The organism is Pseudomonas sp. BF-R-01 (assembly GCF_019946615.1).
Taxonomy (GTDB): Bacteria; Pseudomonadota; Gammaproteobacteria; order Pseudomonadales; family Pseudomonadaceae; genus Aquipseudomonas; species Aquipseudomonas migulae.
This window is the reverse complement of record NZ_JAGYFX010000053.1, coordinates 1-43,194: the sequence shown is the minus strand read 5'-3', so window position 1 is coordinate 43,194 and position 43,194 is coordinate 1. Positions and strand designations below refer to the sequence as shown.

General features: G+C 57.2%; 34 protein-coding genes and 1 rRNA gene. 18 read left to right on the top strand and 17 right to left on the bottom strand.

Annotated elements, in window-relative coordinates:
• From rrf to KGB27_RS19425, 3 genes are all read left to right on the top strand, one after another.
• Positions 1-111 (top strand): 5S ribosomal RNA (rrf, locus tag KGB27_RS19435); the annotation flags it as partial.
• 153 nt (positions 112-264) lie between these two features.
• Positions 265-861, top strand: coding sequence for a DUF4157 domain-containing protein (locus KGB27_RS19430; protein ID WP_223555867.1), 597 nt, complete (start codon positions 265-267; stop codon positions 859-861).
• Positions 862-968: 107 nt separating this feature from the next.
• A complete protein-coding gene (locus KGB27_RS19425; RefSeq protein ID WP_223555865.1) occupies positions 969-1,895 on the top strand; it encodes a Gfo/Idh/MocA family protein in 927 nt (308 codons plus the stop codon).
• A gap of 99 nt (positions 1,896-1,994) precedes the next feature.
• Here the strand turns inward: KGB27_RS19425 and KGB27_RS19420 are convergent, their stop codons facing one another.
• The 4 genes from KGB27_RS19420 to KGB27_RS19405 form a co-directional block, all read right to left on the bottom strand.
• Positions 1,995-3,371: a hypothetical protein gene (locus KGB27_RS19420; RefSeq protein ID WP_223555862.1), complete on the bottom strand. Its 1,377-nt coding sequence runs from the start codon at positions 3,369-3,371 to the stop codon at positions 1,995-1,997.
• Positions 3,372-3,540: 169 nt separating this feature from the next.
• Positions 3,541-4,869, bottom strand: a complete 1,329-nt coding sequence (locus tag KGB27_RS19415; protein WP_008024524.1) for a TolC family outer membrane protein — start codon at positions 4,867-4,869, stop codon at positions 3,541-3,543.
• A 1-nt stretch (position 4,870) separates the two neighbouring features.
• Positions 4,871-6,211: an HlyD family type I secretion periplasmic adaptor subunit gene (locus tag KGB27_RS19410; RefSeq protein WP_008039525.1), complete on the bottom strand. Its 1,341-nt coding sequence runs from the start codon at positions 6,209-6,211 to the stop codon at positions 4,871-4,873.
• A gap of 6 nt (positions 6,212-6,217) precedes the next feature.
• Positions 6,218-7,954 (bottom strand): type I secretion system permease/ATPase, encoded by a 1,737-nt coding sequence (locus KGB27_RS19405; protein ID WP_207286715.1) that lies wholly within the window; start codon positions 7,952-7,954, stop codon positions 6,218-6,220.
• A 686-nt stretch (positions 7,955-8,640) separates the two neighbouring features.
• On the opposite strand from KGB27_RS19405, the gene KGB27_RS19400 reads away from it, so the two are divergent.
• Complete coding sequence (locus KGB27_RS19400) at positions 8,641-19,470, top strand: peroxidase family protein (protein WP_223555859.1); 10,830 nt, start codon at positions 8,641-8,643, stop codon at positions 19,468-19,470.
• 680 nt (positions 19,471-20,150) lie between these two features.
• Here KGB27_RS19400 and KGB27_RS19395 read toward each other — a convergent pair.
• Positions 20,151-20,513: a DUF6463 family protein gene (locus KGB27_RS19395; RefSeq protein WP_192417472.1), complete on the bottom strand. Its 363-nt coding sequence runs from the start codon at positions 20,511-20,513 to the stop codon at positions 20,151-20,153.
• Between the two features lie 103 nt (positions 20,514-20,616).
• Entirely contained in the window at positions 20,617-21,666 is a 1,050-nt protein-coding gene (locus KGB27_RS19390; protein ID WP_223555871.1) for an alpha/beta hydrolase family protein, read from the bottom strand.
• 364 nt (positions 21,667-22,030) lie between these two features.
• Here KGB27_RS19390 and KGB27_RS19385 point away from each other — a divergent pair, with 364 nt between their 5' ends.
• The gene (locus KGB27_RS19385) at positions 22,031-22,729 is read left to right on the top strand and encodes an ion channel (RefSeq protein WP_223555857.1); all 699 of its coding nucleotides are present in this window, start codon (positions 22,031-22,033) and stop codon (positions 22,727-22,729) included.
• Positions 22,730-22,798: 69 nt separating this feature from the next.
• On the opposite strand, the gene KGB27_RS31395 is transcribed toward KGB27_RS19385, so the two are convergent.
• Positions 22,799-22,933 (bottom strand): hypothetical protein, encoded by a 135-nt coding sequence (locus KGB27_RS31395; protein ID WP_008039554.1) that lies wholly within the window; start codon positions 22,931-22,933, stop codon positions 22,799-22,801.
• Between the two features lie 222 nt (positions 22,934-23,155).
• Between KGB27_RS31395 and KGB27_RS19380 the strand changes: the two genes are divergently transcribed.
• Positions 23,156-23,605, top strand: a complete 450-nt coding sequence (locus tag KGB27_RS19380; protein WP_008030792.1) for an anti-virulence regulator CigR family protein — start codon at positions 23,156-23,158, stop codon at positions 23,603-23,605.
• 133 nt (positions 23,606-23,738) lie between these two features.
• Positions 23,739-24,254, top strand: a complete 516-nt coding sequence (locus KGB27_RS19375) for a hypothetical protein (RefSeq protein ID WP_008039555.1) — start codon at positions 23,739-23,741, stop codon at positions 24,252-24,254.
• An 80-nt stretch (positions 24,255-24,334) separates the two neighbouring features.
• On the opposite strand, the gene KGB27_RS19370 is transcribed toward KGB27_RS19375, so the two are convergent.
• A complete protein-coding gene (locus KGB27_RS19370) occupies positions 24,335-24,769 on the bottom strand; it encodes a GFA family protein (RefSeq protein ID WP_207286558.1) in 435 nt (144 codons plus the stop codon).
• Between the two features lie 27 nt (positions 24,770-24,796).
• Positions 24,797-25,738: a carbon-nitrogen hydrolase family protein gene (locus tag KGB27_RS19365; RefSeq protein ID WP_008039557.1), complete on the bottom strand. Its 942-nt coding sequence runs from the start codon at positions 25,736-25,738 to the stop codon at positions 24,797-24,799.
• A 103-nt stretch (positions 25,739-25,841) separates the two neighbouring features.
• Here KGB27_RS19365 and KGB27_RS19360 point away from each other — a divergent pair, with 103 nt between their 5' ends.
• From KGB27_RS19360 to KGB27_RS19350, 3 genes are all read left to right on the top strand, one after another.
• Positions 25,842-26,531, top strand: coding sequence for a winged helix-turn-helix transcriptional regulator (locus KGB27_RS19360; protein WP_223481549.1), 690 nt, complete (start codon positions 25,842-25,844; stop codon positions 26,529-26,531).
• A gap of 42 nt (positions 26,532-26,573) precedes the next feature.
• Positions 26,574-26,900, top strand: a complete 327-nt coding sequence (locus KGB27_RS19355; protein WP_223555854.1) for a low molecular weight protein tyrosine phosphatase family protein — start codon at positions 26,574-26,576, stop codon at positions 26,898-26,900.
• Positions 26,901-26,989: 89 nt separating this feature from the next.
• Positions 26,990-27,463 (top strand): DUF6130 family protein, encoded by a 474-nt coding sequence (locus tag KGB27_RS19350; protein WP_008039561.1) that lies wholly within the window; start codon positions 26,990-26,992, stop codon positions 27,461-27,463.
• 72 nt (positions 27,464-27,535) lie between these two features.
• On the opposite strand, the gene KGB27_RS19345 is transcribed toward KGB27_RS19350, so the two are convergent.
• Positions 27,536-28,489: a LysR family transcriptional regulator gene (locus tag KGB27_RS19345; protein ID WP_223555852.1), complete on the bottom strand. Its 954-nt coding sequence runs from the start codon at positions 28,487-28,489 to the stop codon at positions 27,536-27,538.
• 215 nt (positions 28,490-28,704) lie between these two features.
• Between KGB27_RS19345 and KGB27_RS19340 the strand changes: the two genes are divergently transcribed.
• Both KGB27_RS19340 and KGB27_RS19335 read left to right on the top strand, forming a co-directional pair.
• Positions 28,705-29,445 (top strand): AzlC family ABC transporter permease, encoded by a 741-nt coding sequence (locus KGB27_RS19340; protein ID WP_223555850.1) that lies wholly within the window; start codon positions 28,705-28,707, stop codon positions 29,443-29,445.
• On the top strand, positions 29,442-29,768 hold the full coding sequence (locus tag KGB27_RS19335) for an AzlD domain-containing protein (protein WP_223555848.1): 327 nt from the start codon (positions 29,442-29,444) through the stop codon (positions 29,766-29,768). Before KGB27_RS19340 ends, KGB27_RS19335 begins: the two co-directional genes overlap by 4 nt.
• Before the next feature lie 31 nt (positions 29,769-29,799).
• On the opposite strand, the gene KGB27_RS19330 is transcribed toward KGB27_RS19335, so the two are convergent.
• Positions 29,800-30,786: a PDZ domain-containing protein gene (locus tag KGB27_RS19330; RefSeq protein ID WP_223555869.1), complete on the bottom strand. Its 987-nt coding sequence runs from the start codon at positions 30,784-30,786 to the stop codon at positions 29,800-29,802.
• Positions 30,787-31,040: 254 nt separating this feature from the next.
• Between KGB27_RS19330 and KGB27_RS19325 the strand changes: the two genes are divergently transcribed.
• Positions 31,041-31,253, top strand: coding sequence for a DUF1059 domain-containing protein (locus tag KGB27_RS19325; protein WP_008030813.1), 213 nt, complete (start codon positions 31,041-31,043; stop codon positions 31,251-31,253).
• A gap of 126 nt (positions 31,254-31,379) precedes the next feature.
• On the opposite strand, the gene KGB27_RS19320 is transcribed toward KGB27_RS19325, so the two are convergent.
• The 3 genes from KGB27_RS19320 to KGB27_RS19310 form a co-directional block, all read right to left on the bottom strand.
• Entirely contained in the window at positions 31,380-32,267 is an 888-nt protein-coding gene (locus KGB27_RS19320; protein WP_223555845.1) for a DUF2950 domain-containing protein, read from the bottom strand.
• Positions 32,268-32,293: 26 nt separating this feature from the next.
• Positions 32,294-33,799, bottom strand: a complete 1,506-nt coding sequence (locus tag KGB27_RS19315) for a DUF3300 domain-containing protein (protein ID WP_223555843.1) — start codon at positions 33,797-33,799, stop codon at positions 32,294-32,296.
• Between the two features lie 236 nt (positions 33,800-34,035).
• A complete protein-coding gene (locus KGB27_RS19310; RefSeq protein WP_223555840.1) occupies positions 34,036-34,437 on the bottom strand; it encodes a hypothetical protein in 402 nt (133 codons plus the stop codon).
• Between the two features lie 1,184 nt (positions 34,438-35,621).
• On the opposite strand from KGB27_RS19310, the gene KGB27_RS19305 reads away from it, so the two are divergent.
• The 5 genes from KGB27_RS19305 (at position 35,622) to KGB27_RS19285 (ending at position 40,298) form a co-directional block, all read left to right on the top strand.
• Positions 35,622-36,440, top strand: coding sequence for a GIY-YIG nuclease family protein (locus tag KGB27_RS19305; protein WP_223555837.1), 819 nt, complete (start codon positions 35,622-35,624; stop codon positions 36,438-36,440).
• A gap of 314 nt (positions 36,441-36,754) precedes the next feature.
• Entirely contained in the window at positions 36,755-37,594 is an 840-nt protein-coding gene (locus KGB27_RS19300) for a hypothetical protein (RefSeq protein WP_223555834.1), read from the top strand.
• Between the two features lie 158 nt (positions 37,595-37,752).
• Positions 37,753-38,763, top strand: a complete 1,011-nt coding sequence (locus KGB27_RS19295; protein WP_223555831.1) for a putative phage abortive infection protein — start codon at positions 37,753-37,755, stop codon at positions 38,761-38,763.
• A 102-nt stretch (positions 38,764-38,865) separates the two neighbouring features.
• Complete coding sequence (locus tag KGB27_RS19290; RefSeq protein ID WP_223555828.1) at positions 38,866-39,465, top strand: DUF4145 domain-containing protein; 600 nt, start codon at positions 38,866-38,868, stop codon at positions 39,463-39,465.
• Between the two features lie 134 nt (positions 39,466-39,599).
• Positions 39,600-40,298 (top strand): DUF4145 domain-containing protein, encoded by a 699-nt coding sequence (locus KGB27_RS19285; RefSeq protein ID WP_223555826.1) that lies wholly within the window; start codon positions 39,600-39,602, stop codon positions 40,296-40,298.
• Positions 40,299-40,460: 162 nt separating this feature from the next.
• Here KGB27_RS19285 and KGB27_RS19280 read toward each other — a convergent pair whose 3' ends face one another.
• From KGB27_RS19280 to KGB27_RS19270, 3 genes are all read right to left on the bottom strand, one after another.
• Positions 40,461-40,733, bottom strand: a complete 273-nt coding sequence (locus tag KGB27_RS19280) for a hypothetical protein (RefSeq protein WP_223555823.1) — start codon at positions 40,731-40,733, stop codon at positions 40,461-40,463.
• 419 nt (positions 40,734-41,152) lie between these two features.
• Positions 41,153-41,800 (bottom strand): MAE_28990/MAE_18760 family HEPN-like nuclease, encoded by a 648-nt coding sequence (locus KGB27_RS19275; RefSeq protein WP_223555820.1) that lies wholly within the window; start codon positions 41,798-41,800, stop codon positions 41,153-41,155.
• On the bottom strand, positions 41,797-42,909 hold the full coding sequence (locus tag KGB27_RS19270; protein ID WP_223555817.1) for a DUF262 domain-containing protein: 1,113 nt from the start codon (positions 42,907-42,909) through the stop codon (positions 41,797-41,799). The genes KGB27_RS19275 and KGB27_RS19270 overlap by 4 nt, the downstream gene beginning before the upstream one ends.
• Between the last annotated feature and the right edge of the window lie 285 nt (positions 42,910-43,194).

Below are 43,194 nucleotides of genomic sequence, written 5' to 3'. Positions count from 1 at the left end.
CGACCATAGAGCATTGGAACCACCTGATCCCATCCCGAACTCAGCAGTGAAACGATGCATCGCCGATGGTAGTGTGGGGTTTCCCCATGTGAGAGTAGGTCATCGTCAAGATTAAATTCCGAAACCCTAATTGCGAAAGCAGTTGGGGTTTTGTTTTGCCCGCAGGAAAGTGGCGCAAAGAAATTTAGGGATACGCTATAGCTTTGCAGGTTGTCGATCAGTTATGGCCCACTGTTCGCGCTGCTTCCGTCCCTGGAGGTCACAATGCCGCCGATCATCACGCGCCTGGTGGCGCTGTTTGTTCTTTGTCTGACGCTTGAAGTGCCAGCCCAGCCCGGCGCCTGCCCAGCTGGCGAGAAACAAGTTTGTCTGGACGGCTGCATCTGCCTGCCAGACCTGGGGCAAGTACTCGGCCCCGTGCCTGATGGTGTCTACCAGATCGCTGCACCTGCCCTGGCGCTGTGGCTGACCCAAGCCCACGCTGAAGTAGTCAACACCAGCATCCAACCCATCCCGCCGCACATCCGCGAGCAACTGCTGCGCTGGTACGACCCCGGTGTCCTCGATGCCGCGGGCTATAAAGTCAGCGACAACGGTCAGTTCAGTGCCGCCACTGCCATGCTGCAAAACCCCGATGTCGGAGCCGTGGCGCTGATCGACATCATTCTCTTCCGGGACGCTCAAACCGCAGAACAGGATGTCGCGCTCTGGGCTCACGAACTCAAGCATGTGCAGCAGTTTCAGGAGTGGGGAGTCGATGGATTTGCCCAGCGGTATACACAGGATTTCAATGCGGTGGAGGCGCCGGCTTATGCCATACAGGCCGAGGTCAGGCGGTTTGTGCGGGGAGGGGCTGACTGAAAGGTAGCGTTCACCAAACGTCAGCACGTCATCAATGACTTCCCCGCTATACAAACGTAGTCTTGTCGATTCGCTTCCCATGACAAGAAAAAAAACAGGAGTCATTAATGCAACCGATCCGTCTCGGTCTGGTGGGCTACGGCAAGATTGCCCAGTATCAACACGTTCCAGCGATCAACGCCAACCCCGCGTTTCAGTTGGTCGCTGTCGCAACGCAAGGGCAACCCTGCGCCGGCGTAGAGAACTTTCAGTCCCTGGGCGAGTTGCTCGAAAACGGCCCGCCTGTGGATGCGATTGCGTTTTGCACTCCACCGCAAGGACGATTCGCACTGGTGCAACAAGCGCTGGCCGCAGGTAAACACGTACTGGTCGAAAAACCTCCGTGCGCCACGTTGGGCGAAGCGATGGCGTTGGTGAATCAGGTTGCAGAGCAAGGCGTCAGCGGTCTGTTCGCCTGGCATTCACGCTACGCGCCCGGCATTGACGCCGCTCGTGACTGGCTGGCCACCCGCACCCTGCAAAGCGTACAGATCGACTGGAAGGAAGACGTGCGCAAGTGGCACCCCGGCCAGGCGTGGATCTGGCAACCCGGCGGCCTGGGCGTCTTCGATCCCGGCATCAATGCCTTGTCGATTGCGACTCATTTGCTGCCACTGCCGCTGTTTGTCGAGTCCGCCGAACTGCGCGTCCCCGACAACTGCCAGTCGCCTATCGCCGCGTCCATCAAAATGTCCGACGCGCGCCACCTTGATGTTCGCGCGGAGTTCGATTTCGACCACGGCCATGATGAGCTCTGGAGCATCGAGATTCGCTGCGCCGAAGGCATCCTGCGACTGGACAACGGCGGCGCACTCTTGAGTATCGATGGCGTGCGCCAGGCCGTATCGGAGGAGGGTGAATACGCGGCGGTGTATCGACATTTTCAACAGCTGATTGGCGACAAGGCCAGTGACCTGGATCTCCAGCCGCTGCGACTGGTCGCCGATAGCTTTTTTGTCGGCAGCCGGGCGTTGGTTGAGCCGTTCTACGATTAGTGGCTGCTCAGGTAAAGGCATTGGCGCGTCGGCAGGCAACGTGGTCTTGTGCCGAGTTCTTTCGCGCCAATCGACAAACTCTACGCCCGGGGTTGCACGCTACTCTGCTGCCTTGAGCGTGTTGACCTGAACCAGGAGCGTTGAAGTCTCGGAGGTTTCCACGAACAGGTCATAGGCCTCCAGATAGAGGTACGCATTGCTTGTCTTCAGTGCGCTATCGGTGACGCATGTAACCTTGCGCGCCAGTCCCTGCAACGAGGCAACTGTTTGTGTAGCAGGGAAGGATTCACCCACCGAACACTCAAATTTCTGCACGAAAGTTTTGCCAGCGCTGTCAATAAATTTTTTGCTGTAGGCGATATCGCTCCCGGGTTTCAGGTTTTGCCAATCGCCATCCAGGTCGATGTCTGCAAGGTTGCTTCGCTGGTCGGTTTTGCCCGCGATCTGAGATCGGCTCGTTGCTGCAAGTTCGATCATCCCGCGCCAGCGCAGTCTCACGCTCTCGCTGCCTAACGCTCCCGTTGCCTGCTCGCGCCAGATCCCGCGAGCCGGGCCCGGTTGCAGATACAAGTCCATTGGATGGTCGTTGATCACGGCGCGCGGCACCAGTGGGGAGGAGGCGTTGTAAGTGAATTGCAAATGACTGAGCGTGTGGGTCGGTTGTCCCTGTGGCAGTGCGCTTACCTGTGCCAATAGCGGTGCCGAAGCCTCTGGCGTCAGCATGTTCGGCGGCAATTTTTTGCGGATGACTGGCGTGGCGAGTTGCGCCATGTTGGCGGGTTCGGCGCACACGGTGCCAATCAGTCGGGCGCGTTGTTCTTTGTCCAGGGCACTATCAAGCGGCTGAACGGGCGGTGGCAGCAAAATGTCCTCGCCCAGGCGATAAGCCAAGCGGGTGCTGGCCTGTCGGGTCGTACAGTCGACTTCGATACGCTCGAACTGGCGGCCATAGGGCTTGCCTTCGCTTTCATCCAGGCGGGTGCGGCCATAGTCGATGCCCGCCCATATCGAACGCCGCGAGTTGTCTATGGCCAGTGTGCCTGGGTCTAGTAACAAGACGTCTTCGGTTTCGCCGGGCAACTGCTTCCAGGCACTGTTCCGGACTGCCTGGCACATCTGCTGGGCGATGTTGCGCGCTGGGTCTGCTGGCAGGACGTAAGGGCTGCTCCAGTCCTTTTCGCGTCGATAATCCATGGCTAAAGTCGACAAATTGCAGCCAGCGAAAAGCCGGGCCTGGGTGGCCGGCGCGGCGCCTTCGGCCGGCACGTTAACCATCACCATGGCCGTTTGGTCGAGTCTCAGCGTGGTATCCAATGGCAAAGGCCGGGCTTGTATCCGGGTCATCATGGCTTGATTTTGTACGAGGCGCTCGGCAGACATCCGCTTGTAGTAATCGGCCATCCCGTTGCCTTGCAGGGCACAACCCGTGAGGGACACGGTAAAAACGGCGCCCGTCAGGCGAAATACAATACTCACGGTAAACAGCTCCTTAGCGCCCTATATCAAGACCATTTGAATCGGCTTGACCGTCAAAACCTTTAGGGCGGCGAGTGGCTGCGTTTGTTTTCGTTCTTCAGATTTTCCTGGCGGGGGCGGCGTCATCACCCAATCAGTTGCCATGACGCCTGTTCACCTGGACGCCAATTCAATTGGTGACCAACAGCTCCGGGCCGAGGTAGTCGTTGATGTGGTCGATGTCGTCGTCGCCCAGGCTGCCCACCGAAGAGGCCAGGCGCAGGCGCGACATCAAGTAACGCAGCTTCGCCTCGAACAGATCGTGGCGTGCAACGAAGAGCAGTTCTTCGGCATTGAGGACGTCCGAGTTGGTGCTGGTGCCTCCTTCCTTGAAACCCTTGCGTGTGGACAGCAGTGAGCGTTCGTTGGACTCTACGGCCCGCTCCAGGGCGTGAATACGTTTGGCGCCGCTCTGTACGCCGGCGTACTCGCGGGTGGTGCCGGAGATGACTTCCTGTCGCGTGGCGTCGAGTTCGTCCAGGGCCTTGGAACTATTGGAACTGGCCTGGCGTGCCAGCGCGCTGGTGCCGCCACCGTTGTACAGCGGGAAATTGACTTCCAGCCCGATTGAGCCGTAGCGGTTGCGTTGATTCAGCTCGGAGATGGATTGGCTATCGCCCGCGGTGTAGCCGGCAACGAAATCCAGTGTCGGCCAGTGGCCCGCCTTGACGCGCTTCACTTCTTCTTCAGCAAGGTCGCTGCTATGACGGCGCGCATGGATCAGCGGGCTGTCGGTCTGAGCCTTGACCAGCCAGTCCTGCAGGTTGCTCGGCAGCAGCGGTGGCGTATCGAAAGTCGGACGCAAGGTGGTCAACGATTCTGGGGTTTCTCCGATGTACTCCTCAAGCTTGCGGCGCGCATTGATCAGGTTGTCCTGCGCTTCGATCAGCTCGGCATCGGCAAGGTCGCGGCGAGCGATCGACTCGTCGATGTCGGTGACGGTGCCGGCCCCCAGCTCCATGCGCCGTTTCGCCGAAGCGAGTTGCTCCTCGAAGGCGTTCAGCTTGGACTTGGCGAGGACGATGGTTTCGCTGGCCAGCAGCACGTCGAAATAGCTTTCGGCGAGGCGCACCGCGGCGTCCTGACTCTTGGCATCGAACACCGCGACGCTGTAGTCGGCACGCTGTTTACCCTGGCGGTACTCGGCCATTTTCTGTTTGTTGAACAGCGGCTGGCGCAAGCGCACGTTGGCGCCCTTGGAGTCGTAGTCCAGATCCCTCTCGATGCCGCTCTGGCGCTGGGTGCCATTGACCTTGTTGTCGTAGGCCGAGGCACTGATCTGCGGCAGCAGACCGGCCTGGCCGATGGCGCGGTTTTCCAGGCCGGCCTCCTTTTCATGCACGGCAGCGCGATAGATGGGGCCTTGGTACTGCAACAGATCCCACGCTTGTTTGAGGTCAATGGCGCTGGCAGGCAGAGACAGCGATAGCAGGCAGGCGAACAGGCAATGACGGTCCATTTCATTGTTCCTTGAAAGAGCTGTCAACACGGTCGAGCATTGGTTTCAGAAGATAGCTCATCATGTTGCGCTCGCCAGTTTTGATGGTGACGCTGGCGGGCATGCCGGGACGAATGTGATTGCTGCCAAGCAGGTTCATGCCATCGGGTGTGACCTCTACCTGAGCCAGATAGAACGGTTGCTTGCTTTCCTCGTCCATCAGGCGGTCGGCGGAAACGGTCTTCACGCGGCCGGGGATGTTGGGCGTCTGGGCATGGTTGAAGGCCGGGAAGGCAATGTCCACGGCGAGGCCAGGGACCATCTTGTCGATGGCCTGCACGGGAATCATTGCGTCGACCTGCAGCGGCTCGTTGTCCGGAACGATTTCCATGATCTTGAAGCCGGGCTGGATGATCCCGCCGACAGTCGCAATGCTCAGGGACTGGACCATGCCATCGATGGGCGATCGAATCACCGTGTGGGTCACTTCATAGTCCAGCGCACGCAAGCGGTCGGCCAGGGTGGTGTTTTCCTTGGCGGTGTCGGTGAGCTGCGATTCGACTTCCTTCAGGTAATCGTGCTGGCGCTGCAGGATGCGCAGCTTGATTTCGGTGGTCTGGCTACGCACGCGAGCGATGTTGTTGAGGTTCTCGGCCTGGCCGGCTGAGAGGTCGGCATTGCTGCGTTCCAGTTCCAGCAGGCGGTTGCGCGGCACATAGCCTTCGGCTGCCAGCACGCGGGTGCCTTTCAGTTCCTGGTTGAGGAAGTTGATCTGCGAGGCGCGGGCGCCATAGACCTGTTGCAGGCCCTTGAGCTGCACTGCCGACGCCGCGAGGTTTTCCTGCAGGATGCTGATTTCGCCAGCGAGGCCGGCGCGTCGGGTGTTCAGCAGGCGTTGCTGCAGATCCATGGCAGCCAGCAGGCGGTGGTCATTCCCGAAGCGCTTGAACAGTTCGGGATCGAAGTTCACTACGTCGAGGTTGTCACGTTCCGCTTCCAGGCGGTTTTCCACGGTCTTGCTGACGATGTACTGGGCGCTGACCGCACCCTGTTCGGCAAGTGCGCGCAGCGAATCGAGGCGGACCACCTCCTGGCCTTTTTTCACGGAATCGCCTTCGCGGACAAGAATGGCCTCCACGGTGCCGCCGCTCAGATGCTGCACGGCTTTGCGATTGCTGGTGACTTTTACCGTGCCTGTCGCTACCACGCCGGCATCCAGCGGCGCCAGCCACGACCACAGGAGGAAGCCGCCGAAGCCGGCGAGCACCAGCCACAGGCCCCTGCGCACAGGTTTGGCGACGTCCAGATCTACATCGTTCCTGGGATCGACGTGAATCATCTCGGTGTGTTGGCTCATTTGCATGATCGGTCACTCCCGCGTTTTGACGGAGGCCAGCGGAGTTGACGCGCCTGCAGGCATCACACTCGCCTTGCGCAGCGCTGCGAATACTTCGTCGCGAGTGCCGAGCATCTGCACGCCGCCGTCACGCAGCATCAGCACCTTGTCGACGGCGCAGAGCACATTGGGACGGTGGGAAATCAGAATGACGGTGGCGCCACGGTCTTTGAGTTGGGCCAGTGCATCGACCAACGCCTTTTCACCGACGTCGTCGAGGTTGGCGTTCGGCTCATCGAGCACAATCAGATTGGGGTCTCCATACAGCGCGCGGGCCAAGGCGATGCGTTGCTTCTGGCCACCGGAAAGCGGGCTGCCATCGGTGCCCAGGCGGGTCTCATAACCTTGCGCAAAACGCAGGATCATCTCGTGCACGCCCGTCGTTCTGGCGGCGCGGATGACCGCGTCGCTGTCCACTTCGCCAAAGCGCGCAATGTTGTCGGCGATGGTGCCTTCGAACAGCTCCACGTCCTGTGGCAGGTAACCGAGCCAAGGGCCAAGTTCGCCTTTGTTCCAGGTGAATATGTCCGCGCCGTCGAGGCGCACCTTGCCGGCCTGTGCCGGCCAGACGCCGACCAACAGGCGGGCGAGGGTGGATTTGCCCGAGGCGGATGGGCCGATAATGCCAAGGCTTTCGCCGGGGGAAAGGTTGAAGCTCACCCCGCGCAGAATCGTGTTGTTGGTGCCGGGGGAGCCGGCGTACACATTCTCCACTGCCAGCATGCCCAGCGGGCGTTGCAGCGACATGCTCGGTGGCCGGCGCGGAAAGTCGTTGAGCATTTCATTCAACCGGCCCCAGGCCGAACGGCAGCCAAGCAGTTGCTTCCACGACGCGATGACTTGTTCCACCGGGCCCAGCGCGCGGCCGGTAAGGATCGAGCAGGCAATCATCATCCCGGGGGTGATCTTGCCTTCGATCGCCAGCAGCGCACCGGCGCCGAGGATCAGCGATTGCAAGGTGATGCGCACGAAGCGCCCGGTGCTGCTGATCAGGGCGGCCCGGTCTGAGGCCAGGGTCTGCATTTCCAGAATGCGCAAATGGCTTTGGTACCAGCGCTTGCCGATCGACGGCAACATGCCCATGGCCTCGATGACCTCGGCGTTGCGCAGGTTGTTGTTGGCGTAGGTGGCGGAGGAGAGGGCGGCCTGATTGGCTTCGGCCAGCGGCTTTTGCGTCGCCTTCTCGGTGAGGTAAGCCAGGCCCATCAGAATCAGCGAGCCGATGAGCGTGACCAGTCCGAGCAGCGGGTGGATCAGGTAGGCGACCAGCAGGTAGATCGGCGTCCATGGCGCATCAAAGAACGCGAACAGGCTGTTGCCGGTGAGGAACTGACGCACCTGCGCGAGATCCTGCAGGGCCTGGGCCGGATTGCCTCCGGCGCGGTTCAGGTTGCGCTCGAATGCGGCGGTGAAAATGCGTCGATTGAGGTCCATGTCGAGGCAGTTGCCGACCCGGATCAGCACACGGGTGCGGAACATTTCAAGCGTGGACATCAGCAAGAACAGGCCTATCACCAGAACGGTCAGCATCGTCAACGTTGTGACGTTGCGACTGACCAAGGCTCGATCATAGACCTGCAACATGTAAACGGCTGGCGTCAACATCATGACGTTGATGACGCCGCTGAAACCCGCCAGGGAGTAAAAACTACGACGAAGTCGGAAGAGTGCGTCGGCCAGTTCGGATCGAGAGTTCGACTGCTTTTGCATTTGGCTGACCCCCTCTTCAAAAAGCCGTTTGCCCTTGCGGAGCAGCAGCTAACAGATTTAGTCACGTGGGTAGCCGTCGATACGCAGGTTCGCTCTCGGGCGAATCTCATGCAAATTTCTGCGTTGCTCCCGTAGCAAGCAGCGTAGGTCGCGGCGAAACAATCTGAAATAACATTTCGCTCTAATGGTGCGTCAATCTTTCTATAAGTCCATTAAAAACAGCGAGTTGAGAGGCTTAGCACCGGTCGTCCGGTTTGTCCGTCGTAAAATTGACAATTTTTTGCTATCCAACTTTAGTCTTACTCATTGACGACAACCGTCCGCCTGAAGTCTGTCAACTCTTTGGCAGCGAAAAGCGCGGTGGTTCTCCGAAGGAGCACAGCATGTCGATCACTTCGTTCTACTGCAGAGGGAAGGGGCTGTTCAGCAAGTTCGCCTTGACCTCAAGTTTCCATGGCCCGCCTAGGGCCCGGGTTCGCTCTGCCTGATCGCTTAGCGAGCCATTCTTTCGCGAGTTCCGCGAATTCCAGGCGCGCATACCGGGGGCCGTACTGACGGCTTTGCCTTCCCGTGTCAGCTCTCGCCAAAAAAATGAACCTACACACTGCGCAAGCCAGCACCCGACTGGGCGCGGGAGGATTCTTTTCGTCCCGTGCCCTTCACCAAAGAAATCGAGGGCAAGCAAAATGGCCAATTTCAACAAGTCCGACCTGGAGTTCATCCTCAAACAAATTTTCATCGCAGAAGCACATGCCGACGGCGCCAGCCTCAGTGATTTGCTACCCAACAGTCAGGTGCCTTTCGGCCTGCGCACCGTCGATGGCAGCTACAACAACCTGGTGACCGGGCAAAGTGAGTTTGGCGCTGCGGACAATGCCTTCCCGCGCCTGCTGGACCCCTCGTTTCTGGCGTCATACTCCGGGACAGGGGATGTGATCGACCCACAACCACGGATTATCAGTAACCTGATCGTTGATCAGACCGCCAACAACCCGGCTGCGGTTGCGGCGAACGGCGGTGCCGATCCGGTCATCAGCCCAGGCCCCGATGGTGTCTTCGGCACGGATGACGACAAACAAGTGTTCTTCATCCCCAACCAGTCCGCGGACGCCGGTCTGACTGCGGGCTTCAACTCGTGGATGACTTTCTTCGGCCAGTTCTTCGACCACGGCCTCGACCTGGTCAGCAAGAGCGCTACCGATTTTGTGTTTATTCCGTTGCAGCCGGACGATCCGTTGTTCGTGCCGGGCAGTCCGACCAACTTCATGGTGCTGCCACGGGCCGTGCGTACGGCCGGCGCGGACGGAATTGTTGGCACGACGGACGATGGGCAGCTCAACACCACCTCGCCGTTCGTAGACCAAAGCCAGACTTACAGCTCCCACCCCTCGCATCAGGTATTTCTGCGCGAGTACGTCATCAACGCGGCAGGTGACCCTGTTGCAACCGGGCGCTTGATTACCAATCGCGATCTGGGCGCCGATGGCGAGTTCGGCACTGCCGATGATGGCGGCGCCGAAAATGGCGGCATGGCGACCTGGGCAGTGGTCAAGGCCCAGGCCCGTGACATTCTCGGCATCAACCTGACCGACGCCGATGTGCACAACGTGCCGCTGCTGGCGACCGACGCGTATGGCAACTTCATCCGTGGCCCGGGCGGTATGCCGCAGGTGGTGATGCGCATCAGCAACGGCGCAGACGGTATCGCCGGTACGGCGGATGACATCACGCAACTGGTCGAAGGCAACCGGGATGCTCCGATCAGTCTGGCCAACGCCGTGAGCACCGGGCATGGCTTCCTCGACGACATCGCGCACAATGCCGCGCCGGTGCTCGTCGACGGGGTTTTGCAGGCGGATGGTGACACCGAAATCGGCAATGCGCAGCCAGTGGGCGCGGGCGGCAACAACCTGACCTACGACAACGAACTGCTCGACGCTCACTACATTGCCGGCGATGGCCGGGCGAACGAAAACATCGGCCTGACCACTGTGCACCATGTGTTCCACTCCGAACACAACCGCCTGGTCCAGCAGTCCAAGGAAACCATCCTGGCCTCTGGCGATCTGGCGTTTCTCAATGAGTGGCTGGCAGACGACGTCGCGGCAATTCCGACTACTCCCGCCGAAATCGCAGGATTGGTGTGGGATGGCGAACGGCTGTTCCAGGCCGCCAAGTTCGGCACCGAGATGCAGTATCAGCACTTGGTGTTCGAGGAATTTGCGCGGACCGTTCAGCCGCAGGTCGACGAATTCCTTGCCCCCAACGGCTATGACACTTCGATCAACCCGGCCATCCTCGCCGAGTTCGCCCACGTGGTGTATCGCTTCGGTCACTCGATGCTGACCGAGACTGTCGATCGCTTCGACCCCGAATTCAATCCGGTCCTCTCTGACCCGAACAACCCTGACGCGCAACTCGGTCTGATCGCAGCCTTCCTCAACCCTCTGGCATTTGCCGGCAGCGGGGCTACCGCTGACGAAGCGGCAGGGGCGATCATTCGCGGCGTGACCCGTCAGCTCGGCAACGAGATCGACGAGTTCGTCACCGAAGCGTTGCGCAACAATCTGCTGGGTCTGCCCCTCGATTTGCCGGCCCTGAACCTGGCGCGTGGTCGCGACACTGGCATCCCTACGTTGAATGAGGCGCGGCGTGAGTTTTACCAGGCAACCGGCGACAGCCAACTCAAGCCGTACATCAGTTGGGCTGACTTGGCGGAAAACCTCAAACACCCCGAATCCCTGGTCAACTTCATCGCGGCCTTCGGTACTCACGGGGCATTGACTGCGGCCGATGTGGATACGCTGGTCGAGATGCGTGCGGTCGCTGCTGCCCTGGTGTTTGGCGGCAGCGCGGTGATCAACGCCGGCACTGCCGATGAGCGTACTTTTACCGCCACGGAAGAGGATCGCCTGGCATTCCTTAACAGCTCGGGCACCTACGCCATGGTCAATGGCGTCACCACCACCGGTGTCGACGACATCGACTTCTGGGTCGGCGGCCTTGCCGAAGAGAAGATGCCGTTCGGCGGTATGCTCGGCTCGACGTTCAACTTCGTGTTTGAAACCCAGATGGAGGCGTTGCAGAACGGCGACCGGTTCTACTACCTGTCGCGTACGGCGGGCCTGAACTTCGGCACCGAGCTTGAGAACAACTCCTTCGCCAAGCTGATCATGCTCAACACCGATGTCACCCACCTGTCGAACACCGTGTTCCTGACGCCGACGTTCACTCTCGAAGTGACCCAGGCCAATCAGTTCACCGGCCTTGGCGTCGGCGGTCGTGACGACCCGACGGGCGGCATCATGATCAACGGCGTGGAAGTCGTGCCGCTGGTGATCCGCGACAACCCCGACACCGTGGGCACGGACAGTAATTTTCTGCATTACACCGGTGAAGATCATGTCGTCCTCGGCGGCACCGCCGCCGATGACATCATCATCTCCGGTGAAGGTGATGACACCGTTTACGGCGACGGCGGCAACGATGTCCTCGAGGGCGGCGCCGGGAACGATGCGGTACTTGGCGGCGCGGGTGATGACATCATCACCGACTCGTTCGGCGACAACCGCCTGGAAGGCAATGCCGGTAACGACGTGATCGTGGCCGGTAAAATGGGGGTTGCGGGCAACCTGATCCTTGGCGGCGATGGCCAGGACTTCATCATCACCACCGAAGACATCAGCACCACCTTCGGCGGTCAGGGTGACGACTTCATCCTCGGTGCCAAGACCAACCTGCCACCGACCGGCAACGAAGGTGATGACTGGATCGAGAAAGGCACCCAGGACGGTGCGCCTGGCGATAACTTCTCGCCATTGCTCAATGACGATGTGGTCGGCAACGACATCTTTGTCGGCGGTGGTGGCTTCGATGAAATGATCGGCGAGGGTGGCGATGACATCTTTGTCGGCAGCGATGCCCAGGACAAGATGGACGGCATGTCCGGGTTCGACTGGGTGACCTTCAAAAATGACCAGGTCGGCGTGACCGCCGACTTGTCCCTGGCCGCGCTGGCCCAGCCACATGGCAACGCGCCAAACCAGAACGCCGGGGTGTTCAATCCGGTCGGTGCCTCGCCGGCCTCGATTCTCGACCGTTTCGCCGAGGTCGAAGGCTTGTCCGGTTCGAATTTCGGCGACGTCCTCAAAGGCGATGATGTTGATGCGGTCACTATCCTCAACCACGGTGGTGCCACGGGTGGTGCACTGACCAATGTGGACTTGATCCGTGGACTGGCGCAGTTCCTGTCCGATGCCGGCTTGCCGACCACCGGCTTTGCCACGGGCAACATCATCCTCGGTGGCAATGGCAGTGACCTGATCGAGGGCCGCGGCGGCGATGATCTGATCGATGGCGACAAATGGATCAACGTCAGAATCGCAGTTTATGCCCCCGGCGACGTCAACCATACCGGCCCCGAGATCGCCAGCTTCGACAGCATGGCTGATATGATCCCGTTCATGCTGGACCGTACGTATAACCCTGGGCAGCTCAAGGCCGTGCGGGAAATCCTGCCCGGCACCTCGACGGGCGGGGCGGCGTTCGACACCGCGATTTTCTCCGGGCTTCAGTCCGAGTACACGGTGACCCAGGACACCCGTGGCACGGCCAACCTGGCGGACGATGTCTGGACGGTGACGGATACCGTTGCGGGTCGCGACGGCACCGATACCCTGCTGCATATCGAGCGCCTGCAATTCGCCGACACCCAGCGGGTGCTGGTACCGGGGCTGAACGCACAACCGGTCGGCAGGCCGACTGTCACGGATGGCAACGGCGGCGACATTACAGTGGGCGACACACTGACCGTGAGCATGCTCGGGGTGAGCGATGCCAACAACGTCACTGCGGGTAACCCGCAGGGTCTCGTCAACAATACTTCGGTGTCTTACTACTGGCAGTTCGAAGCCGACCCAGGCAGTGGCGTGTTCGAAGACATCATCCTGTTGCCTGCGGGTGACCTGGCGTTCCAGAGTGCCGATGGCACCTCCTTCAAGGTCTCGCCGGATCTTGCCGGGCTGTCACTGCGGGTCAAGGCTATCTACCAGGATGGCCATGGCACGACTGAAGTGGTGTTCTCGCAACCGACAGGCGTCGTGGTTCCCGGCGCACCGGTCGTGCCGACAGCACCGACACCGGTAGTCAATGCCACCGAGGGTGGCCCGGGCCTTAACATGGTCCGCTCCGACCTCAACTTCATCCTTGATCAGATCAAGATTGCCGAGGCTGAAGCGGACGGTCAGAACATCCTCTCGCTGATCCCGAACATCCGCGCGCCGCTGGGCCTGCGTGCGGTCGATGGCTCGAACAACAACCTGATGAACCTCAATGGCATCAACAACACCGAGTTTGGTGCTGCGGATAACACCTTCCCGCGTTTGACCGATCCGGTCTTCAATCCGGCGGAAGGTGCACCTGCCGGGTTCTTTGGCCCTGGCTCGCCGGCCATTCCGGGATCGTCGTATCAGCAGACCAGCGGCAATGTGTTTGACTCGCAGCCGCGCACGATCAGCAATCTGATCGTCGACCAGACGTCGAACAACCCGGCGGCGTATGCAACGGCGTACGACGTGGGCGCGGACGGTGTGCTCAACTTCGGCGCGGAGGGTAGCGACGATGTGCTCAAGGATGGCGTACGGATAGTCGCCAGCCCCGGCCTGGATGGTCAGTTCGGTACTGGCGACGACCACGATGTGTACATGTTCGAGAACACCGCTCCGGATGCCGGGTTGTCCGCGCCGTTCAACGCCTGGATGACCTTCTTCGGGCAGTTCTTCGATCACGGTCTGGACCTGGTGACCAAAGGCGGTTCGGGTACCATCTTCATCCCGCTGCAACCGGATGATCCGCTGTATGTGCCAGGCGGCAACGCTAACTTCATGGTGCTGACCCGCGCGACCAACCAGCCAGGCGCGGATGGTGTTCTCGGCACGGCCGACGACATCCATGAGCACTCCAACACCACCACGCCGTTCGTGGACCAAAACCAGACCTACAGCTCGCACCCATCGCATCAGGTGTTCTTGCGCGGGTATCTGCTGACCGATGACGGACCCATCGCGACGGGCAGGCTGATCACCAACCGTGACCTGGGGGCGGATGGCAAGTTTGGTACCTCAGACGACAGCGAAATCGGTGGCATGGCCACCTGGAAAGTGGTCAAGGCGCAAGCCAACGACATTCTGGGTATCCACCTGACCGACGCTGACGTCGACAACGCTCCGTTGTTGGCGACCGATGCCTATGGCAATTTCATCAAGGGGCCGAACGGCTTCCCGATGGTCGTGATGAAAGGCCTTGACGGTCTTGGCGGTACGGCGGATGACGAGCTTGTCGAAGGTAATCCGCTTGCCCCTATTGACCTGACCAATGCTGTGCGCACCGGTCACCAGTTCCTCGTCGACATTGCCCACAATGCCGCGCCGGTGTTCATCGGTGGCGTGCTCGCGCCTGATGGCGATACTGAAACTGGCAACGACGTGCCGGTCAATCCACAAACCGGGGCCAACCTGGCCTACGACAACGAGTTGCTGGATGCGCACTACATCGCTGGCGACGGCCGGGTCAACGAGAACATCGGCCTGACGGCGGTGCATGCGATCTTCCACTCCGAGCACAATCGGCTGGTCGCGCAAACCAAAGACACCGTGCTCGACTCGGGTGACGTGGCTTTTCTGAACGAGTGGCTGCTCAATCCAGTGAGCGCGTTGCCGGTCAATCAGGCGGAGATTGATGCGTTGGTATGGAATGGCGAACGCCTGTTCCAGGCGGCCAAGTTCGGCACCGAGATGCAGTATCAGCATCTGGTGTTCGAGGAATTTGCCCGGACCATCCAGCCTAACGTCGACCTGTTTTTCGCACCGACCCAGGTCTATGACGTTGACCTCGATGCCTCGATCGTCGCCGAGTTCGCCCACACCGTGTACCGGTTTGGCCACTCGATGCTGACCGAGACCGTCGATCGCTTCGACGTTGATTTCAACGTGATCGGCGATCCGAACAGTGCTGATCCCGATCAGCAACTGGGCCTGATCGCGGCGTTCCTCAACCCGTTGGCGTACGCCGCCAGTGGCGTGACGCCTGAGGACGCGACCAGTGCGATCGTGCGAGGGATCACTCGGCAAGCCGGTAACGAAATCGACGAGTTCGTCACCGAGGCGCTGCGCAACAACCTGCTCGGGCTGCCGCTCGACCTGCCGGCGATCAACATCGCCCGTGGCCGCGACGTTGGGATTCCTTCACTCAACGCGATTCGCCGCGACATCTACAGCCAAACCGGTGATACCCAACTCAAGCCGTACACCAGCTGGGTCGACCTGGTGCAGCACCTCAAACATCCGGAGTCGTTGATCAACTTCATTGCAGCCTATGGCACCCATGAGACGATCACGACGGCGACCACGCTGGAAGGCAAACGCGCTGCCGCCATGGCACTGGTGTTCGGTGGTACGGGGGCGCCGGATGACCGCCTGGACTTCCTCAACGGCACCGGTGACTGGACCAACGTAACGCGGGCCGGCAAGGATGGCGTGCTGGGAACAGCCGACGATCTGAAGGGCGTGACTATCACGGGGGTCGATGCCATCGACCTGTGGATCGGCGGCTTGGCCGAAGCGAAAACGCCGTTTGGCGGCATGCTCGGCTCGACGTTCAACTTCGTGTTCGAGAACCAGCTGGAAAAACTGCAGGATGGCGACCGCTTCTACTACCTGGAACGTACCGCTGGCCTGTCGATGAATGCCGAGCTTGAAAGCAACTCGTTCGCCAAGCTGATCATGGCCAACACCTCGGCCACGCACTTGCCGGGCCTGGTGTTCTCGGACGTTGCGTTCTATCTGGAAAGGGACCAGAGCAAGCAATTCAACGATGGCCTGGGCAATGCCGATCCGCTTGGCGAAAACGGCGAACAGGTGGTGTTCCGCGACAACCCGCTGACCGCAGGGCCGGACACCAACTACATCAAATACACCGGTGCAGAGCACATCGTGATGGGCGGCACCAACAGCGCCGATATTCTCATCGCGAGTGAGGGGGATGACACGGTCTGGGGCGACGGTGGCAACGATCGCATCGAAGGCGGTGACGGCAACGACCAACTGCGCGGCGGTTCCGGCGACGACATCATCACCGACAAGGGCGGCGACGATAACATCCAGGGTGGCGACGGCAACGACGTGCTGCACGGAGGCAACGGCGTCAACCTGATCATCGGCGGGTTCGGCAATGACTTCATCGTGACCGGTGAGGACGCCTCCGAAGCCATTGGTGGTCATGGCAACGACTTCATCCTGGGCAGCAAAGCCAACGAACAGGACATGGGTAACGAAGGCGACGACTGGATCGAGAAGGGCACTTCGGACGGTGCACCTGGCGACAACTTCGACCCGCTCGGCAACGACCCTATCGTCGGCCACGATGTGTTCATCGGCGGTAACGAGAACGATAAGTTCAACGGCGAAGGCGGCGATGACATCATGGTCGGCAGTCTCGGCTTCGGTGATCGCTATATCGGCGGCTCCGGCTTCGACTGGGCAACCTTCAAGGGGCTCGCACAGGGCGTGACCATCGATTTCACGGACCGTTTCTTCGATGTTCCGCCAGTACCGGGTTCAGGTGCTTCGGCGCTGGTGCGTTTCGACATCATGGAAGGTCTGTCGGGTTCGTCGCACGGTGACTTCCTGCGCGGTGATAACGAAGACGCCACATCGCTGCCTACTGCGGGTGCAACCGGCAGTGTGCTGACCCACATCGACCTGATCAACGGCCTGGCGGATCTGCTGCCAGCCGGAGCGACGTTCTTCGATGGCGGCAACATCATCCTCGGCGGTAGCGGCAGCGACCTGATCGAAGGTCGCGGCGGTGACGACATCATTGATGGTGACAAGTGGCTGAACGTACGCATCAGCGTACGGGCGAACGCTGACGGCACTGGCGATGAAATCGCCACGTTCGACAGCATGGAGCCACTGGTGCCGTTTATGCTGAACGGCACGTACAACCCTGGCCAACTGGTCATCGTGCGGGAGATTCTGACCGGCACTGACAGCTTCGATACGGCGTTGTTCTCCGGTACTTTGGGGGAATACGGCATCGAAATCGATGGCGACACTGTCATCGTGACCGACTCGGTGCTTGGGCGTGATGGCGTCGATCGCCTGACGGGCATCGAGCGTCTGCAGTTCGCTGACGTTGCGATACCGTCCGGAGTCGGCACCGTGCAAAACAGCGACCCATCGGGTCACTTGGCAATCCTCGATGCGACTACCGGTGTGCGTGAAGATACGCCGGTCGCCGGCCAGTTGTTGCGCGTCAGCGGTGCGGGGGTACACGACGCGGACAACCAGAGTGCGGCCAATCCGACCGGCGCGATAACCGGCGGGGTAGCTTACTACTGGCAGGTCGAAACCATTCCCGGTACGGGCGTCTATGAAGACATCACCTTTGTCGCCGCTGGCGAGGCAACGCGGGCGACTGGCTCCACCTTCCTGGTGGGCCCCGATGAGGCGGGTCTGAACATCCGCGTCCGGGCGGTGTACCAGGATGCCCAGGGCACGCTGGAGATCGTCGAATCGTCCGGCAACAGTGAACCGACCGAAGGGGCGACCGTTACCGGGCTTGCCGTGCAGAACCAGCTGTTGACCGCCGACACGTCGACCATCGTCGACGCCGATGGCCTGACCAATCCGCAGTTCACCTACCAGTGGCAGGCGAACGACGGGCTTGGCTTCGTCAACATCGCCGGCGCTACTGGTAGCACGTTCTCGCTTGGCCAGGCTCAGGTCGGCCAGGAAGTGCGCGTGATGATCGGTTACGTCGATAACTTCGGTGTGGCCGAAAGCGTTGCGTCCAACATCCTGGGGCCGGTGGACAACGTCAACGATGCACCGACAGGCGCGTTGCTGATCAGCGATACGACACCGGATCAAGGGCAAGTGCTGACGGCGCTGACTGCCGGGATTGCCGATGTGGACGGGCTGGGCACCTTCAGCTACCAATGGCAGCAAGGTATCGGTGCTTCCTTCTCCAACATCAACGGCGCGACGGCCTCGACCTTCACCCCGGGTGTGGCGCAGGGCAACCTGCAAATACGGGTGATCGTGCGCTACACCGACGGCTTCGGCACGCTGGAGACGTTGACTTCCGCGGCAACCGCGGCGGTTGCGGTGCTCAGTGGCGTAGTGCTGCAAGGTAACGCACAGGCGAACACCCTCACCGGCGGCGCCGGTAACGATGTGCTGCTTGGCCTGGGCGGGAGCGATACGCTGAATGGCCTGGCCGGTACCGACCAGTTGTTTGGCGGCAATGGTAACGACATCCTCAACGGTGGAGACGACAACGACATCCTCAATGGCGAGGACGGTAACGACACCCTCAACGGCGGGCTCGGCGCGGATGCCCTGAACGGCGGTGCCGGTAACGACACCTATGTGGTCGACAACGTCGGTGACCTTATCACCGAGGCGGTGGGTGGCGGTACCGATCTGGTGCAAACCGCCTTCGCGAGCTACCTGCTCGATGCCAACGTCGAGAACCTGACCTATACCGGTGCCGGTAACTTCACAGGTACCGGTAACGCACTGGCCAACACCATCACCGGCGGGGTGGGTAACGACCTCCTCGATGGCGGTGCGGGTGCAGACCGGATGGTCGGGGGCGCGGGCAACGATACCTACATCGTCGATGCAGCCACAGACGTGGTGGTCGAGGTGGCGGGTGGCGGTACGGACACCGTGCAGACTTCGTTGGCCAGCTACACGCTGAGCGGTAATGTCGAGAACCTGACCTACACCGGAGTCGGCAACTTCGCCGGCAGCGGCAACGGGTTGAACAACGTCATCACCGCCGCGGCGGGTAACGACACCCTCAATGGTGGCGGTGGCAACGACATCCTCACCGGCAACAGTGGCAACGACACACTCAACGGCGACGCGGGTAACGACCAACTGGTGGGTGGCATTGGCACCGATACCCTGAACGGCGGCAATGGCGATGACAGCCTCGACGGAGGTGACGGGGCGGATACATTGAATGGCGGGGCAGGCAGCGACACGCTGCTCGGCGGGCTGGGTGATGACAGCCTGGATGGCGGTACCGGCACCGATCTGCTCCAGGGCGGCGATGGCAATGACACGCTGCTCGGTGGAGATGCTAACGACACCTTGCTGGGTGGTATCGGCAATGACTTTATCGATGGCGGTACAGGCAACGATACAGTCACGGGCGGTGCCGGCAACGACATGATGGTTGCCAGCAATGGCAACGATATCTTCATGTTCTCAGCGGGCTTCGGGGTCGATCAGATCATTGGCTTCGATGCCAACGCGGCAGGAGGGCAGGACCGCCTCGATATCTCCGCGATGAACATCACGGCTGCGACCTTTGCCGGCAGCGTCACCATCGCCGATGTCGGTGCGGATACCCTGGTCAGCTTCGCTGGTGCTGACTCCATCCGCCTGGTCGGTGTGGCCGATGCGACAACCGTCACTGCCACGGACTTCATTCTCACCACTTGAGGTACTGATCAGCACGTTTGAAAAAAAGCGTGGAAAGCGGAAGGGAGGGCAGCGATGCCCTCCCTTTTTTTATGAGAAGCGTCTGGCCGTTTGTTCAACTGGCAATGCGTGAACCAACCTGGCAGGGCGGTCTGTCAGACAGTGGGAAACACTCGATCAACAAATGACCTGGGAATGGGGAATTGGGGAATGGGGAATGAAGAACCAGACTTGAACATTTCAGCGAACTGCGCGATTTGCAGCCTGTTGGTTTCGCTTGCCGCTTCTGCTATCGGGGGTATTCCCGACTTCAACCGGGACTTCACCCGATCCGCAACACAAACAGCGCTTAACTGCTGAACCAGGTGAACAGACTCCAGAATGCCCCTATGGCAAAGATGAGAAGCATGAGTGCCAACGTGCGGACTAGCGGCTCACTTCGCATGAAGGTAACTCCTCAGAAGGGTTGTGCAGCACAGGTGGAAATCTGTTATCCCGTGATAACAACTTCAAACTTTCAATTAATACGCTAGTGAACGCACAGCATTCTCTATGCCAGAAAACTGTACAGCCAATCATTCCCGGCTGGCGGCGCAACTTGATCCCCTGGCCAATGAAAGTTGACACAGGAATCGGGTAATACAGCCCGTTTATGGGGGATTTTTCTCATCGTGGGGGGGATATTGCGGGGGGAGCTTTAGTCAGGCGTACAAGCCATACCCTGCCGCGATGAGCAGCGGAGAAACCAGCAGCGTTGCCCAGAACCCTGATTTCGGAACAGCAATGACGCAAATGATCGAGATCATCAGCACATAGATGCCGACCATTTTAAGTAGCGCGAGATCCCCAACGGCTACGGCGTGAATCGCTGTGTGCCCTGCGAGCATAAAAAGCGGACCCAGCAGGGTAAACCAAAGGGCGGTACGCCGATCTTCGTGCGCTCTGAACTGGTCAATGAAGCCCGCGTCTACAGCGGCGGCGAATGCTGTTTTGAACTTGAAAATACCTAACGGAATATGGAGTACGCCCAAGGCGAACAGGGTCCATGCGACGATGTTGGACATATCGTTAATGCTCCGTAACGGTAAGGTTGGATAAGAGAAAGGGGCGGATTATTTCTGAAAATAAATCCGTCCCCTTTTGACCTGGCAGTTAATAACCTCGTCTTCATTCGTTGCGAGGTGACGGCGGCAGAAACTCGGTGATCAGCGAAGTAACCTGCTGTTGAATCAAATCCCGCGAGCGAGCGCCATTGCCATCGCCATCCCGGCAAATGATGCCATCGCCTGGCACTTCTTCTTCGAGCATCGCTTCTGCGCCAGGTTTGCACATTGACAAGAAGCTGAAATGGCTTGCATCGCTGATTTCGACGTAACGGCTTGACGCCGGAGGCAGGCGCTTGGCCAGGTTGGCAGACTCCAGCTCTGCGGGAAGATCGTGCGACGGTACGCCGGCAGCGATCACCAGCGTTGGTACCGGCAGCGCGGCCAGGCTTTCATCGGTCATGCCCCGTGAAAGGCCCAGGTCCAATGTGACCACAGCCGTGACGCGTTCATCGCGCAAATCGGCGGCCAACGCGGTCTTTGATTCTGAGGTGCTGGCGGGATTCATCTTTCCATAGACGGAGCAACTTGCTAACTGCGGGTGGGCTTTGCAGTCGTGGGCGAAGCGGTCTGGATCGAAACGGGCACCGGCGATCCCCAGGGCGGTCCAGCCGCCGAGTGAATGGCCCACTACTGCAACTCGGTCATTGGCGACCAAGCCGAATTTTTCAGGTTGAGCCGTGACCCCATCAATGGCTCGGCTCACATCAACGGGCCGCTGCCATAACTGCGCTGCTGCTTTTGGGCTACGGTCATGAGTGGTGGAGCCAGGGTGATTGATTGCAGCGACGATGTAACCCCTGTGAGCCAGAGCACTGGCAAGCCAGATCTGGTTGCTCCAGTTGCCTCTGTACCCGTGGGAGAGCACCAATAATGGATGCTTGCCAGCAGCGGGCGGCGCGTCACGAACGGCAGAAGCCCCGACGAACACCACATCATCGCCAATCAATTGCGTGGCGGCGGTCGTTGCACTGGGGTACCAGACAACCATTTCCAGTGTGCGGTCATTGTGCGCATCCGCCAGTGTGGAAGAGCGGAAGCCGACAGGGTTCTCGTCAGCGAGCGCGACAGTCGTCAGGCAGGTCAATAACAGGGCGCTAAAAGCTATTTTCAATGTCGTTTCTTCCTTGAATGGACAAGTACATGGCAACCGGAACCCGCCGTCAGGCGCATCCATCGTACGGAGTCGAAGCTCATGGGGTTGCCTGTAAGCACGGACATTAAAGCCCACATTCGAACCGCCGCGCACAACTTTCATCATTAACGCTGTTCGCGGTCTTTAGTGAGAAGGCTGAACGCTAACTTTTGGCCGATTGCTGTCAGTCGATCAGGGTAGAAATCGACTCATAGTTGTCCGGCTGAATCCTCTCACATGTATTCGCGACTAGAATTCCACTGCCGACACTTCTAAAACCAGGCCAGATTTAAAACCTGTAGCGCCAGGTATCGAACGTTGTTTCGGTCTATGGGAAACCGCTATGACAGATCCGAAAAACAAAACCGAATCCGACGAGGATCTAGGTCAGATGGTCATAGGGCGAGGGCCCTGCACCTATCTGTTGCTGCTCTTACTTGGATTGATCCTCCTGTTTCCCTTTCTTGAGGAGGGCATATTTGCCCGCACGTTGCTCGGCATTCTGTTTTCAACCGTGCTGCTCGTGGGCGCTTTCGCCACCCGGCAGACTCGGTGGGGGTTCATCCTCAAACTGGGCCTGGCGTTGCTTGGGGTTAGCCTGCAATGGACGGCGTTGTGGGTTGGCAGTATCGCGATTCTTAATCTTGCCGGGATAGCTTATGCGGCATCTCTTGCAGTCTCGTTCATCGGAGTGCTTCGCTATATTCTCCAGCGCGGGCCGATTACGGCCGACAAGCTGCATGGCGCGCTTGCGGGTTACATCCTGCTGGCCTTTGTCTGGTCCTTCGTCTATGCCTTGCTCGAGATATCCAGCGCTGGCTCATTCGGCCCAAGCCACCTCGACTTTGGACAGCCCGGCACGTTCTTCAAACTGATCTATTTTAGCCTCACGACGCTCACAACCACCGGTTACGGTGATGTTCTGCCATTGACCAACCATGCCCGCTCACTTGTGATGGTCGAAGAATTTTCAGGCGTCTTTTATGTGGGTGTTGTGATAGCGCGGCTTGCCGGTCTGTATCCGTCGAATCAGACGAAGTGACTCTCGATTTGCCGTGGCCGGACCGATGCCGTCAGTCGGGAGGTAATGTTCGCTGTTGATCGCTTTCCACTACGACTTCTTCGACGGGTAGTTGCCACGCAAGCCCCCGGATTTGTTGCCGGTTTTGCTGGGCAGGTTGGGCACCACCGGGCGGGATCTGGGCTGAGGGTTGGAGCGGCTGCGGGGTTGAGGTTGTTTGCTCATTGTTCACCTCCTGAAAACGCCTGGCTACTTGGCGCTCTGCATTGACACTTGGCTAGTGTGCTACGAGTTACCAAAATCCGCAGCACACAAGCGCAGACAAAACGGGCTGCTGACAAGGCGCAGATGCATCGGGTGGGGACATAAATAAGCGGAACTGGAACTCACATCGTCAATAGCGTCTAAATTTCAGAGAGACAACCCGCCACTCTGAGGGAACGACTCATGCACAGATCACGCTCATTGGTTGCCGCGATTACATGCCTTGCGCTGGTTTGCGGCTCAGCGACCGCATTGGCTGATCCTGGTAATGGAAAGGGCCAGGGAAAACCGCAAAACAATCAAGTCCATGGCAATCAAGGCGGCAAAGGCAAAAACGCCGGAGGCGGCGATTGGAGTCATGGCCCCAGTATCAATCAGGGAAGCATTCTCGGGATCGTTGGCGAATACAGGGACTACTGGAGCCCCGGCCCTGCGTTGCCACCCGGAATTCAGAAAAACCTCGCTCGAGGAAAGCCGCTTCCACCCGGCATTGCGAAAAAGCTGGATGGACGCCTGATTGGCAGGCTGCCGCATTATGATGGATACGAATGGCAGCAAGCAGGCACCGATTTGATACTGGTCGCACTGGCAACCGGGATCATCTATGAAGTCCTCAACGGGGCCTTTGACTGATATTTGAACCCTGCGGTTGCGGTGCTTTTACCAGGTGGTGAGCGCACCGCACTCCGTCCGTCGCAGGAGTTGAACTGTCGCCGGGCAATTGCGTCCTAATGCATGCGATATCAACCACCTTACGGAAGCAATCATGCTTTTAAAAAACAAGAGTTTCGTTGCTGTCATGTCATGCGCCCTCATGCTTGCAGCCGCCCCATTACTCCCTGCTGACCTCTCTGTCATGAACTCCGCCTATGCGAAGGACGGCAACGGAGGCGGTAATGGCGGTGGTGGTGGTAACGGCGGCGGCAACGGCGGCGGAAACGGTGGTGGTAATGGCGGCGGTAATGGCGGTGGCCACGGCGGCGGCACAGGTGGCGGTCACGGCGGTTCCGATCACGGCAACGCCAACAGCAACGGCCATGGCAATGGACTGAGCAGCGATCATGCCGGAAGGGCTGTTCGCGACCGTGGCGAAAGCGGAAACCACTACGGCAGTGACCGCAATGGTGAGCGCGGTCATGGCACAACGACGTCTGGCATCGCCCATTCCAAAGACACTCGCGGCGTGGCCAAAGCCTCCGCAATCTCGGCCTCGACACCCGGGGATCACAACGCGAAAGGGTTGAGCAAAGCCGGGACGTCGATTTCAAAGAAATCGCACTGATCAGCGTCACTCGCAGCACGCAACCCTGAACAAAACGGGCGCCCGACAAGGCGCCCGTTTTTTTTACTCCGGTGTCAGCGCTATTCGTCCACGCTGATACCCGATCCTCCCAGTTCGTTGGGAACATCCTTCAGCTTGGGCAATCCATCCTTGATGCGCAGCACGCTCTCCTGATAGTGCACGTGAACGCCTGGCGAGTACGCGAGATCCGGAATGATCGCGGCATACACGTCGACGAGCCCCATGCCCGGGTGTTCAGTAAAGAGATGCCCGCCACACGTCTTGCACCACTTGCGGTAACTCTGCGGTGTCTTGTTGTAGGTGCCGATGTTGTCAGCTCCGCGAGTCACCTGCACCGCCTCGGGTTTCCACAGCGTGAAGGCGTTGACCGGTCCTGCTGACCAATGCCGACACGATTCGCAATGGCAATAACCCATCCCGACCGGCTCGCCACTGACTGTGAGCTCGACTGCGCCGCAAAAACAACTGCCCTTGTAAGACCGTTCACTGTTCATTGCATAACTCCCATCAATGGTTTGCCTTCACCCGTCGATATAGCGCACCGCAGTCGCCGGTGTGCGCCGCACCTGCAATTCGAAAATGTCAGGGCGCGCGTAATGCCCGGTGACGTCGAGCGCTCGCCGCGCTGGCGCCACCTGTGCGACGTCGATGTCCGCATACAAAATGCCGGCCTCCCGGTGCAATGGACCGGCGACGATCCGGCCTTGCGGATTGACCACCACCGAGTCGCCGTCGTTGATCCATTCCTGCGGATCGGGAAACAGTTGCGCACGCGCCGGAAAGTCTTCGGGGATGTCGCTGCCGCGCAGTGCGGTGCCACTGCCGAGCACCCAACAGCGTCCTTCGAGTGCAATGTGACGCATCGTGCTGATCCAGCCATCGCCCGTGTCGTACGTGGGGGCGACGTAGATTTCCACTCCTTGAGCATAGAGTGAATAACGTGCCAGCGGCATGTAGTTTTCCCAGCAGATGAGCGCCCCCACGCGACCGACCGGTGTCTCGACCGTACGCAGGCCGCAGGCATCACCAAAGCCATGCACCATGCGCTCGGGATTCGTTGGCATCAGCTTGCGGTGTCGGTTGAGCACTGCGCCGTTCGCGCCGATAACGACTACGCTGTTATAGAGCGTGCCGCCGCCATTGCACCGGTCGCATTCATTGATGCCGCACACGATCGTCACGGCGTGAGCCCTCGCGGCCTCGCACAAAGGGCTCAGGTCACCGTTCGTGATATCAACGGCGTTGGCCAGCAGCCGCGTGTGCAACTGGCCCATGACAGCCCCGTCCTTTCCCGCCGCCAGCCGCCAGATCCACGACGGGTAACCTGGAATGAACGACTCGGGCAAAACGATCAGCGAAGCTCCCGCCGCCGCAGCTTCGGCGACCGATTGCACGGCCCGGGCGATCGTTGCGCCGCGATCGAGCAGCACGGGCGGGCGCTGAATAATGGCAACCTTGGTCATGGCGTTCACCTTTGGTTCTTGGCTTCGAAGGCTTGAGCGTGCGCGTAGCGAAGTGGCGGGGCTAGTTCAGAATCTGAAGCGTTGTAATTGCGGAGCCCAGGCAATGGACGAAAGCTACGGTCAGTTCTGCACGGTCGCACGCGGTGCCGAAGCACTGTGCGAGCGCTGGACACCTTTGGTTGTGCGCGAGTTGTTGTGCGGCAGCAAGCGCTTCAACGAGCTGCACCGCGGCGTGCCCCGGATGTCCACCAACCTGCTGACACAGCGGCTGCGCCATCTGGAAGACATCGGCGTCGTGCACCGCACGGCCACGGGCAAAGTCTGGGAGTACAGCCTGACCGAGGCGGGCAAGGAGTTGCGCCCGATCATCATGGCGCTGGGTCATTGGGGCGCACGCTGGATCGGCAGCCGCCTGCGCGATGATGAACTCGACGCGGGCTTGCTGATGTGGGACGTGCGCCGGTTCGTGCGCATCGAAACGTTCCCGCCCCGACCGGTGGTCATCCACTTCACGTTCCGCGACGCACGGCCAGGCGAACAAGCGTGGTGGCTCGTGGTTGAAGAGGGTGTAGCCGACCTGTGCCGCGACGACCCTGGCCGCGAACTGACCCTCGTCGTGGACTCAAGCGTGCGCGCATTAACCGAGGTATGGACGGGCGACCGCACGCCGGGGGACGTTCTTCAGTCGCGAGAGCTGCGTGTGGATGGCGCCGTACAAGACGCGAAAAGCCTGTGGCGCTGGCTTGGCACGAGTGCGTTCGCGGGCACCCGGAGTGCGGCAGTGACCCGGTAATTCGCCTGAGTCCCGGGCGCGTTAACTGTCGGGAGTCATACGATGTTGAACGTACTGTTCATCTGCAGCCAGAACCGCCTGCGCAGCCCCACGGCCGAACGGTATTTTGCTGACTGGCCCTGCGTGAAAACCGCGTCGGCGGGTATCAGCAACGATGCGTATGTTCCGGTCAGCCTGGAACTGCTGCAGTGGGCTGAACTGATCGTTGTCATGGAGCCCATTCATCGCAACAAACTGATGGCTCGATTTGGTTCGAAACTGGCGGACAAGCGCGTGGTTTGTTTGGACATACCGGATGCTTATCAGTACATGGAGCCGGCGTTGATCAAGCTATTGGATGAGAGGGTCAGGCAGTATTTGCCTTCCTGAAGTGAGCGGCAAAAGACGCCCCGTCAGCCCTGCGATGCATTCTCTGCAATGGACTAGCCTTGAGTAACATCATGTGGGAGTAAAACGCCATGTCCGTCGCGCTCAGAAATCTGTTTGTCCTGGCCTTGGGCGGCTTTTTTTGCATGGCAGCATTCGGTGAAGGAGAAGCAGATACCGATCACCCACCGGCAATACTCCCGCTGGAATCCGAGGCTCTGCCAAAACTCATTGCCTATCCGCCGCTTGCCGAGCCGTTGGCCCGCGGCGTTGTCATCATCCAGTATCGAACAGAGCACGCCAGGATCATGCCGGTGTTTGGCAAGGCAGCGGGTGAAGTTTCACCTCGTCTCAGCCACCTCCACGTGACGGTCGATGACTGGAAAGGTACGTGGGCGCATACCAGTGACGGCCCGATTATCCTGGTTGGACTGACGCCCGGTGCTCACAAGGTGCTTCTGGAAGTGGCCGACCCGACGCACAAGATCCTCACCGGTACGACAGTGAGTTTTACCGTTCCCGAGAAGAAATCATCGAACGTCTCCCACATGGACGCTGGTGGCTGAAGCGTTCAGCGGGCTTTTCATCGTCTGGTGTTTTTCAGGGGCGGCTATTCAGCTGCCATCTTCGCAAATCACTCACTTGAACTGAGCAACCAGCCAGTCCTTCAAACGCCCGCACGCAGGATCATCCGCCTTCTTCTCATTAATCATCAAATACTGAACCGCCTCTCTGAGCGTCAGCTCTTCCGTCACCGGCCGAACCAGGCGCCCCTGCTGTACCAGATGCCTCACCAGATGATCCCAACCCAAGGCGACACCTTGATTGTCCAGCGCCATTTGCACCAGAAGGCTGTAGTCGTTGCTGCTGAAGTAGTGCGGATTTTCCGAGGCCGGGATCTTCAGGTCATGGGACTGGAAAGCGAACCACACATTCCAGTCGACCTGTTCCGTCAACTGGGAACGGCCATAAGGGTTCAGGTCCAGCAGGACGCTGTTGCGCATGCCCTCCAAAGTCCTCAGTTCTGGATGCGCTTCCAGATAACCAGGCGTGCACACGGGATAGACGACTTCGTGAAACAAGGGGACTCGCAGATAGCCGGGGCGCAGATCACTGGTCTGGGTGATGAAAATGTCCGGAATGATTCCGGGCTCCATCACCAGAAAATGCTGGGTGGTGATGACATTCAGGTCGACATCGGGATTGGCGCTGAAGAAGTCTTTGAGCCTGTGGGATAACCAAAGCGCCGATAGGGCAGGCGAGCAGCAAAGCGTCAGGGTGCGCTTGTCGCTTTTTTCCCGACGGATTCTTTCGGTTGCTTGAAAGATGTTGAGCAAGGACAGCTGCGCAGCATCGAAGAGCGCTGTGCCCGAGGCTGTCAGCCTGACTTCCCTCCCGGTGCGCGTGAACAACTCGGTGCCCAAATAGAGTTCCAGCTCGCGAATCTGACGGCTGATAGCCGCCTGGGTGACGCACAATGCCTCGGCGGCCCGGGTGAAGTTCCGATATTTGGCAGCGGCCACGAAGGATCTCATGGCCTTGAAGGACGGCATTGAGAGCAGGGCCTGATCAGGCTGTGAGCTTTTAGCCATAACAAAAACTACCTGTTTTCTCGAAAAAAAAGTCGGTTCTGCCCATCGGGCTCCGGGTCCACACTCTACCGCACGAAGGGCTGCGGACCATGGGCCAGGCAAAGATCTGAGCAGATGGCGTGCAATAGCCCCAGCTTACCCTGTATCGCGCAGCGGAATGGCTGGCGTCACGGCCCATCGAACCGCCAGCGCGAACACCAGACCAAGGAGTCGAAATGCCGTACCGAACAGCAACGGAAGCGTTCATGCAAGGTGTCCGGGCGCTCATTCCATTAAGTCCCGGTGTCGTTCCTTTCGGCCTGCTGACGGGAGTCATGGCGATCAACATGGGCATGTCGCCCGGCACGACCATGGGCATGACGCTGCTGTTCTACTCGGGTTCCGCGCAGATGGTTGCGCTGCAACTGCTGCATACGGGGGTTGTGCCGCTGGCGATTGTCGTCACTGCGTTGGTCATCAACTTGCGCTTCATCATGTACAGCGCGTCACTGGCGCCTTACATGCACCACTTGCCCAAGCGCTGGACGTGGCCTTTGTCCTACATGCTTTCTGACCAGTCCTACGCGCTGTGCAGTCTCAAACTGTCTTCAGGCGAGCTGGGGGCATTCGCACATCACTACTATGCAGGCACCGCCGTGGCCATGTGGTTGTCCTGGCAATTGTCGGTATTGGCGGGCGTCTACCTGGGCGCAAGCATCCCCGAAACCTGGTCGTTGAGCTTTGCCATACCGCTTTCCTTTCTGGCGCTTCTGGTGCCCGGCATACGTAACGCGGCGAGCCTGGGGGCCGCGGTGGTCGGAGGGATGCTCGCGGTGTTGGCGATCAACATGCCCTACAACCTTGGGTTGGTCACCGCTTCCATCGGCGGGGTCATGGCGGGATTGTTGATCGAGACGGTTCGCAAGCGCCCATTGAGCGAGGCACGAATCCATGACGTGGAGAGGGAGACACCATGAATGATTTAGCCTTGTGGGGGATGTTCCTGGCGGTCGGCCTGGGAACCTTCGCCATGCGCCTTTCCTTTGTCGAACTGTATGGCCGGCTGCGCATCCCGGCATTGCTGAGTCGGGCCTTGCTTTACGTACCGGCGAGTGTGCTGGCGGCCCTTGTGCTGCCCGCGGTGGTGTACCCCAACGGGCAGAATGAGTTCGTGTTGAACAACCCGCAGATACCCGCCGCCATTATCGCGGCCTGGGTCGCCTGGCAAACTCGCAATACAGTCCTGACACTGGCGGTCGGGATGGGAGGGGTGTGGTTATTCAAGTTTATCGGGCTGTAGCGCTCCTGGACGAAACGCAACACCCGAAGGTTCAGTCAGTTTTCAGGACCATTTTCACGTCGCGTTTCGCCTGGTTGCGCCAGACGCTCACGGTCGCTTTGTAGCCGACGCGCATGCGCGATGAGATGTCAGCGACGTCTTGGGCACTGGCGACTTCCTGGCCGCCGATTTCGACAATGACATCCAATGGCTTGATGCCGGCTTTGTCCGCCGCGCTGCCTTTGACCGTGTCGATCACCCAGGCACCCTGTGCCGACGGCAAGCCCGCAGCCTTGGCATAAGAAGAATTCACCTCGCCGAGGTTCATGCCTTGCAGGTTGGAGGAGGGCGCAGTGTTTTGCGCCGCCGATGTGCTCACCGGTAACATCGAAACGGGCGTACCTCCGGGCCCGACCACCACGGGCAGAGTCTGAAACGCCTGGTAACGCCAGACCTTGAGGTTGACCGTGGAGCCTATGGGCGCCTTGGCCAACTGCAAACGGAACTCTACGGAGTCGGCGACAGGCTGCTCATTGACCGCCACGATTAAATCATTAGTCAGTATTCCGCCCTGCTGCGCCGGGCTGCCGGCGCCAACGTTGTAGACCACTACGCCGCTGGTCGGCATGGAATACAGCGACGCTTTCTGTGCGTCGACGGTTTCCATGGCGATACCGATTTTGCCCCCCGGGAAATTGGCCGTTTTGCAGCCTTTCTCCTGCCAGGCCGGGCTGGCCGCAACTTTACGGGCCTCCGCAAGCTGTTTGACCAGCGCATTGGTGCTGGTCATATAGCCCGCCGCTTCGATGAGGGACATTTCAATGTACTCGCAGCTACGCGAGCGATAGCGGTCGGGCGTCTCGCGGTCGATGAGGCGCTGCATGTTAGCGTTTTGATCTGCCGCTAATGGAGCCTGCGTAGTACCGGCAGGCACGTCGTCGTATCCTCCCGATGCCTGCACGGCAGCGCCGTACATATAGTAAAACGGGTCCAGTTGATCAACGATGCAACCGCTCAGTGATGACATCATCGCCGTCACGCCCAAGATTCGTCCCACGTTCTTAAGGCGTGTGTCCATTGTCTTTTCCCCAGAGATTCTTACGGCAAGTGCCAGAAATTCAGCGTTGTCGCGGCAAAGTAAACCAAGCTGATAGCACAGCGCTACCGTGTTTTTTTGACGCCAGGGCTGCGGACGCTCGACATCGGGTCGCGCCTTTTGGCGGGCCTATACTTCAAACGTCAGCACACTCGATGCGACCTACGTCGAGTGGTCGTTCACGAGAGGAGAAGATCATGGCGCGTAAATACATCGACTGCCGCGAGTTTCCAAGCGATACCAAATGCTCGGTCGCGCTCTGCGCAGACTCTGAAAACGAACTGCTCGAGGCTGCCGCACAGCATGCGGTGAGTGTTCACAAACACACCGACTCACCGGAACTGCGTGCTCAACTGAAAACGATGTTTCACGACGGCACCCCTCCCGTTGAAGCACCGCGCTCGGTTTAGCATAAAAAGGGACAGGCTGCGATTAGATGAGAATTGTCGTCTGTCCCGTTTTTCTATGGGCGCCCTCAAAGGTCCCGGGGGATTAAAAGGTACTACCCGGTAACGGGCCGGCGGGGCGGAAAAATACTACTGCTTCTGATCTTCCACCTCCTTCCAACTGTCGTCTGGATCAAACCGTTTCATCGACTGCGCCAGCTTGTAACCGTCAGGTCCCAAGTCTTTCTCGAACACTTGGCCTTCATGACTGATCATGAAACTCATCACCCCGGTGTCTTTATATTTCGTCGGCCAGGCGATCAGGGCAAAACCGCGACTCATCTTGTCACCGATAAGGTAGCTGTAGGCGCCACCCGGTGCCGAAGGGCCCTGGCCTTCAAGGATGCGAAAGTGATAACCGTGCCAGTCTTCGTCGGCAATGCGTTGGCCGAACAAGGGGCCCAGAGGGCTGATCTGACCGCTGTCGTCGTCCTGCCAATAGAGCCCGTCGTGCTTGCCGGCGGTGCTGAAAAACTTCTGCGCATACTCAAGGGCGCCGTCACCGTCACGGTCCTCTGATGCGTAGTCCATCTGGGCGTCGTGGTACGTCAGCGCCGATTGCAACGCGGCCAGTTCGTTGCGGCCAATACGACGGACACGGATTTCTGCGCTGCCGGCCTTAATGTCAAAGCGCCAACCTTTCTCCACTTTTGTCATGGGGATCGGCAATGTCCAGTGGTCATTGCCCACCGACAGGATCGCCTTGCGGTCGCTGGCTTTTTCAATGGCATGCTGCTCGTGGTATTGCTTGATGAACGCATCCACATCACTGCGTTCCACGCCTTCACGCGGGATGAAACTGCGCCATTCACTGCCCAGCAACTCTGTCAGGCGTGCCTGATCGGCGTGTTCCGTACCCAATGCGTCGACGAACGCTTGAGCGGCTTTTTCTGGCGTGGGAAATACCTGCTGTGCCGTGACAACGCACGACCATGCCAAGCCGGCAGCGATCACCAAGGCATGAGCGGGCAGGCCCATGAGCGTATTCATTCGAGGATAGTGTTTCAACGACGGCCCCCCCCCCTTTGACGCGCAGGCGGACTGGATGGCCGGCTGACCTGATGGCCAGCTGATCGCGCCGCACTGGGACGTTGCGCGGATGCCTGACTGGCCCGCCCACGATTGACCTGCGCGCTGGTTTGGGACGGTGCGCGGGCGCCGGCGAATGCGTTGTTGCGGGCGCCGCCCTGACTGGCGGCGGGTCGTTGTGGCGCCCGTTGTGGCGCCGTTTGGCGCGTCTGGGCACGCTGATTGGCGTCGGCGGTCTGTCTTCTGGGCTGCTGACTCTCGCGAGTGTTTCGGGCTGTACCTTGGCCCCTGTCAGCTGCCTTCGGTCTGTCTGCGCCTTGGCTCCTGTCAGCCACCTTCGGTCTGTCTGTACCGGCTTGCTTGCGATTGAGGCCCGCAGTCTGGGCGGCACTCGCTCGATCACGGGCTTCGCGGTTACTGGTCGCAGGTCGCTCGATACCGTGCCTGTCCATCGAGCTTCGGGCTTTTTCACGGGCCTGGGCGCGCTGGGCATTGTCCCCGCGATAGGCATCACGCTGGTTGGCACCATCCAGTTGGCGACCGTACTGTTGGCGGCTCCTGTTGTCGCGATAGGGCACGCCATCGCGATGAATGGAGTTGTGCTGCCAATTGTTATTGGTGATCTGGTTATTGCGGTTGATGTTGTTGTAGCGGTCGATGTCGATGTCGACATCGTTATTGCCCCAGTCACATTCACCCCACAAAGAGGCGACGATCGCGACGCCGGTCCCAAACGCCAGCCCGGCCATCAATGCCGAACCGGGGTAATAGGCGGGCGGCGGAGGGTAGTAAACAGGAGGTGAAGTCGGGTAGGCCCAAGTGCCATAGGTTGTTGTCGGGTTGTAGGTGGGGACGTACACCACCTGCGGATCGGAGGGCTCAATGATAATGGTGGTGTTGTTGGCAGGGAGCTGAGCCGGCGCTGGCGCTGAGGGGGCTGGTGCGGGTGCGGGTGGCGCCGCGGCCTGAACCGTCACATTCTGATACTGGTTGCTCTGCAGGTTGCCGGCTGCTTGCGCCTGATGACGCAAGCGTTGCACACCCTCCATGACATCGTCGGGCTGCGCCAGGAATGCATCACCCAGGCGCTGTACCCAAACGGGATCCTGTCCCAGCGTTGCAAGGACCTGCGGAAAAGCCACCAACGCCTGCACGCTCGGATCCCACGGCTGGCTAGCCACTTGTTTGACCGCATCATCACCCTTGGCATCGGGGTGCGCCTTGGACCAGGTCACCGCCTCGGTGACTTCCCCAGGATAAGTTGTGGCCATCAGCACCTGAGCCAGCAACGGGTCCGGGTAAAGCGCAATGGGCGCCAACATTTGATCCAACTGCTCTTCGGTAAACACCGCGTCTTTGACCGCCGCCGCGACGGGCGCCGGCTCGGCTGCATTTGCGGCCGCCTCCACTGGCTGCGCGAGAAGGGCAGGGCTGCTCAGAAACAGTACGGCTGACATCGCGAAAAACAACGGAATGCTCATCGCGCGGCCTCCATGTGGCCAGGCAGGTTTGAAACGACAGGATCAATGTCGGGAAGGTGAAAGCGGGTAGCCTCAATGCCTCAGGCTAAGGGTAGTAGCTAAGATATTTTTCGCCATGAGTTTTGTGTGGTGGTTTTTGGGTTGCAGACTTGTGTGACTGACTGTGTTTTGCGCCCGCACGAAAAAGCCCGGCTGATCAGGCCGGGCTTTTTCGGTATTGCGTTGACGCGATTTGTTTATACAGCGCGGTTTTCGATCAGGCGATCCGAGCCACCTTCGGCAACACGGTTTTCGATCAGGCGGTCGGAGCCACCTTCAGCAACGCGGTTTTCGATCAGACGATCCGAGCCACCTTCAGCAACGCGGTTTTCGATCAGGCGATCCGAGCCACCTTCGGCAACGCGGTTTTCGATCAGGCGGTCGGAGCCACCTTCAGCAACACGATTCTCGATCAAACGATCCGAACCACCTTCGGCCACACGATTCTCGATCAAACGATCCGAACCACCTTCAGCCACACGACTTTCAATCAGACGATCCGAGCCGCCTTCAGCGACAACCGGGTGAGTCGAGGTAGCGGCGAAAGCGTTAACTGCAAATACCGAGAAAGCGATGCTGAGAATGGTTTGGCGTTTCATGATCGTGTGCTCCGGGGTGTTGTTGGTTGGTATGGAGCAGATGTTACGCCGCGGATTTTTTAAGAGAACTTCATTGAAGTGATGGTGACCATTGACGGCATTGATAGGGCGAGCGGCATGTCTCTGGTGAGTGTGATGATGGGGTGCAGCCCCGGCAGCCGGAACGTGGCAGCGCATTGATTACATTGCGTATCAAAGGCGAGCAGGCCAAGTGTGACGATTCGGGATTTGGGCATACTTAGCGGTTTGTACCGTATGAAAGGCTTCACATATTTTTTTGTGAAATGGCTTCGCTCAGCGGGCTCGTAAATGGATCCCTTCGCCTCAAGGCACAGATTGAAACCGTAGAAAAACGGGTGCTTGTGGGCAGTCATCTCTGTCAGCTGCACAAACTGTAGGAGCGAGCTTGCTCGCGATGGACCAAAGAACCCCGCGTTACTCCAGGAACCCCGCGGCTACGTTCAAGACCATCGCGAGCAAGCCCCGGCAACTGAGTCGGCCTGTGCGCGGGATGGGTAGTGCTAGTCATGGGGACTATGCTGTTGCTGGACCAGTTCACGGTTGAATAGACTGTCTTCTTTGGCGTCTAGCGAGAAGCGCAATGTCTACTTCGTGAATGTTTTTTGCCCCGAGGAATATCTGACCTGTCGTATGGCCGCCCTCAGGTACCACTATGAACCGCCGCCACGTTATCAGCTGATTAGAAAGATGGAGCTTCTGTGATCTCAGGATATCGCACCCGCATTTACCGTTTCATCGGTGCACTGTTATTACTACTCGTTGCTTTGGTGTTGGCTCTGGAACTATATGACGCTCTGACCACTTGGCAATTAGACGCATTGACAGGGCCTCGTCGAAACACGATTAACGAACACCTTGTATTCGACGAACAACCAGAGCGCTTTGTTTTGTATCTGCTGCAAAAAGTCATGTTTTTCATTTTAACCGTCGTAGTAGGGCTCGTTATGCTATGGGAGGCTCTGTCGGGGCGACGGGCGTACGAGAACCGGCAATAACGGCAGTTTGCTCACCGTTTGCGGTCCGAGCCTTTTTGGATGTCTGATACTGCTCGTGCGTCTACATTTTGATTTTGATGAGAAATAAATCTGTCTCCTTTTCAGTTGAAAGCGCTGTTTGGTCAACATTGCCTATCGACCCCAATCGCACATAAAAAGAGAGCTAGCGTGGTCACATTCAACTTTTTCTTGAACAGCGTAGGTTTGGATTTATCAAGGGTCCGACTGGTTCGGCATCAAGATCAGCGCGCTTCGCGCGGTAGGACACCTTACGACCTCTGGGTAGCGGGTGATGGGCGATTTGACGAATACCAATCCATCCAGGCAAGAGATGTCTTCAGCAATGCTGACTGGGTGGCAGCGTTTGTCGCTACCCCGCTTAACGAAACGCTGTTCGCGGGTATTTACCGGGTTGTCGGTCAATCCACCGTCCCTTTGGGAACGAAGGACCCAGTGACTGGCGAAGATGTCAGCGGATTGCACCTGTATGACCTGCAACCCGATGACAGTCTTTGCGATTACGCAGGGCGACTGGTGATTGAATGGGGACCTGGATTGCGCAGTTGGGTGCAGCGAGCGGATAACCAGGATAAAAAAGTGTTGGAAATGCGCCGAGTCGCGATTGAGCCGCCATTCCCGGGATTTGGCTCGTTTCGGTGGCCTATTCGAGAACTGAGTTCGATCCCAACCTCTTGGCGCACAGCGCTGTCAGTGGTTCGGGGTGTGTATGCTTTGACGTGTCTTAAAACTGGCCGACTTTACGTGGGTTCTGCTTACGGCGCGGACGGTTTCTGGGCGCGGTGGCAGGAATATTTTGCGACCGGCCATGGCGGAAATATTGGGCTGAAGGCGCTGGAAGAACACGATTTTCAAGTCGCAATACTTGAGGTGTCTTCATCCGCTGCGGGAGAGACGGAGATCATCGCCAGAGAAGGGGAGTGGAAGGAAAAGCTACTGACGCGGCGGTTTGGACTCAATATCAATTAGCAGCCCGGCGATTGAATTGACCTTGCAGCATCGAGGTCAGGGCTTATTCGCGTTATACCTCACTGAAGCACGGAGCCTGACGAGATGCCCGTTTTTTTAGTCACCTGTGTAAACGATGGGCGAGCATATTCATCAAGCACCCGATGGGCAAGCAGTTTGGAGAGATCAGATAGCATGCACCTTGTCAGAACCATTCTTGATGCGGAAGGCGATGTCCCCTAACACCTACGTGATCGCCCGTAGACTGAGATTGTTATGCATGGTTTACATTTGGTTACGCTATTTTCTGGAGGCGTATGAGGGAGTCGAAGCGAGTGATTAAGTTTCGGGCTGAGATGATTAATACACTTCCTAAATTTCCCAATAGTCGGGAGACAAAGGAGGCTCTTGAATATATGCCTTTAGCCACACTTTTGATTCATTATCTCAATTGGGCTAGTCGATATGTGTCGGTGCGGGCAAGAAAAGTTATAATTGAACCTGTAGTCACAGCTGATCACCGTTGGAAACTACTTAATAAGCAAATAAAGCATTTTCTTGAAAAAGTAAGCAGAGGTGAAAATCTAGCGCCAAATATGTCCCTTCAACCTCACTCCAAAGGTTATAGTCCAGCCACATCGGCGCAGGTGAAAGGCGTGGATCGCTGGGCTGACAAAGATTTTTTGCTGAATACTATGGGGTTCTATCATTTTCACTTGGGTACAGTCCTTGAAGAAAAAGGGTATGCCAACAGGACGAATGATGTTTTGTTTGCCCGTATTACACGTGAAGAATTCATTGTAGTCGGAATATTTGATCATTCTGTTTTCGATATCGCTGGGGAACTGATGAGTGAAGAGAGAAAACGATTGTGGGACATCTTTGATATGCACACCTGCCGAAGTGTTCAGTCTGGATCCGTCGTGGTCTCATCATTGATCGCCACTTCTGGACACCCTGTTCATGTGGTCTTCACCGCTTCAAAATATGCTCGCGTAATTCGTGAGTTGGATTCTAATCTTGATAATCCAGTTTTTTTGAAAGGTCTGTACGATGGCGTGCATAAAGATGTGCCTCGGAATGCGAAACTAGAATGGACTTTAGATTATTCAGATCTGTGTATTTATGAAAAAAAACACCGTCATCGTTTTTTGCTGTATCGCGGTTTCAACTGAAGTTTGTTCAGCCCCAAAGAACAAGGTTGTGAAATTGAAGTGGCTGTAGTGTTGAAGAATTTTTATTAAAAATAGGGGTGGGGCAGACCACCATTATCCTAAATGTGGTCTGACCCCGTTTTCCGTTTTTCAAATTGTAAGCAAGGAAGGGGGTAAGGATGAAGTCGAAGTCTATTGGGTTTTTTTATCATACGGAACCTGATACAAGCGATGATGCAATACCGTCGTTGAATGTAAAGCGAGTAATTTTTTTGTGCGTGGTTTGTGTTGCTCTTATCGTGGGGCTCTATGCATGTGCGCTGATAATTTCGACTTGGCCAATTGATGAGCTCTCCATCGCCAAGTCAGGTACTTTTGGAGATAGCTTTGGAGCACTTAATGCGTTGTTTACAGGTCTTGGGTTTGCCGGGTTACTTATAACAATTTTTTTGCAGCGAGAAGATCTCAGACTTACAAGGTCGGAGCTTTCAGAGACTAGAAAAGAAATTAAGCAGCAAAGTGTAACATTTCAACAGCAGCAATTTGAAGACTCTTTTTATCGAGTTCTTGCGCTGTATAAAGAAAACCTTATAAGTCTTTCAATAAAAAAGGATGATCGATCGGAAGTCAGGCTCTGCGGTGTTGATGCGTTGAGTTACTTGATTTCTAAGTTTGAAGTTGCATGGGCAAAACATAAGATTGTCAGCTTTCCAGAAGGCGAAGAAGAAAAAGACGAATATATTTATATATTGTACACAACATGCCGATCGGTTTTTGTTAGGCAAACTAGATATATCGAGACTTTGAACGCATTGTTAGTAATGATTGATGAGGAGTGCTTCCTTCCTGAGAAGCGTGAGTATTATTGGCGAATAGTCGCTTCGCAGCTCACTGTCTATGAAATGAAGTATTTGTTTTATCAAGCTCTTCTTATGCCTGATTATAAGCCCTTGCGAGCAGCGCTAATGTCGTCTAATACTTTTCAGCATAGATTTTTTCTAACAGGGATTTCTGAGGGGCATAGGAGAAGTTTTGAGGATTTATGGGGTGTGTCGATAATAAGGGGGCAAGGGAGTTACGGGCATCCTCTTGCTACTGGTCGTTTTAAATCCGCACACAAAAGAATTACGAAGCGAGCAGCACTTCAGCGGCTTCTAGATAGAAAAATGAAAAATTATCTACCAAGGTAATATACTTGAGGCGTAATCGATTTTATTGTGGTTTTTCATAATGGTATACCTAGTTCCTTGGGTTGCTAAGTATAAAATTATATATTCCCTAGAGAGATAAGGATGAATCGTTTTTTTTCTGAAGGTTCGGTAAATTGGAGGTCGCTCCAAGAACTTCCTAATAAATTATTTGTGTGTGGTTTTTGTGATTTAAATGTCTCCTCGGTTCGAGGATACAAGCTTGGGCGTCATAATGATGGAAGCGGGGAACAGACAGGAGGAATCTATATCTGTCCAAACTGCGGAGGGCCGAGCTTTATGAGCCCAAACGGGGCGCGCTACCCTACTCCACCATTAGGAAACTCTGTTCAGCACGTACCTGATGGACTATATGCATTGTATGAAGAGGCCCGGCGAGCCTCTAGTCAAAATTGTTTTACTGCAGCAGTTCTTCTCTGTCGCAAGATGCTAATGAATATAGCGGTCCAGCAGGGGGCTCAGGAGGGATTAAAGTTCATCGAATATGTAAGTTTTTTATCGGAGCAAGGCTTCGTGCCTCCCAATGGTACACATTGGGTCGATCATATACGAAGAAAGGGGAATGAGGCCACTCATGAGATTGCCGTAATGGCAGAGCAAGACGCACGTGACCTTATTTTATTTATTGAAATGTTACTTAGGTTTATTTACGAGTTTCCAAGCATGATTCCCGTAGCCCCTTGAACACTTGCCGATATTGGCAGGCCCGAATTGCCGCGAAGGGCTGCGCTCCGTCAGTACCTTGATTTAGATGTGTCTGAAAATTTGAAAGTGATATATCGTAGATCTAAAAATGTCATAAAAAATAAGGATGAAAAATGTCAGGCGCAATAAATTGGGAATGTCCTTACTGTGGAAGTAAGTCAACTATTCGCGAAGATCAAGACTTTTTGGGGAATCGATTTGAATTCAATCTTGGAAACCGTCACGCCTACCAAGCAGTCAAATCTCTCGTCATTGTTTGCCCGAACGCTGAGTGTCGTGAATATACATTTAGAGTCTCAATTTGTGATCACAGAAAATCAGCTGCAGGTCTGTGGAGTGACTTGCCGGAAAAGAAATTTTGGCGGCTTTGCCCACAATCAAAAGCAAAGGTGTTTCCAAACTATATTCCAGAGTTGATTCGACAAGACTATGAGGAAGCATGCCTTATTGTAGATTTATCTCCCAAAGCCTCTGCTACTCTTTCGCGCCGTTGCCTTCAAGGTATGATAAGAGATTTCTGGAGTGTCGCTGGCAAAAATTTATTCGATGAAATCGATAAAGTCAAAGATAAGGTTGATCCTGATACGTGGGATGCTATGGATTCATTAAGGAAGCTTGGAAATATTGGCGCCCATATGGAAAAGGATATTAGCCTAATAGTTGATGTCGATCTGGATGAGGCAGAGCTGCTTATTTCCTTAATCGAGACGTTGTTTACCGAATGGTATGTTCATCGTTATGAAAGATTGCAGCGAATGGCCAAAATCAAAGCGGTGGCCGCCCAAAAAGAAGCCGAGCGGAAAGGGGAATGATGTGATTGCATTATTTCTGCTTGCACCTATGGGGTATTTCGTAGATTTATATGCACCTATTTTCCCGAAGGAAATAATTTCAATTTAAAGTTCGCTTTTTGTCGAAAGCGGACCTTTTTTATCGTGCGACAGAAACCGGGCGCCTTCAGCGCCCGTTTTTATTCACTCCTTCGTCTGCGCCCGCAATCGCCGACCGATCACATCCATCAAGTCACAACCATCGCGCAATGGAATGGCCAGGAGTTTGGAGAAGTCCGACAACACCACCGTGTCGCAACCAATCTCGGCGCGAAAGGCAATGTTCTCCAGCACCTGAGTAACTGCGCGAATTCGGTAGTCAGCGGCGGCTTGTAATACGTCGAGTGGGGCTTGGGTGTCGATGAGCAGGGAGGCCGGAACCAAGTCGATTCCGGTGAGGGGCATGTATCTTTCCATAGATGAAACCTCATTCAGTTTGTTGAGACCGCCAACAGATCGTCGCCAAACGAATAGGGTGGCAGTTGCGCGCAGGTTGGCGAACCGGGAATGAGTAACCGGCAGACCCGAAGGTCTCCCGCGCGCAACTGCCATAGTACAGCTGTTTTGCGGCTGCGACGACGCCTGCAAATGAGCAGACGGCCCTCGCACTCATAACTCGGGTCGCCAAACCCGAATCGCCATTTTGGGCGACGTGTCGGACTATAGGCTTCATCAGGACTGCGGGGAAGGTGACGCATTCCGAGGTTTTTGTAGGAAATTTTAAGGTGGTCCTAGGACCGTTATGCCCCTTCCGCGAGCGACGGTTATCGGCCAAATTCGGACGCTAAAGCGACGGGAGTTCCAAGGCCTCTGTCGCTCTGAGGAGGCAGCATCAACTAAACGGCTTTGTAGGTTTGCAGCACCACATGGTTTTCCAAGGCGTCACCGAAGGCTCGCATTAGCCCAATAGAGTCGTTGGTGATCTCGTCCAGATCGGCGAGTGCCACTAAGGTATTTTCACCGTGGGCAATGGCATTCCTTCGTTTAAGGAGAACAACATCTATGAACGTACCTTTGTCTGCAAAAGGCTCTGGAGGGACTCCACACACTAAGCAGATATCTGTAAATACCTCAAAGTTAAGGTTCGCTTTTGTATTGATTAAGTCCTCGTTCACCCGGCCGAAGCGATGATCCGCGGAGTTCAAAATCTCATCAACTAAGGCACTCCGGTCTGCGATGCTAGCTTTCGACGTGGAGAGGGCGGCCAATCTCGGCAGAAAGTAGTTTCGGAAGAACTGCCTATTAAGTTCACCGTATTGGAATTTTCTCAACGCCACATGCTCCAGGTACTTCTTTGCAGAAAACCTGACGTAGCCTTCCCAGTGAGCATAACAAATGGCAACTAGGGCTCGTAACAGTACCCTACGCAAGCCTTCGTCACCTCGCCTGATTGCCGTCTTTAGGTCGGAGATTTCTTTGATACGCCAGTTGCGGTCTTCTGTTATTTGCTCGGAGAAGTTCGCCTCGGTATAAGGTTTGCTCATGGACGGAACCATGCCTCTCCGAATGGAACTGTACGCTGAATACGGACTGTGCCGCGGAGGCCGAGTGACGTGAAGGTCGCGGTCTCCGGCTGTACCCAGAAGCTTTCCATTCTCTCTCTAACGAAACTTCGGGACGCGACAGGTCCGAGAGCAAGGATCCCGTGAAGATTTTTAGCCACGCCTACGGCTATCCCCTCTAGACCGACAAGGCCTACTTTTCCGCCATGTGCACCATTTTGAAAGCGTCTAAGCGCGTTATTTCCAGCAACCTCGTTAAGGAGCTGGAACGTTTGATTGATCAGCAATGCTGCGCCGGCGGGATCTCCGTTTTGCGATAGGGTGACGATTCCCTCGTCGATATACTCCTCGACGTCAAGGCGGCCATCGTACGGCACGTGGGTATGGACTAAGAACCGCACGGCCATCTCCATATGTCTTTGCTTTTCAGCCTGTTCATCGCTGACAGACACCACATTCCTAAAGACGTCTTGGTCCGCCGAAGCCTTCACAGACCGAAAGTAGTCACGGTTGATCATCAGCATTATGCAGTTCCGAAGTTCCTGAGCGTTTGCTTGGGTGCCTCCCGCATTTAGCCGCTGGAACAAGTCGTACTTGGTCTGGTCATCGCTAGGGCGTTTCAATATCTCGACGCCGAGTCGAGCCCGGCGAATGGCCAACTGTTGCGTTTTGTCGAGAGGCCTCTGGTCTATTGCTGGAAGATCAACGAGGTCTGAAGACTCCCAGACTACGTTATGTAGCGAAGGCAAATACTTAGTGGCTTCTAAGACCGACGGCGCGAGCAACCCATCGTCTGGGTGGCGTAAGCGCCCCATGAATTCAAGGATAGACGACATCCGCTGGAGGCCGTCGATTAGCTCCCAAGCCCCATCGTCCCGCTCAAAAACGAAAATCGATGGTAACGGGATTCCAAGCAACAACGATTCAATCAGTTTTGACTTCTGACCAATGTCCCACCGGAAAAGGCGCTGAAACTCTGGGTCAATGATGATTTCTTTGTTGTCATACATGCCGACGATTTCGCCAATCGACATTTGGTATGCGTCAGTCCGGACTTGGCGCTGAGCGTTTAGAATCTCTTCAGTAAGCATCTTTAATTCCATCTAATAAGCTGTATCAGGAGACTATCATCTCGGAGCGAATGAGAAAATGTCGGGGCAAAATTGGGGCAAAAACTATCGCTAATCAAGGCCAAGTAATGCCCACGTGATGATGCCCGCGGGGTTGTCGTGACTGCTAGGGCCCGCGCGCTGCGGCGCTCGCAGTGTTTACCCAAAGATACCTGTGCATAATCGGCGTGTAGTAAACCTGAAGCACCACAGAATATGCCGCTCCTGGCCGATAGCAAACATTACTAATGCAATCCAAATCTGCGA

Excerpts from the sequence above, each read along its gene's own strand:
- KGB27_RS19430 (WP_223555867.1), top strand. The coding sequence starts at position 265 with ATGCCGCCGATCATCACGCGCCTGGTGGCGCTGTTTGTTCTTTGTCTG.
- KGB27_RS19425 (WP_223555865.1), top strand. The coding sequence starts at position 969 with ATGCAACCGATCCGTCTCGGTCTGGTGGGCTACGGCAAGATTGCCCAG.
- KGB27_RS19415 (WP_008024524.1), bottom strand. The coding sequence starts at position 4,869 with ATGGACCGTCATTGCCTGTTCGCCTGCCTGCTATCGCTGTCTCTGCCT.
- KGB27_RS19410 (WP_008039525.1), bottom strand. The coding sequence starts at position 6,211 with ATGCAAATGAGCCAACACACCGAGATGATTCACGTCGATCCCAGGAAC.
- KGB27_RS19405 (WP_207286715.1), bottom strand. The coding sequence starts at position 7,954 with ATGCAAAAGCAGTCGAACTCTCGATCCGAACTGGCCGACGCACTCTTC.
- KGB27_RS19400 (WP_223555859.1), top strand. The coding sequence starts at position 8,641 with ATGGCCAATTTCAACAAGTCCGACCTGGAGTTCATCCTCAAACAAATT.
- KGB27_RS19395 (WP_192417472.1), bottom strand. The coding sequence starts at position 20,513 with ATGTCCAACATCGTCGCATGGACCCTGTTCGCCTTGGGCGTACTCCAT.
- KGB27_RS19385 (WP_223555857.1), top strand. The coding sequence starts at position 22,031 with ATGACAGATCCGAAAAACAAAACCGAATCCGACGAGGATCTAGGTCAG.
- KGB27_RS31395 (WP_008039554.1), bottom strand. The coding sequence starts at position 22,933 with ATGAGCAAACAACCTCAACCCCGCAGCCGCTCCAACCCTCAGCCCAGA.
- KGB27_RS19380 (WP_008030792.1), top strand. The coding sequence starts at position 23,156 with ATGCACAGATCACGCTCATTGGTTGCCGCGATTACATGCCTTGCGCTG.
- KGB27_RS19375 (WP_008039555.1), top strand. The coding sequence starts at position 23,739 with ATGCTTTTAAAAAACAAGAGTTTCGTTGCTGTCATGTCATGCGCCCTC.
- KGB27_RS19370 (WP_207286558.1), bottom strand. The coding sequence starts at position 24,769 with ATGAACAGTGAACGGTCTTACAAGGGCAGTTGTTTTTGCGGCGCAGTC.
- KGB27_RS19365 (WP_008039557.1), bottom strand. The coding sequence starts at position 25,738 with ATGACCAAGGTTGCCATTATTCAGCGCCCGCCCGTGCTGCTCGATCGC.
- KGB27_RS19360 (WP_223481549.1), top strand. The coding sequence starts at position 25,842 with ATGGACGAAAGCTACGGTCAGTTCTGCACGGTCGCACGCGGTGCCGAA.
- KGB27_RS19355 (WP_223555854.1), top strand. The coding sequence starts at position 26,574 with ATGTTGAACGTACTGTTCATCTGCAGCCAGAACCGCCTGCGCAGCCCC.
- KGB27_RS19350 (WP_008039561.1), top strand. The coding sequence starts at position 26,990 with ATGTCCGTCGCGCTCAGAAATCTGTTTGTCCTGGCCTTGGGCGGCTTT.
- KGB27_RS19345 (WP_223555852.1), bottom strand. The coding sequence starts at position 28,489 with ATGGCTAAAAGCTCACAGCCTGATCAGGCCCTGCTCTCAATGCCGTCC.
- KGB27_RS19340 (WP_223555850.1), top strand. The coding sequence starts at position 28,705 with ATGCCGTACCGAACAGCAACGGAAGCGTTCATGCAAGGTGTCCGGGCG.
- KGB27_RS19335 (WP_223555848.1), top strand. The coding sequence starts at position 29,442 with ATGAATGATTTAGCCTTGTGGGGGATGTTCCTGGCGGTCGGCCTGGGA.
- KGB27_RS19325 (WP_008030813.1), top strand. The coding sequence starts at position 31,041 with ATGGCGCGTAAATACATCGACTGCCGCGAGTTTCCAAGCGATACCAAA.
- KGB27_RS19320 (WP_223555845.1), bottom strand. The coding sequence starts at position 32,267 with ATGGGCCTGCCCGCTCATGCCTTGGTGATCGCTGCCGGCTTGGCATGG.
- KGB27_RS19315 (WP_223555843.1), bottom strand. The coding sequence starts at position 33,799 with ATGAGCATTCCGTTGTTTTTCGCGATGTCAGCCGTACTGTTTCTGAGC.
- KGB27_RS19310 (WP_223555840.1), bottom strand. The coding sequence starts at position 34,437 with ATGAAACGCCAAACCATTCTCAGCATCGCTTTCTCGGTATTTGCAGTT.
- KGB27_RS19295 (WP_223555831.1), top strand. The coding sequence starts at position 37,753 with ATGAAGTCGAAGTCTATTGGGTTTTTTTATCATACGGAACCTGATACA.
- KGB27_RS19290 (WP_223555828.1), top strand. The coding sequence starts at position 38,866 with ATGAATCGTTTTTTTTCTGAAGGTTCGGTAAATTGGAGGTCGCTCCAA.
- KGB27_RS19285 (WP_223555826.1), top strand. The coding sequence starts at position 39,600 with ATGTCAGGCGCAATAAATTGGGAATGTCCTTACTGTGGAAGTAAGTCA.
- KGB27_RS19280 (WP_223555823.1), bottom strand. The coding sequence starts at position 40,733 with ATGGAAAGATACATGCCCCTCACCGGAATCGACTTGGTTCCGGCCTCC.
- KGB27_RS19275 (WP_223555820.1), bottom strand. The coding sequence starts at position 41,800 with ATGAGCAAACCTTATACCGAGGCGAACTTCTCCGAGCAAATAACAGAA.
- KGB27_RS19270 (WP_223555817.1), bottom strand. The coding sequence starts at position 42,909 with ATGCTTACTGAAGAGATTCTAAACGCTCAGCGCCAAGTCCGGACTGAC.